The 57,671-nt window shown below is 63.9% G+C and carries 40 protein-coding genes, 3 tRNA genes and 2 pseudogenes (2 of these 45 only partly in view); 26 read left to right on the top strand and 19 right to left on the bottom strand.

From position 1 onward, the window contains the following. The 5 genes from dnaA to gyrB all read left to right on the top strand — a co-directional run. On the top strand, positions 1-1,368 hold the 3' portion of the coding sequence (dnaA, locus tag ACF3NP_RS10260) for a chromosomal replication initiator protein DnaA (RefSeq protein ID WP_392398660.1). The gene continues 195 nt to the left of window position 1, outside the view; only the last 1,368 of its 1,563 coding nucleotides appear in the window; its start codon lies beyond the left edge, outside the window; its stop codon occupies positions 1,366-1,368. A 612-nt stretch (positions 1,369-1,980) separates the two neighbouring features. Continuing rightward, a complete protein-coding gene (gene dnaN, locus ACF3NP_RS10255; protein WP_392398659.1) occupies positions 1,981-3,165 on the top strand; it encodes a DNA polymerase III subunit beta in 1,185 nt (394 codons plus the stop codon). Positions 3,166-3,168: 3 nt separating this feature from the next. Continuing rightward, a complete protein-coding gene (recF, locus tag ACF3NP_RS10250; protein ID WP_181889408.1) occupies positions 3,169-4,350 on the top strand; it encodes a DNA replication/repair protein RecF in 1,182 nt (393 codons plus the stop codon). Beyond that, positions 4,334-4,930, top strand: a complete 597-nt coding sequence (locus ACF3NP_RS10245) for a DciA family protein (protein ID WP_181889409.1) — start codon at positions 4,334-4,336, stop codon at positions 4,928-4,930. Before recF ends, ACF3NP_RS10245 begins: the two co-directional genes overlap by 17 nt. A 146-nt stretch (positions 4,931-5,076) precedes the next feature. Further along, the gene (gene gyrB / locus ACF3NP_RS10240; RefSeq protein WP_181889410.1) at positions 5,077-7,176 is read left to right on the top strand and encodes a DNA topoisomerase (ATP-hydrolyzing) subunit B; all 2,100 of its coding nucleotides are present in this window, start codon (positions 5,077-5,079) and stop codon (positions 7,174-7,176) included. A 63-nt stretch (positions 7,177-7,239) separates the two neighbouring features. On the opposite strand, the gene ACF3NP_RS10235 is transcribed toward gyrB, so the two are convergent. Together ACF3NP_RS10235 and ACF3NP_RS10230 are read right to left on the bottom strand one after the other, a co-directional pair. After that, positions 7,240-7,674, bottom strand: a complete 435-nt coding sequence (locus ACF3NP_RS10235) for a DUF6918 family protein (RefSeq protein WP_181889411.1) — start codon at positions 7,672-7,674, stop codon at positions 7,240-7,242. A gap of 159 nt (positions 7,675-7,833) precedes the next feature. After that, positions 7,834-8,250, bottom strand: coding sequence for a hypothetical protein (locus ACF3NP_RS10230; protein ID WP_181889412.1), 417 nt, complete (start codon positions 8,248-8,250; stop codon positions 7,834-7,836). A 190-nt stretch (positions 8,251-8,440) separates the two neighbouring features. Here ACF3NP_RS10230 and ACF3NP_RS10225 point away from each other — a divergent pair, with 190 nt between their 5' ends. Beyond that, the gene (locus tag ACF3NP_RS10225; RefSeq protein ID WP_181889413.1) at positions 8,441-9,409 is read left to right on the top strand and encodes a hypothetical protein; all 969 of its coding nucleotides are present in this window, start codon (positions 8,441-8,443) and stop codon (positions 9,407-9,409) included. A gap of 84 nt (positions 9,410-9,493) precedes the next feature. Here the strand turns inward: ACF3NP_RS10225 and ACF3NP_RS10220 are convergent, their stop codons facing one another. Together ACF3NP_RS10220 and ACF3NP_RS10215 are read right to left on the bottom strand one after the other, a co-directional pair. Then, positions 9,494-9,757, bottom strand: a complete 264-nt coding sequence (locus tag ACF3NP_RS10220) for a TetR family transcriptional regulator (RefSeq protein ID WP_181889414.1) — start codon at positions 9,755-9,757, stop codon at positions 9,494-9,496. Continuing rightward, entirely contained in the window at positions 9,754-9,966 is a 213-nt protein-coding gene (locus tag ACF3NP_RS10215; protein WP_181889415.1) for a CopG family transcriptional regulator, read from the bottom strand. The genes ACF3NP_RS10220 and ACF3NP_RS10215 overlap by 4 nt, the downstream gene beginning before the upstream one ends. A 60-nt stretch (positions 9,967-10,026) precedes the next feature. Between ACF3NP_RS10215 and gyrA the strand changes: the two genes are divergently transcribed. After that, positions 10,027-12,579 carry a DNA gyrase subunit A gene (gyrA, locus tag ACF3NP_RS10210; protein WP_181889416.1) on the top strand — a complete coding sequence of 851 codons (2,553 nt, stop codon included), beginning with the start codon at positions 10,027-10,029 and terminating at the stop codon, positions 12,577-12,579. Between the two features lie 3 nt (positions 12,580-12,582). Then, on the top strand, positions 12,583-12,927 hold the full coding sequence (locus ACF3NP_RS10205) for a DUF3566 domain-containing protein (protein WP_181889417.1): 345 nt from the start codon (positions 12,583-12,585) through the stop codon (positions 12,925-12,927). A gap of 254 nt (positions 12,928-13,181) precedes the next feature. On the opposite strand, the gene ACF3NP_RS10200 is transcribed toward ACF3NP_RS10205, so the two are convergent. Further along, positions 13,182-14,306, bottom strand: a complete 1,125-nt coding sequence (locus tag ACF3NP_RS10200; RefSeq protein ID WP_181889418.1) for a zinc-dependent metalloprotease — start codon at positions 14,304-14,306, stop codon at positions 13,182-13,184. 391 nt (positions 14,307-14,697) lie between these two features. Here ACF3NP_RS10200 and ACF3NP_RS10195 point away from each other — a divergent pair. From ACF3NP_RS10195 to ACF3NP_RS10165, 7 genes are all read left to right on the top strand, one after another. Then, positions 14,698-14,771 (top strand) — tRNA-Ile (locus ACF3NP_RS10195). Positions 14,772-14,789: 18 nt separating this feature from the next. Next, positions 14,790-14,862, top strand: a tRNA-Ala gene (locus ACF3NP_RS10190). 149 nt (positions 14,863-15,011) lie between these two features. Continuing rightward, the gene (locus ACF3NP_RS10185) at positions 15,012-16,730 is read left to right on the top strand and encodes an ATP-binding protein (protein ID WP_181889419.1); all 1,719 of its coding nucleotides are present in this window, start codon (positions 15,012-15,014) and stop codon (positions 16,728-16,730) included. A gap of 119 nt (positions 16,731-16,849) precedes the next feature. Next, positions 16,850-17,689, top strand: a complete 840-nt coding sequence (locus tag ACF3NP_RS10180; RefSeq protein WP_338026631.1) for a phytoene/squalene synthase family protein — start codon at positions 16,850-16,852, stop codon at positions 17,687-17,689. After that, on the top strand, positions 17,686-19,215 hold the full coding sequence (crtI, locus tag ACF3NP_RS10175; protein WP_181889420.1) for a phytoene desaturase family protein: 1,530 nt from the start codon (positions 17,686-17,688) through the stop codon (positions 19,213-19,215). Before ACF3NP_RS10180 ends, crtI begins: the two co-directional genes overlap by 4 nt. A 259-nt stretch (positions 19,216-19,474) precedes the next feature. After that, positions 19,475-23,887 carry a hypothetical protein gene (locus ACF3NP_RS10170; protein ID WP_392398658.1) on the top strand — a complete coding sequence of 1,471 codons (4,413 nt, stop codon included), beginning with the start codon at positions 19,475-19,477 and terminating at the stop codon, positions 23,885-23,887. A 318-nt stretch (positions 23,888-24,205) separates the two neighbouring features. Next, positions 24,206-28,696 carry a hypothetical protein gene (locus ACF3NP_RS10165; RefSeq protein WP_392398657.1) on the top strand — a complete coding sequence of 1,497 codons (4,491 nt, stop codon included), beginning with the start codon at positions 24,206-24,208 and terminating at the stop codon, positions 28,694-28,696. Between the two features lie 53 nt (positions 28,697-28,749). Here the strand turns inward: ACF3NP_RS10165 and ACF3NP_RS10160 are convergent, their stop codons facing one another. From ACF3NP_RS10160 to ACF3NP_RS10150, 3 genes are read right to left on the bottom strand one after another with little or no spacing between them, the layout of a single operon-like run. Continuing rightward, the gene (locus ACF3NP_RS10160) at positions 28,750-30,264 is read right to left on the bottom strand and encodes a cutinase family protein (RefSeq protein ID WP_181889423.1); all 1,515 of its coding nucleotides are present in this window, start codon (positions 30,262-30,264) and stop codon (positions 28,750-28,752) included. Positions 30,265-30,266: 2 nt separating this feature from the next. After that, positions 30,267-30,704, bottom strand: coding sequence for a hypothetical protein (locus ACF3NP_RS10155; protein WP_181889424.1), 438 nt, complete (start codon positions 30,702-30,704; stop codon positions 30,267-30,269). A 53-nt stretch (positions 30,705-30,757) separates the two neighbouring features. Then, positions 30,758-31,075 (bottom strand): hypothetical protein, encoded by a 318-nt coding sequence (locus ACF3NP_RS10150; RefSeq protein WP_181889425.1) that lies wholly within the window; start codon positions 31,073-31,075, stop codon positions 30,758-30,760. Between the two features lie 62 nt (positions 31,076-31,137). Between ACF3NP_RS10150 and ACF3NP_RS10145 the strand changes: the two genes are divergently transcribed. Continuing rightward, positions 31,138-31,320 carry a hypothetical protein gene (locus ACF3NP_RS10145; protein WP_181889426.1) on the top strand — a complete coding sequence of 61 codons (183 nt, stop codon included), beginning with the start codon at positions 31,138-31,140 and terminating at the stop codon, positions 31,318-31,320. 1 nt (position 31,321) lies between these two features. On the opposite strand, the gene ACF3NP_RS10140 is transcribed toward ACF3NP_RS10145, so the two are convergent. Next, positions 31,322-32,092: a hypothetical protein gene (locus ACF3NP_RS10140; RefSeq protein ID WP_181889427.1), complete on the bottom strand. Its 771-nt coding sequence runs from the start codon at positions 32,090-32,092 to the stop codon at positions 31,322-31,324. A 303-nt stretch (positions 32,093-32,395) separates the two neighbouring features. On the opposite strand from ACF3NP_RS10140, the gene ACF3NP_RS10135 reads away from it, so the two are divergent. From ACF3NP_RS10135 to ACF3NP_RS10105, 7 genes are all read left to right on the top strand, one after another. Then, positions 32,396-33,346, top strand: coding sequence for a methylenetetrahydrofolate reductase (locus tag ACF3NP_RS10135; protein ID WP_181889428.1), 951 nt, complete (start codon positions 32,396-32,398; stop codon positions 33,344-33,346). Further along, entirely contained in the window at positions 33,343-35,601 is a 2,259-nt protein-coding gene (metE, locus tag ACF3NP_RS10130) for a 5-methyltetrahydropteroyltriglutamate--homocysteine S-methyltransferase (protein ID WP_181889429.1), read from the top strand. The genes ACF3NP_RS10135 and metE overlap by 4 nt, the downstream gene beginning before the upstream one ends. 241 nt (positions 35,602-35,842) lie before the next feature. Continuing rightward, the gene (locus tag ACF3NP_RS10125) at positions 35,843-36,808 is read left to right on the top strand and encodes a DUF559 domain-containing protein (RefSeq protein ID WP_181889430.1); all 966 of its coding nucleotides are present in this window, start codon (positions 35,843-35,845) and stop codon (positions 36,806-36,808) included. Between the two features lie 154 nt (positions 36,809-36,962). Then, positions 36,963-37,484, top strand: coding sequence for a peptidylprolyl isomerase (locus tag ACF3NP_RS10120; RefSeq protein ID WP_269508850.1), 522 nt, complete (start codon positions 36,963-36,965; stop codon positions 37,482-37,484). A gap of 72 nt (positions 37,485-37,556) precedes the next feature. Beyond that, a complete protein-coding gene (locus ACF3NP_RS10115) occupies positions 37,557-38,225 on the top strand; it encodes a rhomboid family intramembrane serine protease (protein ID WP_181889432.1) in 669 nt (222 codons plus the stop codon). Positions 38,226-38,802: 577 nt separating this feature from the next. Beyond that, on the top strand, positions 38,803-39,009 hold the full coding sequence (locus ACF3NP_RS10110; protein WP_181889433.1) for a hypothetical protein: 207 nt from the start codon (positions 38,803-38,805) through the stop codon (positions 39,007-39,009). Positions 39,010-39,082: 73 nt separating this feature from the next. Continuing rightward, positions 39,083-40,648: a catalase gene (locus tag ACF3NP_RS10105; RefSeq protein ID WP_181889434.1), complete on the top strand. Its 1,566-nt coding sequence runs from the start codon at positions 39,083-39,085 to the stop codon at positions 40,646-40,648. Positions 40,649-40,718: 70 nt separating this feature from the next. Here ACF3NP_RS10105 and ACF3NP_RS10100 read toward each other — a convergent pair whose 3' ends face one another. From ACF3NP_RS10100 to ACF3NP_RS10060, 9 genes are all read right to left on the bottom strand, one after another. After that, the gene (locus ACF3NP_RS10100; RefSeq protein ID WP_181889435.1) at positions 40,719-42,128 is read right to left on the bottom strand and encodes a hypothetical protein; all 1,410 of its coding nucleotides are present in this window, start codon (positions 42,126-42,128) and stop codon (positions 40,719-40,721) included. A 390-nt stretch (positions 42,129-42,518) separates the two neighbouring features. Next, entirely contained in the window at positions 42,519-42,794 is a 276-nt protein-coding gene (crgA, locus tag ACF3NP_RS10095; RefSeq protein WP_181889436.1) for a cell division protein CrgA, read from the bottom strand. A gap of 48 nt (positions 42,795-42,842) precedes the next feature. Next, positions 42,843-44,939 (bottom strand): Stk1 family PASTA domain-containing Ser/Thr kinase, encoded by a 2,097-nt coding sequence (gene pknB, locus ACF3NP_RS10090; RefSeq protein WP_181889437.1) that lies wholly within the window; start codon positions 44,937-44,939, stop codon positions 42,843-42,845. Continuing rightward, complete coding sequence (locus ACF3NP_RS10085; protein WP_181889438.1) at positions 44,940-46,439, bottom strand: serine/threonine-protein kinase; 1,500 nt, start codon at positions 46,437-46,439, stop codon at positions 44,940-44,942. It lies immediately after the preceding gene. Beyond that, positions 46,440-47,894 carry a penicillin-binding transpeptidase domain-containing protein gene (locus ACF3NP_RS10080; protein WP_181889439.1) on the bottom strand — a complete coding sequence of 485 codons (1,455 nt, stop codon included), beginning with the start codon at positions 47,892-47,894 and terminating at the stop codon, positions 46,440-46,442. Then, positions 47,891-49,243 carry an FtsW/RodA/SpoVE family cell cycle protein gene (locus tag ACF3NP_RS10075; RefSeq protein ID WP_181889440.1) on the bottom strand — a complete coding sequence of 451 codons (1,353 nt, stop codon included), beginning with the start codon at positions 49,241-49,243 and terminating at the stop codon, positions 47,891-47,893. Before ACF3NP_RS10075 ends, ACF3NP_RS10080 begins: the two co-directional genes overlap by 4 nt. Then, positions 49,240-50,595, bottom strand: a complete 1,356-nt coding sequence (locus tag ACF3NP_RS10070; protein ID WP_181889441.1) for a protein phosphatase 2C domain-containing protein — start codon at positions 50,593-50,595, stop codon at positions 49,240-49,242. The genes ACF3NP_RS10075 and ACF3NP_RS10070 overlap by 4 nt, the downstream gene beginning before the upstream one ends. Continuing rightward, positions 50,592-51,041, bottom strand: a complete 450-nt coding sequence (locus ACF3NP_RS10065) for an FHA domain-containing protein FhaB/FipA (RefSeq protein WP_181889442.1) — start codon at positions 51,039-51,041, stop codon at positions 50,592-50,594. The genes ACF3NP_RS10070 and ACF3NP_RS10065 overlap by 4 nt, the downstream gene beginning before the upstream one ends. Before the next feature lie 12 nt (positions 51,042-51,053). Then, complete coding sequence (locus ACF3NP_RS10060) at positions 51,054-51,947, bottom strand: DUF3662 and FHA domain-containing protein (protein ID WP_181889443.1); 894 nt, start codon at positions 51,945-51,947, stop codon at positions 51,054-51,056. 178 nt (positions 51,948-52,125) lie between these two features. On the opposite strand from ACF3NP_RS10060, the gene ACF3NP_RS10055 reads away from it, so the two are divergent. Continuing rightward, a tRNA-Leu gene (locus ACF3NP_RS10055) sits at positions 52,126-52,210 on the top strand. 120 nt (positions 52,211-52,330) lie between these two features. Here the strand turns inward: ACF3NP_RS10055 and ACF3NP_RS10050 are convergent. Beyond that, positions 52,331-52,541 (bottom strand): annotated as a pseudogene (locus tag ACF3NP_RS10050) (IS256 family transposase); the annotation flags it as partial. 540 nt (positions 52,542-53,081) lie between these two features. Here ACF3NP_RS10050 and ACF3NP_RS10045 point away from each other — a divergent pair. Both ACF3NP_RS10045 and ACF3NP_RS10040 read left to right on the top strand, forming a co-directional pair. Continuing rightward, positions 53,082-54,950, top strand: a pseudogene (locus tag ACF3NP_RS10045) (DUF6923 family protein); the annotation flags it as partial. A 348-nt stretch (positions 54,951-55,298) separates the two neighbouring features. Then, on the top strand, positions 55,299-57,671 hold the 5' portion of the coding sequence (locus tag ACF3NP_RS10040; RefSeq protein WP_392399151.1) for a hypothetical protein. It continues 5,472 nt past the right edge of the window; only the first 2,373 of its 7,845 coding nucleotides appear in the window; the start codon lies at positions 55,299-55,301; its stop codon lies off the right edge, out of view.

Raw genomic sequence — 57,671 nt, 5'->3', positions numbered from 1 at the left:
GAGGAGTCACTGGCTCCCCACATCACGGCACTGCTGTCCTCCCACACCGGCCAGCCCTACGCCCTGGCCGTCTCCGTCGCCGCACCTGAACCGGAGCCGGAGCCCGAACCTGTTCAGCAGCCGGCGCCGACGCCGGAACCCAGCTGGCAGCCCACCCAATCCCACGTTGAAGCGCCGGCGGCGGGGGAGCAGATCCCCATGGGCCTGGACGAATTGGCGCAGATGCATGCTGCACAGGTGGCGGGGCGCCGTCGAGAAGCAAATGCGCACCCCACCGTGGACCGCCGCATCCCCCGCGAGAAGCCCGCGCACGACCCCGACCGCGAAGCCAGCCTGAACCCGAAGTACACCTTTGAAAACTTCGTCATCGGCTCGTCCAACCGCTTCGCCAACGGCGCCGCCGTCGCCGTCGCCGAAAACCCCGCCAAGGCCTACAACCCCCTGTTCATCTGGGGCGGCTCCGGCCTGGGCAAAACCCACCTCCTGCACGCCGCCGGCAACTACGCACGCGTGCTGCAGCCGGGACTGCGCATCAAATACGTCTCCTCCGAGGAATTCACCAACGACTACATCAACTCCGTGCGCGATGACCGCCAAGAATCCTTCAAGCGGCGCTACCGCAACCTGGACATCCTGATGGTCGACGACATCCAGTTCCTCGAAGGCAAAGAAGGCACCCAGGAAGAGTTCTTCCACACCTTCAACGCCCTGCACCAGGCAAACAAGCAGATCATCCTGTCTTCCGACCGGCCACCCAAGCAGCTGACCACGCTCGAAGACCGGTTGAGGACGCGCTTCGAAGGCGGCCTGATCACCGACGTGCAGCCGCCGGACCTGGAAACCCGCATCGCCATCCTGATGAAGAAGGCGGCAGCCGACGGCACCCAGGTCGACCACTCCGTGCTGGAGCTCATTGCCTCCCAGTTCGAGTCTTCCATCCGCGAGCTCGAGGGCGCGCTGATCCGCGTGTCGGCCTACTCGTCGCTGATCAACGAGCCGATCACCATGGAAGTCGCCCAGGTCGCACTGCGCGACATCCTTCCCGACGAAGGCGACGTCAACATCACCGCCGACGCCATTAAGGACGCCGCTGCGGAGTACTTCCAGGTCTCCCTGGACCAGCTCGTCGGCGCCGGAAAGACCAGGCAGGTCGCCCACGCGCGGCAGATTGCCATGTACCTCTGCCGCGAATTGACCGAACTGTCCCTGCCCAAGATCGGCGACGAGTTCGGCGGCAAGGACCACACCACCGTCATGTACGCGGACCGCAAGATCCGCAAGGAGATGACGGAAAACCGCGGCACCTACGACGAGATCCAGGAGCTCACGCAGGTGATCAAGAACCGCGCCCGCACCCGCGCGCGCTAGTTCGTGCTTTAGGCGGCGGACCCACTCCCATCTCCACAGACCCTGGGAGCCAAAGCCTGGGAATGCGCGAAAATCGCACGATCCCAGGCTTTGGCTCCCAGGGTCTGTCGTTGTGCTGCCTGGTGAGGGGCACCGGCAAACCACTTCCGTACCACTCTCCACAACCCTATCCACACCTGTGTAATTACAGCGATGTGGTTTAGCCAAATGCGTCACATTGTAACCGAAGTCACACAAGCGAAAGCTGGGGACAGTGTGTGCATAACTGGTGGAAGAACGCGGTTCCGTTTGTGTAATTTCAAAGGGCCGGAAAATCTATCCACAGGGCGACGCACTTATCCACAAGTTATCCACAACCCAAATCACACGCGCGACACGCCGTGCGACCGGCGCAAAAACACTCCGATCCACAGTTTCCCCAACACCTACTGTTGTTCCCCTCTTTACTTCTTGTAATTCAATCTGGAGAAAGAGAGGGTGTGCAATCTCGGCGGCGATCCGGGAGGTGATGCGTCGATAGGCAGAGTGCGCGCAGGCGAATCACAAATGTAGAGTGGTGTCCGATCTGGCCCTGCCCGAAATGCCAAGAATGCCAAAGGAGACTGCGCAGTCATGGACAACAATGTGTCGTTTCGCGTCCATAAGGATGAGCTCGCGGACGCCGCGGCGTGGGTCGCGCGCAGCCTGCCCACCAAGTCGACGCAGCCGGTGCTGCGCGCGGTTGTGATTACGGCCGACGACAACGGCCTGGAGTTCGCGGGCTTCGACTACGAGGTCTCCACCCGCGTGCGCATCGGCGCCGAGGTGAACGAGCCGGGCCGCGTCGCGGTCGCCGGCAAGCTGCTCGCGGACATCGTGGGCACCATGCCGAACGATGCCATCGAGGTCTCCACCGACTCCAAGGTGATGACGCTGAAGGCGCGTTCCTCCCGCTTCGAACTGCCGCTGATCGCGCTGGACGATTATCCGCAGTTGCCGCACCTGCCGGAGGTCACGGGCCGCATTTCCCCGGCGGCGCTCACGGGCGCGGTCACCCAGGTGGCGTCCGCCGCCGGCCGCGACGACACGCTGCCGATGCTCACCGGCATCCACGTGGAGATCGACGGCGAGAATGTCACCCTCACGGCCACGGACCGCTTCCGCCTGGCGCAGCGTCACCTGACCTGGGAGCCGACCAGCCCGGACGTCAAGGCCGACCTGCTCGTCCCGGCGAAGACGCTGCTGGACAACGCGCGCACGCTGGACACCTCCATCGACGACCCGGTGGAGCTCGCAGCCGGTACGGCCGACAACATCGGCGGCGACGGCCTGTTCGGCCTGCACACCGGCAACCGCGAAACCACCACGCGCATGCTCGACGCCGATTTCCCGAACGTCGAGCCGCTGCTGCCGAAGACGCACACGGCGATCGCGTCGGTGGAGGTCGCGCCGCTTTTGGAGTCCATCCGCCGCGTGAGCCTGGTCGCGGACCGCAACGCGCAGCTGCGCATGCACTTCAAGGAAGGCGAGCTGACGCTGTTCTCCTCCGGCGCGGATTCGGGCGCGGCCCAGGAGACGCTGCAGGCCGCGTTCACCGGCGTGGACGAGCTGCTTATCGCGTTCAACGCGGGCTATCTTCGCGACGGCCTGTCGGTCATCGGCACCGACCGCGTCGTGTTCGGCTTCACGGAGGCCTCCCGCCCGGCGATCATGATCCCGCAGCCGGAGGAGCTGCCGGAGCGCGGCGAGGACGGCACGTTCCCGACCCCGGACACGCACTTCACTTACCTGCTCATGCCGGTTCGCCTGCCGGGCTAGCCCATGCACGTCCGCGAGCTCGATCTGCGTGATTTCCGCTCGTGGCCCGAGCTGAATCTCAAGCTTGAGCCGGGCGTGACCGTTTTCGCGGGCCGCAACGGCCACGGCAAAACCAACATTGTGGAGGCGGTCCACTATTCGTCGAAGCTGTCGAGCCATCGCGTATCGACGGATGCTCCGCTGATCCACGCCGGCGCCGAAAACGCACGCGTGTCCGCCACCACCGTCAACGACGGCCGGGCGCTGACCACGCACCTGCTGATCAAGGCGCACGGCGCGAACCAGGCCCAGATCAACCGCACCCGGCTAAAGTCCGCCCGCGAGCTGTTGGGCGTGCTGCGGGTGGTGATGTTCTCCCCGGAGGATCTGCGCCTGATCACGGGCGAGCCGGCGGAGCGCCGCAAGTTCCTGGACGACCTCGCGGCACTCAGAACACCCCGCCTCGGCGGCGCCCGCGCGGACTACGAGAAGGTGCTACGGCAGCGAAACGCGCTGCTGAAGAGCTCGAACATGGCGCTGCGGCGCGGCTACCAGGACGAGGACGGCGCCAGCGCGCTTTCCACCCTGGACGTGTGGGACGGCCAGCTCGCCGCACTTGGCGCGCAGGTGGTGGCGGGAAGGCTCAGCCTCGTCGACGAGCTCGCCGAGCGCATCACCGAGGCCTACCAGTCCGTCGCCCCGGAGTCGCGCCCCGCGTCGGTGGCGTACAGCTCCACGCTCGACCGGGCGGTGACCGAGCTCAACGGCGGGCCGACACGGGACCCGGCGGTGTTCGAGGCCGCCATGCTCGCTGAGCTGGGGCGTCGCCGCAGGGACGAGATCGACCGCGGCGCCACCCTCGTGGGTCCCCACCGCGACGACCTGGCGCTCATGCTCGGCGACCAACCCGCGAAGGGCTACGCCTCCCACGGCGAAACCTGGTCCTACGCGCTGGCGCTGCACCTCGCCGAATACCAGCTTTTGGCCAGCGACGGCACCGACCCGGTGCTGATCCTCGACGACGTCTTCGCCGAGCTCGACGCCAAGCGTCGCGAGCGCCTCGTGCACGTCGCCGCCGACGCGGAGCAGGTGCTGGTCACCGCCGCGGTGGGCGACGACCTGCCCGGCAACCTCGACGACGCCGTCGCCGCGCGCTACGCCGTGACCATGCAGGACGGGGTGAGCGCCAGTGAGCGATCTGATTAAGCGCAGCTTCGACACAGTCCGCGCCACCGCGCGCAAACGCGGCCGCCCCCTGCCGGACCTCTCCCGCCAGGGCACCAGCACCATCCCCAGGCGCAATAAGCCATCGCTTCACGACGGACCAAAGGCGGGCATCACGGTGCCGGGATTAGACGTGCCGGAGGATCGTCGTAAAGCAAATGTGCGGGGCATCCCCACGGGCCTGGACGGGCGCGCATTGCCGCGCAGCTACAGAGTTTCCTCCTTTTCCAACCTGCTGGGCACTGAAATCCGCAAGCGCGACTGGACCGAGAAGATGGCGCACGGCTGGGTCATGGGGCACTGGGCCGAGCTGGTGGGCGAGAAGATCGGCCAGCACACGCGCGTGGAGATGATCAAGGGCGGCGAAGTGCACGTCAGCTGCGACTCCACCGCCTGGGCCACGCAGATGAAGTACATGCAGCGCGAAGTGCTCGCGGCGATTGCGGCGAAGGTCGGTCCGGACGTGGTGACCAAGCTGCACGTGTACGGGCCGAAGACGAAGAGCTGGCGCTACGGGCCCCTGCACGTGAAGGGCCGCGGCCCGCGAGACACGTACGGGTAGGGGTGGGCGAAAAACGCGCGTGAAACGCCCTCTCGCGCGTTGGACACCTCCCCGTTATGGCCCCCTCACCGTGTAATATGGGACAGGTTCAACGGGCCTGAATTACACATTCGGCCCACATTCACGCATGGAGGAGCTTCCCGAAAGTGGCAGAGCAGCAACCCCATTACGACGCGTCATCGATCACCATCCTCGAAGGCCTCGAGGCGGTGCGCAAGCGCCCGGGCATGTACATCGGCTCGACCGGTGTGCGCGGCCTGCACCACCTGGTGTGGGAGGTCGTGGACAACTCGGTCGATGAGGCGATGGCGGGCTACGCCGACCGCGTCGACGTCACCCTGCTGGAGGACGGCGGCGTCGAGGTCGTGGACAACGGCCGCGGCATCCCGGTGGAGATGCACCCGTCCGGCGCCCCGACGGTGCAGGTGGTCATGACCCAGCTGCACGCCGGCGGCAAGTTCGACTCGGAGTCCTACGCGGTCTCCGGCGGCCTGCACGGTGTGGGTATTTCCGTGGTCAACGCGCTATCCACCCGCGTCGAGGCGGACATCAAGCGCGACGGCAAGCACTGGTACCAGAAGTTTGAGATGGCCGTGCCGGAGAAGCTGGAAGAGGGCGGCAACGCCCGCGGCACCGGCACCACCATCCGGTTCTGGCCGGACGCGGAGATCTTCGAGACCGTCGATTTCAACTACGACACCATCTCGCGCCGCCTGCAGGAGATGGCCTTCCTGAACAAGGGCCTGACCATCACGCTGACGGACCAGCGCGTCACGGACGAGGAGTTGGAGCTCGAGGCGATCGCTGAGGAGGGCGACACCGCAGCGGCTATCGACGGCGACTCGTTCGACGACACCACCGAGACCGTCGACGCGTCCGAGGTGGACCAGGACGGCGACGGCGACACGGTGGAGCCGGGCGACGAAGTCGCGCCGGACGTGAAGAAGAAGCGCGAGAAGAAGGTCACCTTCTACTACCCGGACGGCCTGGTCGACTACGTCAAGCACCTGAACAAGTCGAAGACGGCCATCCACCCGACCATCATCGGCTTCGACCAGAAGGGCGACGGCCTGGAGGCCGAGGTGGCGATGCAGTGGAACGGCTCCTTCAAGGAGTCCGTGCACACCTTCGCCAACACGATTAACACCCACGAGGGCGGCACCCACGAGGAGGGCTTCCGCGCCGCGCTGACCAGCTTGATGAACCGCTACGCGCGCGACCACAAGCTGCTCAAGGACAAGGAGCCCAACCTTACTGGCGACGACTGCCGCGAGGGCCTCGCCGCCGTCGTCTCCGTGCGCGTGGCCGACCCGCAGTTTGAGGGCCAGACTAAGACCAAGCTGGGCAACACCGAGGTCAAGGGCTTTGTCCAGCGCGCGGTGAACGAGAACATCTCTGACTGGTTCGACGCCAATCCAGCCGAGGCCAAGGTCATCGTGAACAAGGCGGTGTCTTCCTCCCAGGCCCGCCAGGCGGCCCGCAAGGCCCGCGACCTGGTGCGCCGCAAGTCCGCCACCGACCTGGGCGGCCTGCCGGGCAAGCTCGCGGACTGCCGTTCCAAGGACCCGTCCAAGTCCGAGCTGTTCATCGTGGAGGGCGACTCTGCAGGCGGCTCCGCCAAGGGCGGCCGCGACTCCATGCACCAGGCGATCCTTCCGCTGCGCGGCAAGATCCTGAACGTGGAGAAGGCCCGCATGGACCGCGTGCTGAAGAACGCCGAGGTCCAGGCCATCATCACCGCGCTGGGCACGGGCATTAACGACGAGTTCGACATCGCCAAGCTGCGCTACCACAAGATCGTGCTCATGGCCGATGCGGATGTGGACGGCCAGCACATCGCCACCCTGCTCTTGACCCTGCTGTTCCGATTCATGCCGGAGCTGGTGGAAAACGGCCACGTCTACCTGGCTAACCCGCCGCTGTACAAGCTGAAGTGGGGCAAGGGCGAGCCGGGCTACGCCTTCTCCGACCGCGAGCGCGACGCGCTGCTGGCGGAGGGCCTGGAGGCCGGCCGCAAGATCAACACCGACGACGGCATCCAGCGCTACAAGGGCCTCGGCGAGATGAACGCCAAGGAGCTGTGGGAGACCACGCTCGACCCGGAGACCCGCATTCTGCGCCGCGTGGATATCGAGGACGCCCAACGCGCCGACGAGCTGTTCTCCATCCTCATGGGGGACGACGTTGCGGCCCGCCGCAGCTTCATCACCCGCAAGGCCAAGGACGTGCGCTTCCTGGACGTGTAAGCGCCCAAAAAATCAACGCCCCGGCGAATGGTTTCGCTGGGGCGTTGGCGACTTTAGACGTCGTTAAGCAAAACGCTCCACGATCTCGCCGAGCTGCGGCAACGACGGCCCCACGATCTTCGCGGCCTTGCCGCGCAGGGTCGAGTACACCTTCTTGATGGCGCCGGGCATGGAATCCGCCTGCTTGTCGCCTGCGTCGAGCATTGCCTTGACGACGTCATCCTCACGGCCCGCCAAGAACTGGCCGAAGTCCTGCTCGCCACTGTTCTTGTAATCGGACCAGTGCGGGTTCAGCTCGTCCACGATCTGCGGGAGGAACTTGTTCACGCCCTTGGAGATTGCGTCGGCGTCGGCCTTCTTGCCCGCGGCGACGGCGGACTTCAGGGCCATGCCGGTGAGGCCGGACTGGCGGGCAACGGTGTCGTCGACCAGGGAGGTGATCTCCTGGACGACCTGGGGGCGCTTGGCTGCGTCGAGCAGCTGGGAAAGATCAGTCATGCCGGCCAGTTTAACGGGAAAAACGGCCGGTGCGGGACCGGCCGTTTTCGGTTGCAGCTCTTCCACCGCAGCACCTCTCTTGCCACATTAGTCACATGGCTCTCATGGGTTCACTGCAACCACAACGGGCACAACCGTAACACAGGCTATGTGGCGGAGCTAACGCTGGGGGAGGTACTGGTCCGCGTAGGACTGCACAAACGCCGTGATCTCCTTCGCAGGAATCAGGCGGTTGCCTTCCGACGAACCCGGCACCTGCGTCAGATTAAACTGCTCCGCCAGGTTGTCCACCGCCTCGCGCGCCTGCGGCACAAAATCCACGATGAGCTGCACAGTCACCGCCGTCGCGGCCAGCGCGATCGCCAGCGAAATCGGCGCCGAACCCGTGTAGGACCCCTCCAGCGGGCGCTTCTCGGGCGCGGTCACGTCCTTGTCGTAGTCCGGGTAGTAGTTCGGCTTGGACGAACCCTTCGAACTCGTCGAGGACAGCTGCGAAATGGCGGTGTCCTGCGCAAACGCAGGGGAGGGGGCGGCGAGCAGGGCGGCGGCCGCCAGCGCCGCGACAGTTTTCTTCATGGAGAACATGTTAGGCGGTGGGGGTTCGTACGGGCCTTGTACCGGGGGATTTTTGTAAAACTCGTCCGTTCTCCGGGCGGTCAGGTACATAATGCCTGGTCGGGGGAGGGTCGCTCGCCGACTTTTGCAAAACTGGCGAAAACTTTCCCCATCCAGGGATCCAAACCGCCATTTTCACCGTCCAAAAGGCATGGGCCTTTACAACGGTATGAACATCACATTTGGGCACGCGATCATGCGGGACCCTCTGCCTGGGATGCCGACACACCCCGTCAACCAGCATTTTTCCGTGCCAACAGACATGCTCATTCCGGGCCCCATTGCCACAGCGGCAGCGTTTTCCCATCCCAGGCGCGTGGTCTACCGTGTGCCTGCGAGTTGCCGCGCCGCCGCGCACGCACTGTCTCACCCGGGGACAACGCTCTCCGGTTTCGGGGCGCTGGCGCTGTACGGCCTTCCAACCTTGGTTGATACGTGCGACACCGTTCTGATCAACCCCAAGGTCGGCCGAAAAGTCCTGGGCACCAGCACAAGGCCGGGGATGGTTCGCGGCAGCCCCAAACCCCAAGACGTTTGGCGGGTGTTCTTCAACGGCGAGGTGGTGCAGCTGGCCACACCCCCTTTGGCGACTATCCAGGCGCTGAAGGCGATCCGCCGTGGTGAAGCTGTGTGGGAGGTCGAAACGGTCGAGGACGACCCTGTCTTTGTCAGGGCCGTGCAGCTCGTGGACGGCGTCCGTCGGTTTCTTGCCATCTCTCCAGAGTCGCTGATTCTTGCAGGCCACAAGCTTATCGACGACCGATGGTTAGCCTCCGTCATCAGCACCTCAAGCGCCCTGGCAGACTCCCCGAAAGAAACAGAGATGCGCCTGATACTGAAGAGGCTCGCGGACAAACACGGCCTCACTTTCCGGGAGCAGTTGCCGGTACGCCGAGGAAACAGGCTTGTCACCACCCTGGACGCCGTACTTCTGGAGCCCCGCTATGGGTTCATGTACGACGGCATCCACCATTGGACAAAGCAGCAGCGGGTCAAGGATGCCGAGATCAACATCGAACTCCAGTTGTTGCAGATCCGTCCGCTGCGCTTCGCCACCGGCACGCTGTGTTCAATCCCGGCGGTGACGGAAGACCTACTTCGGCGGGACGGCTTCATCTGATTGTGTAAAACTCGGCGAAGCGCCTAGGCGCGACCTGCAGGTATCGACATCGGCGCACCCCGATCGGCCGACTTTTACAAATCCTCACTCAGCCCAGCGCCGGTACACCTCGCCGGCGACGTCCGAGAATCCGGTGTTGGACCCGGACAGAGGCTCGAGTGCCCGGATGGTCTCGGCCAGCGCCGCAGCGGCCGCCTCCACCGAGTCGAACACCGGCACGCCGTGGAGCCGGGCGCCAGGCACCGCGGCGCAGGCCGCCAGGGAGGCAAACGAACGGACGTGGCAGCCGTGGAAGGCGCAGTACTCGTCGGCGACGGCCAAGAGCTGCTCGCCGGAAAAACCCCTCATGACCGGGCCTGACGGATCCGGGATTCCATACTGGCGTAGGAGGGGACGAGGGTGCGGGCGAGGTCGGTGACGTGGGCGTCGTCAAGCAATCGCGATGCTGCGGTGACCACCGCACGGCGCGCGGCCTCCTGCTTCGAGCACCCCCATGCGGACGCGAGTAACACGAGCGCCTTGTCCTCGTCTGCGGTCAAGCGGAGCGTCATAGCCATACCACTTTGATACCACGTCGCAACCGGGAGAACCCGGAGAAGCCCGCTAGACTCATTCACATGGCTGATGACACCACTGGCGGTTTGGACCGCATTCAACCAATCGACATCAACGAGGAGATGCAGACCAGCTACATCGATTACGCCATGAGCGTGATCGTGGGCCGCGCGCTCCCCGAGGTGCGCGACGGCATGAAGCCGGTGCACCGCCGCGTGATCTACGCGATGTACGACGCCGGTTTCCGCCCCGAGCGCTCCTACGTCAAGAGCGTGAAGGCCGTCGGCGAGACCATGAGTAACTACCACCCGCACGGCGACATCGCCATCTACGACACCCTGGTGCGCATGGCGCAGCCGTGGGCGATGCGCTACCCGCTCGTGGACGGCCAGGGCAACTTCGGCTCGCCGGGCAACGACGGCCCGGCCGCCATGCGTTACACGGAGTGCAAGCTCACCCCGATCGCCATGGAGATGGTCCGCGACATCCGCGAAAACTCCGTGGACTTCGCCCCCAACTTCGACTCCAAGACCCAGGAGCCGACCGTCCTGCCGTCGCGCGTGCCGAACCTTTTGATGAACGGCTCCAACGGCATCGCCGTCGGCATGGCCACCAACATCCCGCCGCACAACCTGAACGAGCTGGCGGAGGCGATCTACTGGATCCTGGACAACCACGACGCCGAGGAGAAGGAAACCCTCGACGCCGTGATGGAGCGCGTGAAGGGACCGGACTTCCCCACGGCAGGGCTGATCGTGGGCGACCAGGGCATCAAGGACGCCTACACCACCGGCCGCGGCTCCATCCGCATGCGCGGCGTGACCGAGATCGAGGAGATTGGCAACCGCCAGGTCATCACGATCACCGAGCTGCCCTACCAGGTCAACCCGGACAACTTCATCCACAACATCGCCGAGCAGGTCACCGCCGGCAAGATGGTGGGCATCTCCAAGATTGAGGACGAGTCCTCCGACCGCGTGGGCATGCGCATCGTCGTCACGCTGAAGCGCGACGCTGTGCCGCGCGTGGTGCTGAACAACCTGTACAAGCACTCGGCGCTGGAGACGAACTTCTCCGCCAACATGCTCAGCATTGTCGACGGCGTCCCGCGCACCCTGCGCCTGGACCAGATGCTGCGCTTCTACGTCAAGCACCAGATCGAAGTCATCGTCCGCCGCACCCAGTACCGCCTGGACGAGGCCGAAAAGCGCGCCCACATCCTCCGTGGCCTGGTTAAGGCGCTGGACATGCTGGACGAGGTCATCGCCCTGATCCGCCGCTCGCCGACCGTGGACGACGCCCGCCAGGGCCTGATCAACCTGCTCGACGTCGACGAGATCCAGGCCAACGAGATCCTGGCTATGCAGCTGCGCCGCCTGGCGGCCCTGGAGCGCCAGAAGATCATCGACGACCTGGCCGCCATCGAAGAACAGATCGCGGACTACAAGGACATCCTGGCCAAGCCGGAGCGCCAGCGTGCAATTGTCGGCGACGAGCTCAAGGAGATCGTCGATAAGTATGGCGATGAGCGCCGCACCCGCATCGTCGCCGCCACCGGCGACGTCACCGAAGAAGACCTCATCGCCCGCGAAAACGTGGTGGTCACCATCACCTCCACCGGCTACGCCAAGCGCACCAAGGTCGACGCCTACAAGAGCCAGAAGCGCGGCGGCAAGGGCGTGCGCGGCGCCGAGCTGAAGCAGGACGACGTGGTGAAGAACTTCTTCATCTGCTCCACCCACGACTGGATCCTGTTCTTCACCAACTTCGGCCGCGTCTACCGCCTCAAGGCCTACGAGCTGCCGGAGGCGGGCCGCACCGCCCGCGGCCAGCACGTGGCCAACCTGCTGGAGTTCCAGCCGGAGGAGAAGATCGCCCAGATCATCCAGATCCAGACCTACGAGGACGCCCCGTACCTGGTCCTGGCCACCCGCGACGGCCGCGTGAAGAAGTCCCGCCTCACCGACTACGAGTCCGCTCGCTCCGCCGGCCTGATCGCCATCAACCTCAACGAAGGCGACGCGCTCATCGGCGCCTCCCTTGTCGGCGAGGACGACGACCTGCTGCTGGTGTCCGAACAGGGCCAGTCCATCCGCTTCTCCGCCGACGACGAGCAGCTGCGCCCGATGGGCCGCGCCACCGCCGGCGTGAAAGGCATGCGCTTCAAGGGCGACGACCAGCTGCTCGCCATGACCGTGGCCAAGGACGGCGAATACCTGCTCGTGGCCACCTCCGGCGGCTACGGCAAGCGCACCGCCATCGAGGAGTACAACGCGCAGGGCCGCGGCGGCATGGGCGTGATGACCTTCAAGTACAGCCCGAAGCGCGGCAAACTCATCGGCGCGCTCTCTGTCGCGGAGGACGACCAGATCTTCGCCATCACCTCCGCCGGCGGCGTGATCCGCACCGAGGTCGACCAGATCCGCCCGTCCTCGCGCGCGACCATGGGCGTGCGCCTGGTGGACCTCGCCGACGGCGTCGAGCTGCTCGCCATCGACCGCAACGTCGAGGACGAAGGCGAGGAGGAAGCCACCGCAGTCGCCACCGGGCAGAAGACCCTCGAGCAAGCGCTTAGCGACGACAGCTCCGCCAGCGCAGGCGAGGACAAGGAGTAGCCCGTGGCCGTCCGCAAAGTGACCGTGCGCCACATCGGCGCTGGCTCCACCTTCAAAGTGGCAACGCTGCTGGCCTTTCTGGGCTTCATCGCCTGGATGGCCGCCTGCCTGCTGGTCTACTACGGGCTGGAGCGCGCCGGGGTGGTGGATTCAGTGAATTCGCTGATCGGAGGCGTCGGCGGCGACCAGGTGGTGGACATGAAACTGGCCATGTCCGCCGCGGGCCTGTTCGGCCTGGTGGGCTTCCTGTTCCAGGTGATCATGGCCCCGCTGACGGTGATCATGTACAACGCCATCGCGGACCTGGTCGGCGGCATCAACTTCACCATGTCCAACCGGGCGAAGTAGGGGCTGGTCTCCGGGGCGGGCCCCTCAAAACCCCATGTCGATACCTCGATGTCGATAGTTCCTGGTCACAGGTTTGAGCCCTGTTCCGGCGGCTTTTCGTCGAAAGGCCCTGACCTGCAACTATCGACCTCAAGGTATCGACTTCGCCATTCCCGCCTTCATCGCTCGCGGACTCCGCATTGCGGACAACCCCGGCGACCCCAACTATTGGCCAGCACCCACGAAAAAAGCCCCGGCGGAACCGGGGCGTTGGGCTAGAAGGGGAGCAGGCCGTTCATGGCGGCGAAACCTGCACCCGCGATGCCCAGGACGGCCAGGGCCGCAACCACGGAGCCGACGATCGCGGCGACGTTCACGTCTGCGGCCTTGGCCGGAGCGGCCTCGGCGGGCGAGTCTTTAGCGGGCGTGGCCGTGGCCGCCTGAGAAGCCTGCGCCTGTGAAGCCGCAACCGCCGGCGCTGCGCCGTGGGAGACGGTGCGGGCGCCGAGCTCGAGGGCGTCGTGGCCGATGCGCGGGGTGTCCAGGACCAGGGAGTCCCAGTCGGCGGGCACCTCGACGGGCCCGTTGGGGCCTTCGGCGGTGTAGCCCTCCTCGGAGTAGTTGAAGTGGGTGAACTCGTGGTCGTAGTTCATCACGGAGAGGTATTCGGCCGGGGTGGCCTGGGTGCGCGGCAGCTTGCGGGTGATGTCCGCGGATCCGTTGTGGCGCAGGCCGAGGGTGTGGCCGAACTCGTGGAGGATGGCGTTGCGGAGCTGCTCGTCGGTGTCGATCTGGTCGTTGTTGGCCACGAAGAAGGCGCTGTCGCCGACGAGGGCGACGCCGGTGGTGTAGTCGCCGCGGTCGATCTGGTCGCCGATGATGCCCAGGCGGAAGGCGTTGGAGCGGTCGCCGAGGTAGGTGTCGATGTCCTGGAGCAGGCGCACGCCGGTGATCTGGTCGGCGAAGTAGTACTGCGAGTAGGCCACGGTCTCGCCGCCGTGGAACTCGGTGTAGTTGGGGATGTTGGTGTAGGTCTCGCCGGCGTCGATGTGGAGGGCGATGCCGTGGTCGTCGAAAAGCTTGACGATGTCCAGCAGCGCCTCCGCGGACGGCGCGAAGGACTTGCCGTTGTGCTCTTCCATCCAGTTGAGCTGGATGAACAGGTCGGGCCGGTTGGGGTCGACGCCCCAGTCGGGGAGGGCGAGCTCGGTGCCGTCGTGAAGCACGACGCCCTCGGTTTCCCAGTCGTCGGGGAGGCCGTCGTTGTCGGAGTCGATGGCGTATTCGGCTTCCTCGAGGTCAACGAGTGCGGAGGCATCCGCGGCTGCGGCCGGCTGGAGGCCGGTGAAGGCGAGTGCTGCTGCAAGTGCGGCGGCGAGGGCCTTGGTCTGTGCGCGCATCTCGTTGCTCCATTTTGCGTTGTGGTGGACATGGGCTGCTTCGATGTCCATGATTTTATGCAAGGAGTTTGCGCAGGTAAACCGGGGTAAGATCGTTCAACACTTGGTTCGGATTGTTCAACGTTTGCGGGCCCGCACGGGCGCGGATTGTTCACCAATCAGCCCCTGCCAAAGCACCCCCCGAACCGGAGAACAACCCGCTCACCAGCAAAGACGCACAAAACCCCAGGACAGCCCGGATTGTTCACCATTTTCCGCCGCTCCTACCCCCGCCTGTTACCCCTGCTTACCGGGAGGGTGGAACGTCGATAAGCAAATGCCTCTTTTATGGGCCGTACGCTGGCGATTTGGAGCTGTTATGGGTGCTCTGTAATATTCCTATTCGTTCCAAGGGCCTATAGCTCAGTCGGTTAGAGCGCATCGCTGATAACGATGAGGTCGCAAGTTCGATTCTTGCTAGGCCCACGGTACCCTTGGGTACGCGGGGCATTAGCTCAGTTGGTAGAGCACCTGCTTTGCAAGCAGGATGTCAGGAGTTCGATTCTCCTATGCTCCACAGATTGCTCCCTCCGGTTGCGGAGGGAGCTTTTTGCTTTGCGACGGTTGCTCCGTGGCAGCACTTTCACACTTTCCGCCCTCATACTGCGAATCAAACTGTGAAACCGCAGGTAGACAAAGTGCGAAAGTGAGAATACACTCACAACCATGACTTGGACTGAGGGGCAGTTGCGCGAGACGCTCTCCCAGTTGCGTGCGTTTGGAGATGACACCACGCTGGTTGAGTGCAAAACCGCAGGTGGGGGAGTCCCAGAAAGCATTGGGGAAACGCTGTGCGCGTTTGCCAACATGCCGCAATCGGGCGCAATTCTCCTCGGGGTGAGCGAGCGCAGGGGCTTTGAGGTCACCGGGGTTGACCACCCAGCGCAGATGGAAAAGAAGGTGACCAGCGTGAACCGGGCGGCGGTCAAACCCGCGCCACAGTTGGAGTTCACGCACCTGTCCTTGGAGGGGAAGAACGTGGTGGTCGTTGAAGTCACGCCACTGTTGCCCTCCGAGAAGCCTGCGAACTACGACGGCAAACCGTATCTGCGGCAGGCAGACGGCGATTACGTGATGAACTCCAACGACCTGAAGATGCTGGAGCTCTCGGCGCTGGCCGAAAGGCAGCAGTCGCACTTCGATTTCGAGTCCGTGCCGGGAACTGATGCTGGAGTCCTGGACAATGAGGTGCTCACGGGGTTTTTGAAGGCTGTGCGGGGCTCTCGCTCTCGCATCTCCAAAATCGACGACGATGCTCAGCTGCTGCAGGTCACCAACGTCACCGACAGTGAGGGCAACGTCCGCTTCGGCGGCCTGTACGCACTGGGGTACTTGCCACAGTCTGTTGAGCCGGCACTCGGCGCCACGGCTGCGGTGCGCCTTTCCCGCGGTGAGGGCGTGGGCCGGAACAGGAATCTCACAGAGATAGAAGGGCCTTTGCCGGTGATGCTGACGGAGGCTATGGAGTGGATTCGGCAGAATTCAGACACCGTCAGCCGGTACACGAGCAGCGGGCACCTGGTGGACGAACCAGAGTTTCCTCCCAGTGCGATCCGCGAGGTGTTGGCGAATGCCCTGGTGCACCGGGACTTGGGTCCTTCGGTGGATGTGGGCAAGAAGGTTGAAATTCGCATCACGGAGCGGATGCTCATCGTGGTCAGCCCGGGTGGGCTGCGCGGACTGTCTGTGTCACAGCTAGAGAGCCCCGCTCTGACAAAATCGCCGGTGAACAAGAGGCTGTACGAGATAGCGCGCTACCTCCGAACAGAAGATGGTGAGCGCGTCATCGAAGGCGAGGGCGGCGGCATCCAGGAAATCTTGGCTGCGACGCGGGAAGCTCGCCTGCCAAAGCCGCGTTTCATTGACAACGGCGTGGAGTTCAAAGTGCTCTTCCCACGCGGTTCGCGTTTCACGGAAGAGCAAAACTCCTGGCTGGAAGGGTTGCAAAGCATTGGCGAACATTTCACGCCGACAGAAGAGGATTTGCTTGTAGAGCTGCAGAATCATGGAGCCGCCTCTTTCCAAGCAATAACGCAGCGCTACTCGCCACTTGGAGCGCAGTCCTGCAGAAACATGCTGCGAAAACTTGTAGGCGCTGGCGCCATCGTGGAGTCGGACGGGGTGTTCTCCTTGCCCGGGCAGTCCACGGGACAGCACCGGGAGCTCGCCGATCCGACCGACAGTCTCGCCGCACTTGGAAAGAATGTTCCTGCTGTTTACGAGGCGATTCCGCCCGCCGGCGCTGTCACACTCAAGGAACTCCAGGCCACCACGGGGTTGTCGCCGGCGCAGTTGCGTTACGCGTTGGAGCCTTTGTTAGAACACGCCCATGTGGTCATGCTCGGTGGCCAGGGGCAGCGTAGTACTACCTATCGGCGCACGTAATTCACACGTTCCGTCCCCACACTACGAATCAAACTTCGAAACCGCAGGTAGACAAAGTGCGAAAGTGAGAATCCGTGTGCGACCAATCCCGTTGCACCCCCACGGTAAGCTGCCAAGGCGTGAACACCTACCTCTCCCGCTTCGACGCCATGGCGGACAAGGCGGCGGCGCAGGTGATCGCGCAGTATTCCACGAGTTTTTCCCTGGCGGTGCGCACGCTGCCGAAGCCGGAGCGCACCCACATCCGGAACCTGTACGCGGTGGTGCGCATCGCAGACGAGATCGTGGACGGCACCACCACCCAGGCCAACGAGTGCCCGGAAACCGCACTCGACCTGTATGAGGAGCAGGTGCTGCACGCCCCGGCCCACCGCTTCCAAACGGATCCGGTGCTGCATGCGTGGGCTCGCACCTACCGCGAGTGCCACCTGAATCCCGAGCATATACAGGCCTTTTTCGCCTCCATGCGCGCGGATCTGACGCAGACGGAATTTACTCCGCAACAGCTGGATACCTATATATATGGCAGCGCTGAGGTGATCGGCCTGATGTGCCTGGACATTTTCTTGCGCGGCCGCGACACCCCGCACCGCCGCGAGCTGGAGGAGGGCGCCCGCGCGCTCGGCAGCGCGTTTCAGAAGGTCAACTTCCTGCGCGACCTCGGGGAGGACAGCCGCGCACTCGGCCGCGCGTACTTTAACGCCCCGCTTGACGACGATCTAAAGTCCTCCCTCACCAGCCAAATCGCCGACGAACTCGACCGCGCCCACACGGTCATCCCGCTGCTGCCGCCAGCGGCCCGCGGGGGAGTGGCTGCCGCCGAGGCGCTGTTTCGGGAGCTCAACGCCCGCATCGCCGCCACCCCGGCAGCCGAGCTGCAGACCACCCGCGTCCGCGTGCCCAACCACCTCAAAGTAGCGCTCACAGCAAAAGCGCTCGCGAATTCGAGGAAGCCATGAACGAGCAACCGAAGTCAGCCATCGTGATCGGCGCCGGCGTGGCCGGCATGGCCACTGCCGCGCTGCTCGCCCGGGAGGGCATCGACACCACCGTGGTGGAGAAGCTGCCCATCCACGGCGGCCGCGCCGGCAACGAGACCATCGACGGGTTCCGTTTCGACACCGGCCCGAGCTGGTACCTCATGCCGGACGCGTTCGAGCACTTCTTCGGGCTTTTCGGCAAGCGCACCGAGGACCTTCTCAACCTGAAGCCGCTCGTCCCCGCGTACCGCCTCTTCCCGGAGACCGGCGAGCCCATCGACGTCCACTCCGGCCGCGACAACGCCGCCAAGCTCTTCGAGCAGCTCGAACCCGGCGCCGGTGCGAAGCTGCTGGAATACCTGGACAGCGCAGAGGAAACCTACGACCTGGCCATTCAGAACTTCCTGTACACCAACTTCCGCTCGTTCGAGCCCCTGAAGCGCATCCGCGGCCAGTACGCCCGCCTCGCGCGCTACCTCACCGAACCCTTGGACAGGTTCGTGGCCAAGCGCTTCACGGACACGCGCCTGCGCCAGATGCTCACGTACCCGTCGGTGTTCCTCTCCTCGCACCCGAGCCGCACGCCAAGCATGTATCACCTGCTCAGCCACACCGACCTGACCCAGGGCGTGCTGTATCCGCAGGGCGGTTTCGCCGCGGTCATGGACGCGCTCTACGCGCTCGCCGTCGAACACGGCGCGCGGTTCCGTTTCAACTCCGAGGTCGCGGCCATCGAGGACAGGGGCGTAATGCTTATCGACGGCCAAAGGCTCCCCGCCGACCTCACCATCTCCGCCGCGGACCTCCACCACACCGAAACCCGCCTGCTGCCGAAGAGTAAGCGCACCTACGACGAGTCTTGGTTCGCCCCGCGCGACCCCGGCCTGGGCACGGTGCTGGTCATGCTGGGCGTCGAAGGCGAAATCCCGGGGCTGGCCCACCACAACTTCCTGTTCAGCGACGACTGGTCCGACGACTTCGATGCTGTATTTAATGGACCGGTTGCTAGCCGCCCACTGGGCGCGTCGCAGTCCATCTACGTGTCCAAGCCGTCGGCGACGGATCCGTCTGTGGCGCCTGCCGGCCACGAGAACCTGTTCGTGCTGGTGCCGGTGCCCGCGGATCCGTCGGTGGGCCACGGCGACATGTACCGCGGCGAAGCCTCGGAGCAGGTGCAGCGGATCGCGGACGCGGCGATCGAGCAGATTGCGTCACGGTGTGGGGTTGCGGGGCTGGGCCGGAGGATCGTCGTAAAGCAAACGCTCGGGCCTGCGGACTTTGCCGAGCGCTACAACGCCTGGTCCGGCGGGTCCATCGGGCCCGCGCACACGCTGCGGCAGTCCGCGTTCTTGCGCGGGTCCAACACAAGCCGGAAGGTGGAGTCGCTGATGTACGCTGGAGCGACCACGACGCCGGGGGTGGGCGTGCCCATGTGTTTGATTTCCGCTGAGAATGTGCTCAAGCGGGTCCGCGGCGACAGAAGTTCGGGCCCGCTGGACCGCTGACCGTCGGTTTGTTGAACAATTGCGGGTTTTGTGGTGAAGATCACTCGATTTTTTTGTGTGGAAAAGTTGGACAAAGGTCGAGGTCAGCGGGGTGGAGTTATGAGTTTTGTCTTAATATCTGGACTTTTATGGCTTTCAGTGGGGTTAAGGACTTCTTTTCGTCGGTTCATTGCGATTGAATAGGGGTCTGTCAGTTTTGGGGTCCGTGTTCAGGAACTCTCCAGGCTGCTTCGAATATCTCCCTAGACGTTGAAGGACTATGACGTTGCATAACGCAAACCTGAAAAAGCGCATCATGGCCACCCTGGTCTCCGGTGCAGTTGCATTCGGTGGTGCAGCCGTTGTCGCTCCCGCCGCAGACGCAGACTCGCGTATTACTAGCCAGTACTCCGCCCTCGACTCCTCCGTTGAGCAGGTCGCTGTCGACTACAACCTGAAGCAGGAGTGGAACCGGGACTCGGGCCAGTACTGGACCCCGCTCGGCCCGGGCTGGTGCATCGACCGCCACCTCGATGTCCCGCGCACCAACACTGCATATGAGGTGCGCAAGCTCGACGGCACCTCCGGCTTCTACGGCTTTAACGGCGACATGGGTGGCAACCTCAAGATCGACGAGGACATTGAGCGCGCCGCCATTAACCTGACCAAGCTCATGCTCACGGACGTGAAGCAGGGCAAGAACGCCGACGCAATGTCCAAGAACGTGGCACTGCAGGCGCTGCTGTCCAACAACAAGGAGACCCTGAACCTCCTGCGCGGCTGGGTTGCCGGTTCCCGCAACGTCCAGGTTCCGGGCGTGAAGCCGATCTCCGCGCAGCAGTTCCTGCAGTGGACCGGCTTCGAGGTGCGCAAGAGCTACTTCGAGCAGAGCGGCCAGGCCAACTACTACCTGGCTCTGGACGACGCTGCTTCTTCCCGCCTGAACGTGAAGGATGGCGAGTACGTCACCATCCTGCTGCCGCGTTCCTACAACGTGTACGAGGACCTGTCCAAGGAGCCGACCAACCAGCGCATCATCACCATTGCGCAGCCGGGCCTCGAGGGCTTCGAGCCGGGCGTCAAGGAAGGCCAGACGGTCAAGACCGAGTGGGTGACCGCACCGGCCACGACCAAGACTGTCACCGAGCGCCCGACCGTGACCAAGACGGTTGAGGTCGGCTCCCCGGACTACATCAAGGAAGAAACCGTCCAGCCGACGGTGACCAAGACGCAGTACGTCCAGCCGGTGCAGGAAGAGATCGCCACCGTCACCCAGGCGGAGAAGACGGTCACCACCACCCGCCGCCCGGAGGTCTCCACCGTCACTGAGACCAAGAAGGAGTCCGCACCGGACGTCACCATCACCAAGACCGCCCCGGCCCGGACCGTGACCCAGACCGTCGTGGGCGAGCCGGAGTACGTCACCGAGACCAAGACCGTCACCCCGACGACCACCGTCACCGGCGCGAAGCAGACCGAGTACGCCACCCGCACCCTTGAGCCGAAGGTTGAGACGGTTACGGAGACCAAGCCGGCCGTGACCTCCACCGCTACCGTCACCGCTGCGCCGGAGACGAAGTACGTGGCTACCACTGTCACCAGCACCCAGCGCGAAGAGAAGACCACCACCAAGGAGGTCGAGCGCTACTTCCGCCACTACGACTACGCCTTCGACTTCCGCACCGGCGAGAAGACCGAGGAGATCGAGGTCAAGAACCTCGGCTCCTGGGACATCGACTTCGTCGACGATTCCAACGGCCTGGTCGAGGTGACCAAGGAGGTCCGCGAGGACGGCACCGCCATCCTCAAGATCACCCCGAAGAAGGAAGGCCGCGGCAAGGTTCGCATCGTTGTCGTGGACAACGAGGGCAACCGCCACGAGTACGTCATCGACGTGGTCAACGATTCCACCACCGTGGAGACCACCGGCGAGGTCACCGTGAACAACCACTACTTCAACGTGGGCGTTTCCGGTGTGAACCAGAACATCGACATCCCGGCAGGCTGGGACTACGAGATCGTCGAGGGCAAGGGCCTGGTCACCACCGAGGAGAAGGACGGCAAGCTCAACGTCAAGATCAACGACGGCGTGCTCAAGGGCAACGTCAAGATCGAGGTGTTTGAGAAGAACGACAAGGGCGAGAAGACGGGCAACAAGAACGTCTACGAGTTCAACATCGACGCCACCTCCGACAAGTACACGCAGACCCGCGTTATCGGTAACGCCAACTCCTACAAGCTGGAGATTGAAAACGTTGAGAACAAGCCGGAGATTGTCTCCGGCGAGGACCTCATCGAGTCCATCGAGAAGCGCGACGGCTTCTGGATCATCACCCCGAAGCCGAACGCCGAGGGCAAGGTTGTGCTCAAGGCTGTGGACGCCGAGGGCAAGTCTCACACCTACACCCTGGACATCAAGCCGGGCGTCAACGTCCTGGTCGACGTTGAGACCCACCTCATCGAAGAAGGCACGGATGTCGACGTCAAGACCTCCGGCGACGGCTGGAAGCTGATCCAGACCGGCGGCAACGAAGACAACTGGGACATCAAGCCGACCGATAACGGCTTTAAGATCCACAACGAAAACAACGGCACCGGCATCTTTAACCTGTACGCTCCGGACGAGAACGCCAAGGACGGCCGCATCTTGGTCGGCGTCTACACCATCGTGGCGAAGCCGAAGGATGCCACCGAGTACGAGGTTCCGAAGTTCACGCAGGATATCGTCGACCGCAATACCGCCGAATTCAAGCCGGGTAACGAGGGCAACACCTTCGAAATCATTGAGGGCAAGGACAACGCCACCCTGATCAAGACTGAGGACGGCAAGTTCCGCGTAATGCCGAACCCGGGCTTCGTTGGCGAGATTGTCGTCGCTGAGAAGTCACCGAACGGCAAGACCATCGCCGAGTGGACCCTCAACGTCACCAAGGGTGACGTTCAGGAACGCACCTTGGAAGCTGAGTCCAAGGATGAGCTCAACATCTCGGTGAAGAACCAGCGCATTGTCAAGGGCGAGCACCTCATTGACCGCATTGAGGACGGCAAGGTCTACTTCAAGGAAGGCGCTGAGGGCCAGGTCATCATTGAGAACCTGAACTCCCGCGATCTGCCGTTCCAGCGTTGGATCATCGATGTCACTCCTTCGACCCCGCGCGAGGAGAACATCACCCTCAACCCGACCTCTAAGCTGACCCTCACCATTCCTGAGGGTTCCGAGTATGAAGTCACCGACGAGTCCCTGGTTGACGTGAAGAAGGATGGCAACACCATCATCGTCACGCCGAAGGACGGCGCTGAGCGCAAGACCCAGCTCAAGGTCAAGAACGACCGTGGCGTCTACGTCATCTACAACATCGATGTTGTTCCGGGCGAAAACGGCAAGGGCGGCAGCTCCGAGTCCCGCGAGCAGAACTTCAAGCTCACCGAGGACGGCAGCTTCACCATCACCCGCATCAACAAGAACGAGATTCGCGTTGATGAGGGCGAGGAGTACGTCAACGTCAAGATCGACGAGAGGACCGGTAAGTGGATCCTGACTCCGAAGGGCAAGGACTCCATCGGCAAGACCGTCACCGTCGTCGAGGTGGACAAGAACGACAAGGTGGTCAAGCGCCACACGATCGAGATCGTGGAGCAGCCGACCCCGCTGAAGTTCGTTGAGGAGCGCGTTGTCTACAAGCGCGACTTCAACGACAAGATCATCCCGGGCAAGGGCAACACTCTGCACGTGGTCCGCGGCAAGGACCTGATCACCAACGCGGCGCCGGACTCGAAGGGTCAGCTGTTCATCCAGCCGACTGAGAACAAGTCTGGTTCCATCCTTGTCGAGGAGCGTGATTCCGAGGGCAACCCGGTCCGCCTCGTCGAGATGGAGATCCCGGGTACGGCTGAGGGTCTTACCCCGCCGGACGTCAACGCTAATGGTTCCCGCGACAAGGGCTTTGACATCAACGTCAAGGGTGGCGAGAACTCGGTCGAAGTCTACGTCTGCTACAACGATGATTGCTCCAAGAAGAAGCGCCTTGAGCCGGGCAAGGAGATTGAGGTCTCCGAGGGTGGCAAGCTGCATGTCCTGCCGGGTGCTCACCTGGACGGCGGCGTCAAGCTCATGGTGGTTCCGGTTGAGAACGGCAAGCTCAACGACAAGGAAAAGGTGATCATCAACATCACCCAGCAGAACACGACGGTCCAGGAGAAGGGCTCCTCCAGCGAGCTTGACGGCAAGTGCATTGCTTCCCTGGTTGGCCTGTCCGCTCCGCTGCTGCTGGCTATCCCGGTCGGCATCCTGTCTCAGGTCCAGATCCCGGGCCTGGAGGGTGTCTCCGCGCAGATCAACGGCGCTATCCAGGATGCGAACAACCGCATCCAGCAGGGCCTGGGCATCTACAACGAGGATCGTGCGCAGCGCGCCGCTGACCTCCAGGGTGCGTTCCAGGGCGTGAACACCGAGCAGCTCGGCATGGCTGCCGGCGCTCTTGGCGCGATCACTGTCGGCCTGCTCATCGTCGACCAGGTCCTGCGTGCCTGCGGCAAGGAGGAAGTGACCTCCTCCTACCAGCTTGGTAAGGCAACTGACAGCGAGTTCCTGATGTACGGCTCCTCTGGCAAGCCGTCCCAGGCTGAGGCTGATAAGGGCGAGGGCGAAAGCTCTTCCTCTTCCTCCTCTGAGAAGCAGGATTCTTCCAAGTAAGAACCGCCTTTAACCTGTGAAACCCGGTGCCAGTACGGCACCGGGTTTTCGGCGTTTCAATGCCGGTTTGTTGAACAATTGCGGGTTTTGTGGTGAAGATCACTCGATTTTTTTGTGTGGAAAAGTTGGACAAAGGTCGAGGTCAGCGGGGTGGAGTTATGAGTTTTGTCTTAATATCTGGACTTTTATGGCTTTCAGTGGGGTTAAGGACTTCTTTTCGTCGGTTCATTGCGATTGAATAGGGGTCTGTCAGTTTTGGGGTCCGTGTTCAGGAACTCTCCAGGCTGCTTCGAATATCTCCCTAGACGTTGAAGGACTATGACGTTGCATAACGCAAACCTGAAAAAGCGCATCATGACCGCAATGGTCACTGGTGTTATGGCTACGGGCGCGGTCGTATCCGCTCCGCTCGCAGAGGCCGCAAACGAGAACACTTCCAGCCAGCAGATCGTTGGTGCTTACGAGAAGCTCAGCGGCGCGGATCTGGCCCGCTACGACCAGATGCTGAAGCAGGCCCCGAAGGACGACCAGTCCATCGACCTGCTGCCGTCCAGCGCTGGCCCGGGCTGGTGCATCGACTGGGGTCTCGGTAACCCGTGGGATACCGGCAACTACCAGGTCCGCAAGCTCACCGGTGCTTCCGGTCGTGTCGGCAACGGCGATGCCATTAGCGAGGATGTCCGTATCGCGGCCATCAACGTGGTGAAGGAACTGCAGAAGGACTACAAGGCCTACGCAAACGGCGATCAGTCCAAGGCTGGCGCCATTTTGACCAAGAACGGCATTCTGCGCGCGCTGCTGTCCAACCAGCTGGGTTACCTGAACCAGGCTCGCGAGGATGTCGTCAACGGCAAGGTGAGCCAGTCCGCGTTTGAGAACCTGACCGGTTTCCGCATTTTGCACCACCAGGCACCGAAGGGTCAGCCGAGCTACTACCTGTCCAAGCTCCCCCGCCACGACGAGATTGCAAAGACTGTGAAGCCGGGCGAGTACGTCACCGTCCTGGTGCCGCTCGAGTACGACTACAACATCGTGCCGCGTAAGTCCTTCCAGCGTCTGATTCCGGTCCCGCAGCCGGGTCTGGATCCGAACCCGCCGAAGACCCCGCCGAGCATCGTGGAGACGATCCCCACCACGCCCGAGGTGACCACCACGGTGACCCGCCCGCAGGAGATCACCACCACGAAGACTCTGCCGAACACGACCTACACCACGACGCGGACCAAACCGGCCACTACCGTGACCGAGCGCTCCACGCTGCCGACGGCGTACACCACCGTGAGCACCCGTGAGGTACCAGGCAAGGTTGTCACTACGACCGTCACCCCGGAGCCGCACGTCACCACCGTCAACGAGACCGACTCCAACCCGCCGAAGTTTGTCACCAAGACTGTAACCCCGGAGCCGCACGTCACCACCGTGACTGAGCCGGGCAATTCTGAGGTTGTCACCGAAACTGTCACCGACACCCCGGTTGTCACCACCAAGCCGGGCGAGGTTGTCACCGAGACCGTCACCACGCAGCCGGTCACCACCGTCACCTCCACCAACACGGCAAAGACCGAGACGGTTACCAGCACCGTGAAGCAGCCGGAGACCACCGTGACCACCACGGTCACCGACGTGGAGAAGTACTACGTTGAGAAGTACTACGAGCGTGTGAAGGAAGTTTCGGAGTACTACTACTTCGCAGGTTTCACCTACGGTGAGAAGTCCAAGGTCATTGAGCTGCCGGAGAAGATCGGCAACAAGTGGTCCTTCGAGATCATCAAGGGCTCCGACATCGTCATCGTCGAGCGTTCCGAGGACGGCAAGCTCGTCATTACCCCGCGCGAAGACTTCGAGGGCGAGGGCGAGGTCGAAATCCTCATCACCGATGAGCAGGGCAACCAGCACATCTACCGCATCAAGGTCACCGACACCGTTGCGGTCAAGGATTCCCTGAACGTCAATGTGAACAACTACTTCTACACCCTGAACGCCGGTAGCGAGGACCGCGTCACCACCATCCCGTGGAAGCCGGGCGAGGAGATCGACTGGGGCCTGGGCTACGACGAGAACGGCAAGCTCATCAAGCCGAAGCACGGTGAGGTTGATGTTCTCGAGGACGAGGAAAAGGGCACCCTCACCGTCAAGGCTGGCGAGGACTACACCGGCCCCGTCATCGTGCGTATCACCGAGGACAGTGGCGAGGTTCGCGAGAACATCGTGACCGTGGAGAACAAAACCTCCAAGTTCGATGTCACCCGCGAGATCCTGAACACCTCCACCGCGAAGATCGAGTACCGCGGTGGCGACTACAAGATCCTGGGCGACGGCGACAAGAAGGTCACCATCGAGCGTGACGGCGACGTCTGGGTTGTTACCCCAAAGGAGAATGCAACTGGCGACGTTGAGATCGTCTTCACTGACGAGAACGGCTTCGAGTACAAGTACACCCTGAAGCTGATCGAGGATAAGAACGCTGGCCCGACTATTTACAACCGCGAGCTGGAGTACAAGTCCGAGAAGCCGGAAACCCTTGAGATCGAGTACGTCAAGGACTACACCGCAGAAATCGTCGCGGGCGATGACGTGGCGAAGCTCGAGAAGAAGGGTGACAAGTGGATCGTCACCCCGACCAATGAGAAGGGTGGCCAGGTCACCGTCCACGTCAAGGACGAGAACGGCCGTCTTGCAGCTGTCTGGATCATCGACGTTTCTAAGCGTGAGGTCGAGGAGCTGGAGAACCAGGAGATCGAGCGTACGGTCAGGGACCGTGCGACCGTTGAGATCACCCGTGGCTCCAAGGAGTTCAACTGGCTGGTCGTCGAAGAGGGCGGCGAGTATCTCACCGAGGGTACTGACGGCTCGAAGCTCGGCGACAAGGATAATCTCAAGCTGAAGTTCAAGCCGGTTCCGGAAGGCGAGACCCGCACCGTGAAGGTTGTGGAGTACGTCAAGGGCAAGGTCGACCAGACTGACGCCGATGGCAACCCGCTCTTGGACGAAAATGGCAAAAAGCTGCCGCAGGTCGAAGGCGATCTGCCGATCAAGACCTACACCTACACCGTCGAGCCGTCCCCGGTCCGCGAGATGAACTACACCATCACCGCGGACAACGAGCTGAAGCTCTACGGCACCAAGTTCCAGGTTGCCGAGGGCAAGGACCTGCTGGCTGAGCAGCCGGCGAAGGACGCTTCCGAGATCAAGGTGACCCCGAAGCGCGACGCCAAGGGCACCCTTGTCATCGAGAACGTCTCCGAGGACGGCTACGTCTTCGAGCGCTACACCTTCGAGATCACCCCGGGCCGCAGCGCTGAGGTGACCCCGGAGAACACCACCATGGGCTGGAACGCCGAGGCGACCATCGCGTCTGAGGACGGCGAGAAGGTTGAGGTCCTCAAGGGCGAGGAGTTCGTGGACGTCAAGCGCGACGGCGACAAGCTCATCGTCACCGGCAAGGAGAAGGCTGGCAAGGCTCTGATCCAGGTCAGCGACAAGCGTGGCGCGTACGCGCAGTACGAGATCACCCTGGTCGAGCCGAAGCGCAGCGGTCTGTACACCTACAAGATCTCCACCTCCACTGAGTTCCAGGCGACCCTGGTCAACGAGGAGAACAGCTTCCGTGTGGTCAAGGGCGCTGACGCGTTCGAGGCTCCGGAGGAGAGGAACGGCCAGTGGGTCCTGCGTCCGAAGGCTGACAAGGTTGGCGAGACCGGCATTGTCGCCGAGTTCAACAAGAACGGCCAGGAGATCAACCGCTACAAGCTGGAGATCGTCGAGTCCAAGACCACCGGCGCACGTCAGCAGACCGACTTCCTCATCGAGGGCGACGCCAAGGAGCTGAAGAAGCTGGACGAGGGCAACAAGGTTGTCGTCGTCAGCGGCAACGACCTGGTTGACCTCAAGGACAACGGCGGCTCCGTCGAGCTGACCGCGAAGAAGGGCTCCGCCAACAAGGTGGTCCGCGTCGAGGAGCGCAACTCCAACGGCGACCTGGTCCGCGTCGTCTCCTACGGCATCTACCCGGAGGGCACCCGCACCGCCGAGGGCAATGTGATCAGCGAGAACCACGACCTGCCGGTGATTGACACCAGCATCAAGAACAACTCCCCGGTTGATGTCACCTTCCCGGACAACGTGAACGACATCATCTTTACCAAGGGCAAGGAGTACTTCGAAGAGGTCAAGAAGACCGACGAGGGCGTCACCCTGGTCCCGCGCAAGGATCTGAAGCCGGGCACCTACAAGGCGACCTACCTCCTGGTCGGCCCGGATGGACAGTCCTACGGCGAGCGCGAGATCGAGATCACCGTCAACGTTGAGAACAACACCCGCACCGAGCAGAAGGGCTCCTCTGGCGAGCTCGACGGCAAGTGCATCGCCGGCATCGTGGGCCTGACCGCTCCGCTGCTGCTGGCTATCCCGCTGGGCATCCTGTCCCAGGTCCAGATCCCGGGCCTGGAGGGCGTCTCCGCGCAGATCAACGGCGCTATCCAGGATGCGAACAACCGCATCCAGCAGGGCCTGGGCATCTACAACGAGGACCGCGCACAGCGCGCAGCTGGCATCCAGGGCGCGTTCTCCATCGAGAATCCGGAGCAGCTCGGCATGGCAGCTGGCGCCCTGGGCGCCATCTCCCTGGGTCTGCTGGCAGTCGACGGCGTCATGCGCGCCTGCGGTGCGGAGGAGTACACCTCCTCCTACATGATCGGCAAGGCCACCGGCAGCGAGACGCTGATGAACGGTTCCTCCGGCAAGTCGGACAACAAGTCCACCGACAAGGCTGAGGGCGAGGCTGAAGGCTCCTCCGACAAGGAGAAGTAAGCCCCCGAAGAGCTAATGCCCACCAGGTCCACCCTGGTGGGCATTTCTCTTGCCTACTTCCCGGCAACCCCCTCGACCACCTCGCCGAGCCAGCCCAGCGCGTAGTCGTAGCCGGTGCGCCCCTCCACCGAGTACCCGCCGGGGATGTCGGTGTAGCCCAGCTTGTAGTACGACATGTGCCGCGGCCCGAAGTCGCCCGCCAGCTTCGCGGATGCCACCAGGTTGGCGTTGGCGGGGTGGTCGTAGGCGGCGCGCAGCCCCGCGGCATCCACTGCCTGAGCACTCAGCTTTGCGACGAGCTCCCGCACCACCACCTGCCTCCCCTCCGTACCCGTGGGCGTGCGGGGAACCACGCCGAAGCGCTCCAACCACCAGTACATCTGCTCCGCAGCCTGGATCGCGCGGAACACCTCGAGCATGGCGTCGAACCAGGCGGCGGCTGGCGAGTCACCAAGCGCGCCGCGCAGCCCATTCAATCCCTGGAGCATCCACTGCCAGGTCACGCCCTCCTTCGCCAGCTCCGGCGCCGCAGCCGCGAGAGCGATGGCGGCTTGCTGCTCTACAGGCGTGGGGCTCGCGGCACTCGCGTGGCGCCCGGCGGCGGAGAGGATCAGGTGGAGTTCGTAGAGGATTTGGGGGGCCACGGTGGCGTCGAGAAGCGAAAGCCCCGATTCTTTGACTGCCTCGCGCGGGGGCATGCCGCTAGCCCGCAGCTGCTGGAAGCGCGCCACGTGCATACCGGTGAAGGCGTTGAAGGGGCCGAGCAACACGTCGCGCGCGGCCACGTCCGCGACCGCGCGCAGAACGGAATCCGGGTCCGTCGCGCACGCCATGTCAGCGCCGTTGCACAGGGAGAGCACCTTGCCCTCAAGTCCGTTAAAGCTGGCGCTGCGGGTGCCGGCCAGGCCGACGCGGGTGGGCTCGAGGGTGGTGCCGCCGGTCTGGACCGTCTCAAAGTTTGCGCCCCGCACGCCCTTCGGTGCGGCCGCGTAAAGGCGCGATTTGCGCGCGGACTCGGCGGGTTCGCGCACGGGGGCGCGGGCGGGGTCGGCGAACAGCAGCACCGCGGCGATGTCGTCAGCGCCCACCCCGCGCACGCGCCCGGCAGCGGCCTCCGCGGCGGCGTCGCCGATCAGGTGCGCGCCCTGCGAGTAGCCGATGAGGATGAAGCGGGTGCCGGGGCAGTGCCGGGCCACCGTCTCCATCTCCAGGGTGGCCACGTCGCGGCCGTAGCGCACGGACTCGCCGTAGGTGGCGGCCTCCGTGCCCTCCAGGCCGTTGCCGGCGCTGCCCAGCGCGCTGAACCTGCCCAGCGAGGCCGGGTACTTCACGGTGTGGGTGGACACGGTGCGGGCGCCGAAGCGGCGTTGGAGGTCGTCGGCGGGGGAGGACGCGTCGTCGAAAAGCGTCTCGCGCGCGGACGGATCCCAAGAATGCGAAAACCCCGTGCCAGCCGCCTGGATGACGTGCACGGGGTGGCAGCGCAGCCTCACCGCCTCCGCCTTCGGCGCGGCCACCGCCGCCGGGATCAGCGCGGCGGCGAGCGTGAGGGCGAGGGCGCGCTTCACGGCTACTTACGCGGCAGGGCAGCCAGCGCGAGGCCGATGCCCACGAGCCAGGAGTCCTTCGCAATGGCAAGGCCTGCGCTGGACGGGCGGATGCCGTCGTCCTCGGTGTACTGGTCGCCGCCGAAGTACATGGTGAGCAGGCCAGCGCCGAACGCGGTCAAGCCCAGGCCGGCGAGGCGGTTCGGGATCAGCGGGCACAGAAGCGCCGCACCCAGGGCGGTTTCGGCGGAGGCGAGGCCGGTGGCGAACGTCTCGGCGTCGACCTGGCCGAGCTGCGGGATGCCGTCGGTGGCCATGTCGCGCAGGCCCTCGGCGCCTTCCTTGTCCACCTGGAACTTGCCCAGGCCGGAGTTCAGGATCAGGGCGCCGGTGGGGATGCGCAGCGCCGCAGACGGCAGACGCAGGTTGATCTTGTCCTTGTTGGATTTCTTGAAAAACATGGGTGGGGTCCTTCGATCTATCGGGGAAATGTTGTGCCCCGCCCATGGTAGGGCTAAACCGTCAGCTCGGGGTGGAGATCCTTCATCCGCCAGGTTCGGCGGGCGTACAGAGCCGCGCACGAGATGGCTACGGACATCGCGCCGACGAACAGCAGCACGGTCACGGCGGTCCACATGCGCGGGTCGTACGACTGTGTGCCAAACAGTGCGTAGCGCACCAAATCCACCGAGTAGTGGGCATCGCCACCCTCTACCGTCACTTTCCCACCCGCGCCGCGCTCTACGACGCCTGCGCGATCGTCTTCCTCGAACGCATCGAAGCACTCCTCGACGACACTCTCGACGGCTTCGAGGACAACCCCGTCGAGCACTTCGAATCCTTCGTCTGGGCGCTCGTCGAATCGGGCGTGGGCATCCTCGCCGCGACGTCTTCATGGGCAAGGTGCAATTGCTTATCGACGCCGCCGCCCCCCACGGCATCATCGCCCCCGGCCAGTCACCCATGCAGCTGGCAACCGAGCTCGTCGTGGCGACGCGGCCGCTCGCCGACATTCTCCCGGACGTGCGCGACCGCCTGGTGCGCCACCTCATGGCGGGCTGGCGCACCACGGCGTGATTTAGTCCTCGCGCAGCTCGTGGCGGCCACCGTCGATGTCGTCCTCCGCGGAGTGCTGGGGGTCGGTGGCCTTGCGCTGGTCGTCCGCCAGGGTGTCCAGGGTGGTCAGGCCCTCCCCGCCGAGGTCCTGGGAGCTGGTGGCGTCGGTAAGCAGCTGCTCCTCACTCGGCTCATTCGGGAACACGCCGCCCTCAACGCCCTCCTCACGACGGGTGCGATCCCGGTCGTCCTCCGTGCGCGTCGAGTACACGATGGTGGAGGAACCGCGCGTATCCGTCTCCGTGCGGGTCGGCGCCGGGCGGTACGTCTTCGCCGGCTCATCCTCGCCCGCGAGCTTGTCCTTGAGGAAGAACTCCCAGGCCGCCCACGCGCCGCCCGCGAGCGCCGCGGTGGCCAGGGTGGTGCCGATGACCTTGCCAACGCCGCCCTTCTTCTTTTTCTTCGCGCTCTTCTTTGCGTTCTTCGCGTGCTTCTCCAGGAACTCCTGGCGCTCCTTGCGGCTCGGGGCGGCGGCCTCGAACTGCTTGCGGCGGCGGTCCAGGCGGTCGTGCGCGTCACGAGTGATCTCGCCGGCCTGCGCGCGGGCGGTGCCGTAGAGCTCCTCCAGCTCGTCGATGTCGAACTTGTCGTGGATATCGTCCAGCTTGCCGTCCTTCAGGTTGTCCAGCAGGGACTGGTAGATGTCGCGCTCGCGCTTATCGTTCTGGTCGCGCAGGTACTTCCACGCCTGGTTGGCAAAAGCGGCGGCGAAGCCGATGTTCTTCAGGTTCACGGGTGTCTCCTTGTGTTGCGTTTGAAAGTTTCGGGTGGTTACGCGGCCCAGGGTAGCGAAATCCGCGGGGCTCGCCGTTTTCCGCCGCCGCGCCACCCACACGCGTACCAAGCGTTACGCAAAAGTGAACAGCTTGGTCCATTTTGCGCGATTAACATTCACGCCAAATAACCGCGTGCGCAGCGGAAACGCCGCCCAAAACCGGTAGCGCATTGTGGCGGTTACGTGGCGTCAATAAGTTTCAAGGCACCGTTTAACCACGGTGCAACGAAACACATCAATCCAGCCGAGAAAGGTCCTGCCATGTTCGAAGCCTCTCCTTCGACCAGGCTTTCCGCCTCGGCACCGCTGGACCGCGAGGGCGCGCCGCTGATCCGCCGCCCCCGCCCGAAACGCCAGCGCACCGCCTTAAGCTTCGAGATCATCCCGCCGCGCCCCACGGACGACGCGGAGAAGATCGAGCAGCTCATCGCGGGCCTGGCCGAGTACAAGCCGGACTACGTCTCCGTGACCAGCTCGCGCCGCAGCGAGTGGCTGGAGGGCACCGCCGCTGTGATCTCCCGCATCGCGGAGACCACCGACCTGCGTCCCATCGCGCATCTCGCCTGCACTGCGGGCACGCGCGATGAGATGGCGGAGTGGGTGCGGGTGCTTATCGACGCCGGCGTCCGCGGGTTCCTCGCCCTGCGCGGGGACCTGCCGGAAACCGGCCTGCCGGCAGACCACCTCCAGCACGCCACGGATCTGCTCAACCTGATCCAGGACGTGCAGGAGGAAGAGGCGTTCCGCCTCGCCGCCGGCAAGCTCGCGCTTTCCGTGGCCTGCTACCCCAAGGGCCACGCGGAGTCGCGCAACTTCGACCACGACCTGGACGTGCTGCTAGCCAAGCAGCGCCTGGGCGCGGATTTCGCCATCACCCAGCTGTTCTTCGAGGCCCAGGATTTCCTGGAGTTCGTCGAGGTGGCGCGGCTGGCGGGTGTGCGTATCCCGCTCATCCCTGGCATCATGCCGATGACCTCGCTGAAAAGGGTCCGACGCATGGGGGAATTGTCGGGGCTGGAGGTGCCGGTAGGCGTCGAGAAGCAATTGCTCGAAGCTGACGACGAGTACGAGGCCGGCATGCAGCTCACCGCCAACCTGGCGCGCGAGATTTTGGATGCCGGCGCGGGCGGGCTCCACGTGTACACGCACAACAACCTGGACGTCACGCGGGACTTTCTGGACCGCATCGGAATAGATAAAGGACAACAATGACCACCTTCCCCAAGGCCACCATCGAGGGCTACCCCCGCATCGGCGCGAACCGCGAGCTCAAGCGCGCGCTGGAGAGCTACTGGGCGGGCCGCATCGACGCTGAGACGTTCCGCTCCACCGCACGCGCCCTGCGCGTGAACAACTACAACCACCTGCGCGACCTCGGCCTGACCGAGGATTACGCCATCCCGGCGGACGTCGCGCTCTACGACCAGGTGCTCGACACCGCTCTGACCGTGGGCCTCGTGCCGGGCGGCGTTGACCTGGACGAGGAGTTCGCGCTCGCCCGCGGCAACGACACCCGCGTGCCGCTGGAGATGACCAAGTGGTTCGACACGAACTACCACTACCTCGTGCCGGAGATCGAGGCTGGCCAGGAGATCAAGGCGGTGCCGGAGCGCATCCTGCGCATCGTGGAGGAGGCCGCCGAGGCCGGCCACAAGGTCCGCCCGTTCCTGGTCGGCCCGGTCACGCTGATCGCGCTGTCCAAGCCGGCGGAGTGGTCGCTGCTGCCGTCGCTGGTTGAGGCGTACGCCGAGGTCTTCGCTGCGCTGAAGGAAGCCGGCGTGGAGTGGGTCCAGATCGCCGAGCCCGCCGTGGTGGCCGACCTGTCCACCCCGGACGCGGAGATCGCGCAGCACCTGCGTTCCGCTTGGTCTGCTTTGCTGGGCCGCGAGACCCGCCCGAACGTGTACCTGACCACCCCGTACGGTTCCGCCCGCGAGGCCCTGCCGGTCCTGGGCGAGCTGGGCGTGGAGGCGCTGCACGTGGACCTGTCCCCGTGGACGCTTGAGGCCGACGCCGGCTACCCGGAGCGCGTGCGCGCCGCCGTGCCTGACTCCACCCACCTGGTGGCAGGACTTATCGACGGCCGCAACGTCTGGACCGCCAACCTGCGCGAGCGCACCGACGTGCTCAACTCCCTCGGCCGCGGCGCCGACGCCGTGTCCGTGTCCACCTCCACCTCCCTGCAGCACGTGCCGCACACCCTGAAGGCCGAGCGCAACATCCCGGTCGAGGTCGCCCCGTGGCTGGCGTTCGCCGACGAGAAGCTCGCCGAGATCCAGGCGCTTGTCGCAGGTGAGGAGGGCGCCAAGGAGGCGTTCGCGCAGTCTGACCGCGCCGTGCGCACCCGCGCCGAGTCCACCACCATCCACAACAAGGCCGTCGTGGACCGTGTGGCGGCCCTGCCGGAGGGCGCCGTCAAGCGCGAGCCGGCGTTCAAGGAGCGCAACAAGGTCCAGCGCGAGGAGCTCGGCCTGCCGACGCTGCCGATCACCACAATCGGCTCCTTCCCGCAGACCACCGAGATCCGCAAGGCCCGCGCGGACCACCGCGAGGGCACCCTCTCCGACGCCGAGTACAACGAGGCGCTGAAGGCCGAGATCAAGCAGGTCATCGAGCTGCAGGAGGAGATTGGCCTGGACGTCCTCGTCCACGGCGAGGCGGAGCGCAACGACATGGTGCAGTACTTCGCCGAGCTTCTCGACGGCTTCGTGGTCACCGAAAACGGCTGGGTCCAGTCGTACGGCTCCCGCTGCACCCGTCCGCCGATCGTGGTCGGCGACGTCTCCCGCCCGGAGGCCATGTCTGTGGAGTGGTCGGCCTACGCCCAGTCGCTTTCCGACAAGCCGGTCAAGGGCATGCTCACCGGCCCGGTGACCATCCTGGCCTGGTCGTTTAAGCGCGACGACGTGCCGCTTTCCGTCTCCGCGGACCAGATCGGCGTCGCCCTCGCCGACGAAGTCGCGGACCTGGAGAAGGCCGGCATCAAGGTCATCCAGATCGACGAGCCGGCCCTGCGCGAGCTGCTCCCGCTGCGCCAGGACGACCGCGCCGCCTACCTGGAGTGGGCCCAGCGCGCGTTCCGCCTGGTCTCCTTGGAGGCGCAGCCTTCGACGCAGATCCACACGCACCTGTGCTACTCCGAGTTCGGCCAGATCATCGACGCCGTCGCAGGCCTCGACGCTGACGTCACCTCCATCGAGGCAGCCCGTTCCAAGATGGAGCTGCTCGAGGACATCGACGAGACCTTCCACTCCGAGATCGGCCCCGGCGTGTGGGACATCCACTCCCCGCGCGTGCCTTCGGCCGAGGAGATCGCCGGCCTGCTGCGCGCCGCTCTGAACCACGTGCCCACCGAGCGCCTCTGGGTCAACCCGGACTGCGGCCTGAAGACCCGCGGCTACAAGGAGGTCGAACCCTCCCTGCGCAACCTGGTCGCCGCGCGCGACGAGGTCGTCGAAGGGCTCTAGGCTCGGCTCTAGCGCGCCGGGCGGGGCGGAGCTGACGTCGTAAAGCAGTAGGCCCCGCCGCGCCCGCCGCCCCCGCCCTGCTCGCCCCTGCCTTTGCCCCGCGAAAGTCGAGTACGGGAGGTCGAGTACGCCCTCTATTTGGGCCGGACTCGACCTCCCGTACTCGACTTTTGGCGGGGCCCTTTCGTTCTCGCCAGTAGCCATGTACTCTGAGCGAAACAAACAAACATCGGGGGGAAATATGGACAGGAGAAAGCTAGCGCAGCTGCTGGTCAGACCGGGGGAGTCGGACCGTCAAACGTGCATCAAGTTATCCGCGAACAAATTCATCGCCCAGGCAGAATGGTCGCGGCTGAAGCACCACGAGCGGGAGTTTCTCAGCAGCTATGCCGTCGGCGCCGCGAGCCGGAAAGCGGTGCTGGTGGGGCGCTCCGCCGCAGTCGTGCACGGCCTGTGGACGCTGCCCGCCCCAAACGCGCCCGTCCTGCTGGCCATCCCAGGACAAAAACCGCCCGCCAGGGCAAGCTGGCCGGAAGGGGTCGAGTACCGCAGCCTGCGCATCCCCGAAGAGGATGTGGTGGCCATCGAGTGCGCGACGCCTGGCGACGTCCTCCGGTTAACCAGCCCCGTCCGCACAGCCGTCGACGTCGCGCGCCTGCACGGGGTGAGGGCAGGAGCCGTCGCGATGGATTCCCTGTTTGTGGGCAAGCCACCGCTGGAGCAGGAACGCATCCAGGCCGAACTCCACGCGACGATCAAGCGTCTGGCCGGCAAGAAGGGGATCGGGCGGGCACGGCAGGCGTTGCGCTGGTCGTCCACCAAGTCCGAATCGCCGTACGAGTCCCTCCTGCGCGTGATCCTGCGGGAACGCGACATCATCGTCCGCGAGCAGATGTGGATTGGCCGTTACGTGCGCCCGGACCTGCTGTGGGGGCAGGTGGCGATCGAGATCGACGGGCTGGTCAAGACGGCGAAGAAAGACGAGGAGTTGGCGAAGAAGGTGTCGCGGGACCAGCTCCTGCGTGAAAACTGGTTGCGGAAGCAGATCTACGAGGTCGCCCGCTTCGAGCCGTCGGAGATTCTCCGGGACGAGGAGGCCTGCGTCCGGGAGATCCTGGAGCTCAAGGCCCGCTCCGGTCTCCTCGGCGAGCCGAAAGTACCGGCCACGGTGTTCAGACCGGTGCACGGGGAACACTGGCGGAGGTAGGGGCGCTATACGCCGCCGAAAGTCGAGCGGCGGAGGTCGAGTACGGCACCGAAACCGGGCGTACTCGACCTCCCGGACTCGACCTTTAGGGCCGTGAGCCCAACCCCGCACCCGCCCGCACCCCGCGCGCCGGAACCCGCGTACCCTAGAGCGCATGACTCAGAAGACTCAGACCATGACTCTGCACACGAATCACGGCGACATCGTGATCGACCTGTTCGGCAACCACGCGCCGAAGACGGTCGAGACGATTACGGGCCTGGCACAGGGCACCACCGATTACTCCGCCAAGAACGCCAAGGGCACCACCGAGGGCCCGTTCTACGACGGCGCGATTTTCCACCGCATCATCCCGGGGTTCATGATCCAGGGCGGCGACCCGACCGGCACCGGCACCGGCGGCCCGGGCTTCCAGTTCGCCGACGAGTTCCACCCGGAGCTGCAGTTCGACCGCCCGTACCTGCTGGCCATGGCTAACGCCGGCCCGGGCACGAACGGTTCCCAGTTCTTCATCACCGTCGACGCGACCCCGTGGCTGAACAACCGCCACACCATCTTCGGCGAGGTCACCGACGAGGCGTCGAAGAAGGTCGTCGACGAGATCGCGAACGTGAAGACCGGCCGCATGGACCGCCCGGTCGAGGACGTCGTGATCGAGTCCATCGACATCGCGTAAGCCAAACAAGCCAAAGCGCCACACGCGCCGCGCCCCCGCCACCGTGCGGGGGCTTTTTCGTACCCTGATCCCATGCCCACTCTCCGCAACCTGCCCCGCACCGCCCCCGCCACCACGGCGATTACGGCGATCTGCACGCTCGTCTTCCTGGTCGCCGCGCTCCAGGCCCGTTCGGTCACGGACGTGGTGTGGGATTCGCCGGTGGGCACCCACACCATCCTGTACGGCCCCGAGGTCTACGGCGCGGGCTACCTCCGCGCGCTCACGGCCGGCTTCATGCACTTGGACATCACGCACCTCTTCCTCAACATGTTCATGCTGGTCCTGGTGGGTGCGGAGGTGGAGCGCTTCCTTGGCTCTGGCCCGTTTGTGGTGGCGTGGGTCGCGGGGGTCCTTTGGGCGTCGGCAAGTGTGCTCGCATTTAGCTTCACGACGCCCACCGCCGGCGCTTCCGGCGCCCTCTACATGCTGATGGCGCTTCTGATCGCCATTGCTTTTCGACGTTCCACGGACCTGCGCGCGCCACTCGCCCTGGTGGCTGTGAACGTGGCGTACACGCTGCTCAGCCCGGGTGTGTCGCTGTGGGGGCACCTCGGCGGCCTGGCGGCGGGGGCGGTGATGGCGTGGCCGTTGACCTCGGAAAACGTGCGCACCCGCTGGATCACAGCGGGGGTCGCGGCCGCGGCGGCGTGCGTGGCCATCTGGGCGCTGACGATTCCGTCGACGGTGCCGGTGTACTAGGGACGGCGCTCAAAGGGGAGGGCTAGATCTGCCAGACGGTGCGGGGTAGTCTTTCTCTCGCAGAGCCGCGGAGGATCGTGGGCGTCTAGCCTCCCTCTCGGACGATTGATTGAGACCCTAGCCAGCGAAAGCCCGGCTAGGGTCTTCTTTTTGGGTTTACACGCGGGCTGAGTGATCAAGCTCTACCAGATCGCCGCCGCAAACCGAGAATTTACAGTCCGAAAGGAAGGCGGAAATTCCCGAACCATATATTTTCCTGAAACGCCGAGGTCAAGCCCCAGAAATCGCCGATTCCAGACACACTTTTTGACCTTTAACCAGACCTTTCAAGTTATCCACAGCGGTTGTCCACAGTGTGGATAACTACACGCGTGTAACTCGTCGAACGACACGTCGAACAGCGAAAATGACACGCCGAAGGAACGTGGCGTTTTCGAAAGCAAACCAGCACATTCCACTGCCCTGTGGAGTTGTGCACAGAGTTATCCACAGGTGTGGATAGATATCGTTCGAACAACGGCGAGTTGGTGTCTGAGCCGTTGGCTAGGGTCGAGTGAGTGAAAGGAAGGTGAGTCTGATGAAGCTTCAGGTGCGCCGCTTTACCAATACGGAGCTGCGAGAGCGTCGACGCAGCTTGCGTGCACAGTTGGCGGAATCCTTGGGAATGGAGGAGCCAACTGATGATGCGTTGAAAGAGCTGGCCTGGTCCGGTGGTTTCACCTATGACCAGCGGGACGTTTACGACGAATTGCGCAGGGTGGAGTCACTTCTCGGGGAGCGGTAGTCGTGGAAACTCGCGCGCTCGTGAAAATGCCTAGGGTGGGGACGTACGCAACCAACGATCCAAGGAGTGAGCAATGGCTGATCAGAGCAAGGCGGATGAGATCGTCTCCAGGGGCGAGCGCCCCGCGGGCAAGGGCCGCACCACTGAGCTGGGCGGGCAGCCGGTCGCCTCGGAGCACATTTCGGTCACTCAGGGGCGTCAGGGAGCGAATGTGCTTAACGACGTCCACATGATGGAGAAGCTCGCCCACTTCAACAGGGAGAACGTGCCCGAGCGCATCCCGCACGCGAAGGGCCACGGCGCGTTCGGCGAGCTGCACATCACGGAGGACGTGTCCAAGTACACGAAGGCGAAGCTGTTCCAGCCGGGCACCGTCACCCCGATGGCGGCGCGTTTTTCCACCGTGGCGGGCGAGGCTGGTTCCCCGGATACGTGGCGCGACGTGCACGGTTTCGCGCTGCGTTTTTACACGGAGGACGGCAACTACGACATCGTGGGCAACAACACCCCGACGTTCTTCCTGCGCGACGGCATTAAGTTCCCGGATTTCATCCACTCCCAGAAGCGCCAGCCTAACTCGGGCCTGCGCGATGACGAGATGCAGTGGGATTTCTGGACGCGCACGCCGGAGTCCGCGCACCAGGTGACCTACCTGATGGGCGACCGTGGCACCCCGAAGACGTCGCGCCACCAGGACGGTTTCGGCTCCCACACGTTCCAGTGGATCAACGAGGAGGGCACTCCGGTGTGGGTGAAGTACCACTTCAAGACCCGCCAGGGCTGGGAGTGCTTCACCGATGAGGAGGCCACCGAGAAGGCCGGCACCGACCCGGACTTCCAGCGCGCGGATCTGTTCAACGCCATCGCGGACGGCGACTACCCGATTTGGGACGTCAAGGTGCAGATCATGCCGTTCGAGGAGGCGAAGGATTACCGCTTCAACCCGTTCGACCTGACCAAGACGTGGTCGCAGAAGGATTACCCGCTGATCCCGGTGGGCTACTTCGTGCTCAACCGCAACCCGAAGAACTACCACGCGCAGATTGAGCAGCTCGCGCTCGATCCGGCCAATCTGGTGCCGGGTGTGGGCCTGTCGCCGGACCGCATGCTGCAGGCCCGCGTGTTCGCGTACTCGGACCAGCAGCGCCACCGCATCGGTGCGAACTACAAGGATCTGCCGGTCAACCGCCCGCTCAACGACGTGAACACCTACTCCGAGCGTGGCAACATGGCCTACTTCTTCAACGAGGAGAACGAGCCGAACTACGTGCCCAACCGCACCGAGAAGGGCGCCGGCTACCTGGACAACAACGAGGATTCCTCCTCCAACTTCACCGACTACGGCCAGGCGGAGAACCTCTACGTCAACCCGGATCCGGAGGGCACCGACCTGGTGCGCGAGGCGTACGTCAAGCACGCCGAGGACGACGATTTCGGCCAGGCTGGCACGCTCTACCGCGACGTGTTCGACGACGCGGAGAAGGAGCGTTTCGTCCACAACATCACCAACAAGATGATGGCGATTAAGCACAAGGACGTCGAGGAGCGCGTGTACGAGTACTGGGGCAAGGTCGACGCTGACCTGGAGACAAAGGTCCGCGAGTCTTTCGCCAAGAAGCGCGCTGAGCAGGACAACTAGTCCCCGCACATAAAAAAGCCCGTTGAGTCCGCAACAGACTCAACGGGCTTTCGCGCTATTCAGCAGTGTTTTAGAACACGCCGCGGATCTTCTTGCCGAAGTCGGAGACGGTCACGTCGCGGGAGTCCACGTCCTGGTCGTTGTAGAACGAGGTGTCCTCGGACAGACGGCCGGTCTGGGTGACCTTCATGTAGTTGTACAGGCGGCCTTCCTTGGTCTTGCCGTCGCCGAAGGAGAATGCGCCCAGCAGCATCTCGTCGCCGGCGAGGATCGGGTTGGACAGGGTGACCTCGAAGGTGCGGATGCCGCGGTCGAAGTCGTAGCCCAGGTCGCGGATGTGGGTGCCGTTGTACTGGGTGGTGGTGATCAGGCGGTCAACGCCCTCCGGGCCTGCCTCGGTGCCGACCTCGACGCGGAAGGTCAGGGCCGGGAATTCGCCCCAGTAGCGCTTCGCGCCGGTGTTCTTCACGCGCAGTGCGACGGAGCCAGCGGCGCCCGGCACCTTCCAGGAGGAGGTGGTGAAGTACGGCTGGAGGTCCAGGTCGCGCTGGGCATCTGCCTGCTTATCGACGACTTCGTTGACCTCGTCAGCAGCCTTTTCCTCGACCTCGGTGATGACCTCTGCGCCTTCGTTCGCGATGTCGTTGTTGGTCACGTCGGTGGCTTCGTCGTTGTCGACCACGGTGACGTCGTCAAGGTTTGCGCCCGTCTCGATCTTCTTGACGTCCTCGTTGTACGCCGGGTTGGGGTTCTCCACGGTGTCGGTGACCTGTGCGCCCTTGTTCGGCGCCCAGGAGCCGGCCGGGGTGGAGTAGTTCTTGACGCGGACCTCGTTCTTGATCGGCATGTTGGCGATCCACGCGGTCGGGGTTGCCCAGGTGCCGTTCGGGCGGCAGCGCTGCTGGGTGCCGGTCATGGTGATGGTGCGGAAGCCGTAGGTTGCTTCGCCGGTGTTGCCGGCCGGCACGTCGTACGGGCCGATCTTCTGGCCGACGGACCAGGACAGGGAGCCGGATACGTCCCAGCCCAGGGACTTGGCCAGGGAGTAGCCGATGTTGCCCTGCAGGCCGTCCTTCGAGCCGGAGCCGCCGAGCGTCAGGGTCTCGGTCTTGGAGCCGTTGACGGAGGCAGAGATGGTCTGGGTGCGGGACAGGTCCTGGGACAGCGGGATGGAGCTGTCGGACAGGTTGGTGGTGGAGATGGTGCCCACCGGCAGGAAGTTGTCCTTCACCTTGTACACGATGGTGCGGTAGTCCTCGGTGGAGTTGCACACCGGGCGCGGGTTGAGGATGTTCGCCTTCAGGTGGTCCGAGCCGCGGTAGGTGTGGATGATCGGCAGCGCGGAGTTGGTTGCCGGGGTCTCCGGGTAGGACTCTTCGAAGGTCTGGGCGGTGGCGGTGATACCGGAGCCTGCGATTGCGACAGCGGCGACGGCTGCGATCGCGGCCTTGGCGGCACCAGCGATGCGGAATGCGCGCATTGGCGTTCCTTTCGGGGAAACAATTGTGGGATTTTTCTAGGGGCGGGCTCTTCAGGCTGTCAGCGAGGAGCTCTCATATAACACCTAGTCACTTGCCAAGGAAGAGTCATAATATTGTTGAACAATCCACCCAATCCGGGGTCAAACTAAAGTAATTGACATGTCGCGAAAGCCAGCTCACCAGTATTAATACTGTTATTTGTGGGTAAAACCCCGGCGCAATCTATCGCGCTATTTAAATACAGTGATGTGTCGCATAAATCGGCTTCTCAGGTCCCTCTAGGAATGCGTTCAGCCTCGAACCCCCGCCAAAGCAAAAATCGGATTGCGGCAAATATTTGCCACAATCCGATTTCACACAACCCCCAACTCAAAACCCCCGAAGAAGAACTACCGCCAACCCATCGTCATCAGCAGACCAAGGATCATCCCAGAAAACCCGATGGCGTAGTTCCACGGCCCGAGCTGCCCGAGCCACGCAAGCTGGTCGCCAGCGAGGTAGTAGAGGATCAGCCAGGCCAGGCCGAAGATCATCAGCCCGAACATGATCACCTTGTACCAGACTGGGGTGCCGCCGGTGTTGACCTTCACCGGCGTGCGCGTGGTGCCGGCGGAGGTGCTGCTAGCTGGGCGGATGGGGTCTTTGGTTACTTTTGCTTTAGGCATGTGCGCTCCCTTGGTGTGTGCGGGCCAATGCGTCGTGCTTATCGACGTCTAAAGCCCGAGCCCGCGCTGCACATTCCGCAGCGCGTTGTTCGCGTTCTGGGGTTGAACTGTATCAGCCTGCGGCGCGGCCGCGTTATTCTGCGGGATGAGTTTGCCAGCGTCGAACTTCCACAGGTTGTAGCCGATGGCTTGGTCCTTGCGGATGGTTTCGCCGGCGGCGACTTCCTGGTGGCCGATCAGGCCGTCGTCCACAAGCGCGCCGGTGGGCACCGTCGGGCCGGGTACGAAGCGGCCGTTCCAGCCGGCGTCGCGGAGCGCCTTCTCGGCTTCCTCGGGGCTTTGGCGGGTGATTTCCGGCATGTTCATGAGCATGCCGTTGGACACGCGCAGCTCGATGGTGGTGCCGGATTCCACGTCGGTGTTTTCACCGGCGACGGCGAGCACCTGGCCCTCCGGTTTCTGCGAGTCCACGCTGGTGACGGTGGAGCGCAGCTGCAGGGAGGACAGGGTGGCGGTGGCCTGCTCGACGTTCAGCCCAACCAGGGACGGCACCTGCACCATCTCCGGCCCGGAGGAGACGGTGATGGCGATGCGCGAGCCCTTGGCAATCTGGGTGCCGCCGGCGGGCTGCTGGGACAGGATGATGCCTTCGTCGATGTTGGCGCTGGATTCGCGGCGCACGTTGGGGTTGAGCTCCAGCCCGGCCTTCTTCAGCTCTTCGATGGCTTCTTCGGCGGTCAGGTTGGTCACGTCCGGCACGTCGGTCATTTCCTTGCCGGAGGAGACGGTCAGGGTGATCTGGGTGCCGCGCTTGAGCTCGGAGCCGGCGGCGGGGTTGGTGGAGATCACGTTGCCGCGTTTGATGTCGGGGCTGGGTTCTTCCATGACGGAGACGGCGAAGCCGAGGTGTTCGAGTTCGCGGACGGCGTCGTTGCGCGGCATGTCCGCGAGTTCGGGCACGGGGACCATTTCCTCTTGGGTGATGGCCGGGTCGTTGTTGTCCTTGTTCACGGAGAAGTAGTCGTAGACGAACCAGCACACCGCGGCGGCGAGCAACAGGCCCAGCAGCGCGGAAAGCCACTTCAGCCAGTTGGAGGAGGTTTTTTCGTTGGCGGCGCGGTGGTCCGCGTAGCGCGTGTGCCCGGAGGAGGCGGCAGATGCTTCTCGACGCACCACAGGTTCGCGCACCACATCCCCAACCACGGCGGTGTGGTCCTGGGACGGCGGGTACTGCGCGTCGATGGCGTGGGAGCCGGCGTCTTCCTCCGCGGCGGCGAGGTGGTTGCGGGCGGCGGTGGTGACGTTGCCGCGCTCCAAAAGCGCGAGGTCCGCGCCCATTTCGTCGGCGGTCTGGTACCGGTCGGCGGGGTGTTTCGCCATCGCGGTGAGGATGACGGAGTCGACGTTGACGGCTTCGTTGTCCGACAGCGGCGCGTTGATGCGCTCGGACGGCGGCACCGGGTCTTCCTGGACGTGCTGGTAGGCCACGGCGAAGGGGGATTCGCCCTCGAAGGGCGGCACGCCGGTGACGGCTTCGTACATCACGCAGCCGAGCGCGTAGATGTCGCTGCGCGCGTCGGCGGCCTTGCCGCGGGCCTGCTCGGGGGAGAGGTACTGCGCGGTGCCGATGACGGCGGAGGTTTGTGTCATCGCGGAGGTGGAATCATCCAGCGCACGCGCGATGCCGAAGTCCATGACCTTCACGGCACCGGTGTTGGTGACCATGATGTTGGCGGGCTTGATGTCGCGGTGGATGATGCCTGCGTCGTGGCTGGCCTGCAGTGCCCGGGTGACCGGCAGCAGCAGCTTCGCGGCGCGCTCCGGGCTCAGGGGCCCTTCGTTGCGCACGATGTCGCGCAGGTTCATGCCGTGGACGAGCTCCATGACAATGTAGGGCACGTCCACGCCGGAGGTTTCCACGGAGCCGGTGTCGTAGACCGAGACGATGTTGGGGTGGTTCAGGCGCGCCGAGTTTTGCGCTTCGCGGCGGAAGCGTTCGCGGAAGTTTTCGTCGCGCGCCATGTCGATCTTCAGCATCTTCACGGCAACTTCGCGCCCGAGGGACACGTCGGTGGCGGCATACACGTCCGACATGCCGCCGGTGCCGATGATGTCGCCGAGTTCGTACCGGTCCGCGATGAGCATTTACCTGCCACCTCCGAGCAAGCTATCAAGGTTGGGCAATTCTACCGCAGGGGCCGGTGAGTTCGTGACCTCGGGCTGATTGCCTATCGACGGCTCACCTGCCGGCGCCCCACCCTGCTGCGTCGGAGTCGCCGCGGACGGCTGCTCCGGCGCGGAAGTTCCGGGGGCGGGCGGCTCGGCGGACGGCTCCGCCGGGGCCGGTGCGTTGTCGGCCTCGGACTCCTCGAAGCGCAGGGTGCCCGGGTTGCGCGGCTCCGTGATGGTGGTGCGCTCGCGCTCGGTGGTGGTCTCGGTGACCGGATCCTCCGTGTCTGCCTCTTCCTCCGGCGTCGGGGTGGTCGCGCTCATGGTGGGCCGCGGGGTGGTGGGGGTGCCGCCGCCGGTGAAGCGGTCGAACACGCCCTCGGTGTACGCCCAGGCGGCGCCGCCGGCCAGAAGCGCGAGCAGCAAGATCGCGGAGATGACCGGGCCTGCCTTAGACGACTTCTTGTCCGCTTCGTGTTCGCGCGGCGCTGGTGTCGCCGCGGACGGCGGGTAGGCGCCCTCGGGGCGGGAGGTGCGTTCCTCGGCGACGCTGGCCAGCATCTGGGTGGACGCGGTCGCGGACGGCTCGGTGGCCACGACCTGGGTGTGGCCGCCGGGCTGGGCGGGACGCAGGCCCTGGCGGACCTGGGAGATGGCCAGCTGGAACTCGTTGCCGTCGCGGAAGCGCTGGCCGGGGTCCTTGCGCAGGGCGATCTCGATGAGCTCGCGCGCCGGGGCCGAGACAGAAATGGGCAGCGCGGGCGGCTCGGCGGAGACGTGCGCCAGCGCCACGGAGACCGACGAGTCGCCGGTAAACGGGCGCTTGCCGGAGAGCAGCTCGTAGCCCACCACGCCGAGCGAGTAGACGTCGGACGCCGCGGTGACCTTCATACCCTGGGCCTGCTCGGGGGAGACGTACTGGGCGGTGCCCACCACCATGCCGGTGCGGGTCAGGGGCACGGCCGCGGCGGCTTTGGCGATGCCGAAGTCCGTGATCTTCACCTGCCCGTGCTGGGTGAGCATGAGGTTGCCCGGCTTGATGTCGCGGTGCACCAGCCCCATGCGGTGGATCACGGCCAGGCCGTGGGCGGCCTGCTCCAGGACGTCGAGAGCCAGCGCCTCATCCAGCTGGCCCTCGCGGGCGATGAGGTCCGCCAGCGACTCGCCGCGGATGTACTCCATGATGATGTAGCAGACGGTGAAGCCCGCGTCGGTGTCTGCTTCGCGGTAATCGTAGGTGGCCACAACGTTGTCGGAGTTGATGCCCTGGGCACTCAGCGCCTCGTTGCGGAAGCGGGCGAGGAACTCCGCGTTGGAGCTGAACTCGGGCCGCAGCACCTTGATGGCCACCTCGCGTTCGTTGGCCAAGTCGTCTGCCAGCCACACGGTGGACATGCCGCCGTGGCCGATGATCCACTGCAGCTGGTAGCCGTCGCCGACGAGCTGTTGCAGGTCCTCGCGGTTTTCGGTGTTCATCTACTGTGCTCCTTCCACGGGTGCGGGGGCGGCGGGTGCTGCGCGCAATACGGCGCGTCCGATTGGTCCGGCGACTTGGCCGCCGTAGGCTGCCTCGCCCATGTTGCCACCGTTTTTCACCACCACGGCAACGGCGACGTCCTTGGCCGGGTCGAAGGCGACGTACCACACGTGCGGGGCGGCGCCTTCGGCGTGCTCGGCCGTGCCGGTCTTGGAGGCGAATCCGTTGCCGTCGTAGCCGAAGGTCCACCGCTCGGACGCGAACATCAAGTCCGTGATCGTCGCGGCTTCCTCTTCCGTTACGGCCTCGTTGAGTTCCACCGGCTCGGTTTCGTGCAGGACCTTGCCGTCGGCGTTGCGCACTTGCCGCACCACGTGCGGTTCCATGCGCTTGCCCTTATTTGCGATGGTCGCAGACATCATCGCCGCCTGCAGCGCGGTCATGGTCACGTCGCGCTGACCGATGGTGGACTGCGCCAGCTCGGCGCCGCCGGGCAGATCGCCCAGCGAGCCGGCGGCATTCGGCAGGCCCAGGTTGTAGCGCTCGCCCACGCCGAAGCGGGCGGCGGCGTCGCGCAGCGCATCCGGGCCCATGGCGAGGCCCATCTGCACGAACGCGGTGTTGCAGGACAGGGCGAACGCGGTGCGCAGCGGCACCTGCCCGCCGCCGGCGCAGGGCTGGCCGCCGTCGTTGGTCAGCGGGATGTTGTCCGTGCCCGGCAGGATCGTCTGCGCCTCGCCGGTCAGCGGCGACTCCGGCGTGAAGCCGTTTCGCAGACCCGCGGCGGTGGTGATGATCTTGAAGATCGAGCCCGGCGGCAGCTGCTCCTGCGCCGCGTGGTTCAGCAGCGGGTTCGCCGGGTTGCCGGTGGCCTCGGCCCAGGCGCCCTCGGCGGTCGCTGGGTTGGCGATGCCGTTGGGGTCGTAGCTGGGGGTCGAGGCCATGGAGAGCACCTCGCCTGTCGACGGCCTCACGGCCACCACCGCACCATCAAAACCCGGCTTGGCCAGCTGGTCGTACGAGAAGGCCTGCAGGTTCGGGTCCAGCGTCAGGTCGACGGTGTCGCCCTTCTTGCCGTCCTCGAGCCCGGTGCGCAGGAAGCGCGAGGCGGTGCCGGAGTCGCCGGTGAGGTCGCCGTTGTGGGTGGCCTCCAGCTGGGAGGTGCCGAACTGGTCGGAGACAAACCCCACGATCGGCGCGAACGACCACGGCATGTTGGGGTAGGTGCGCTGGTAGAAGCCGGTCTCTTCGTCGCGGTGGCTCTGCGCCAGCACGGTCCCGCCCGTGACGATGTCGCCGCGATTGGTGCGCTTGAGGTCCATGAGGATGCGCGAGTTGTGCTGGTTCTGCGCGTACTCGTCTTCGCGCATTCCCTGCACCACGGTGAAGTTGACCAACAGCGCCGCGATCATCAGCAGCGCGACCACGGCGCCGTAGCGGATGGACTTGTTCATCGTGCACCCACCATCTCAGGGCGCGCGGTGCCCGCGGCGACGGCGTCGTAGTCCGCGGGGCGGTTCGCGCTGTTGGAGATGCGCAGCAGCAGGCCGAGCAGGATGTAGTTGGCCATCACGGACGAGCCGCCGGCGGACATGAACGGCGTGGTCAGGCCCGTCATGGGCATCATCGCGGACACGCCACCGGCGACCACGAAGATCTGGATCACGATCGTCAGCGCCAACCCGGATGCGAGCAGCTTGCCGTAGGAGTCGCGCGCCTGCATGGCGGTGCGGAACCCGCGGGTGATAAACACCGCGAACAGGCACAGCACCGCCGCGATGCCCACAAACCCCAGCTCCTCGCCGATGGCGGCGAGGATGTAGTCGGAGTGCGCCACGGGCACCAGCTCCGGGTGGCCGTAGCCCAAGCCGGTGCCGGTGATGCCGCCCCAGCTCAGGCCGATCAGCGCGTTGGCGGGCTGGTTGCCAATGCCGTCGAAGTCCGCGAACGGGTCGATGAAGTTGGACACGCGCTCCTGGATCTTGGAGCTGACCTGGTAGACGGCGTAGCCGCCGACGGCCACCAGGCCGACGCCGATGAACAGCCAGGAGGCGCGGCTGGTGGCGAAGTAGACCATGCCCAGCACGGTGGCGAACAGCAACAGCGCCGGGCCGAAGTCGTTGGAGATGCCCATGATCAAAATGGCGATGGCCCACACCATGAGGATCGGCGCGAGGTCGCGCAGGCGGGGGAAGGTCATGCCCAAGAAGCGCTTGCCGGCGACGGTGAACAGGGCGCGCTTCTGGGCCAGCAGCTGGGCGAAGAAGATCAACAGCAGGATCTTGGAAAACTCGCCGGGCTGGATGGAAAACGGCCCGAGCCACAGCCAGATGCGCGCTTCCTCATACCCCGGGGGCTGCGGCCACACCAGCGGCAGGGCCAACAGAATCAGGCCAACCAGGCCCAGCAGGTAGGAGTAGCGCGACAGGGACTTGTGGTCGCGGATGACAATGAGCGTGAGCACCATCAGCCCCACGCCGACTAAGGACCACAGCATCTGGCGCTCCGCCAGCGGCCCGTAGCCGGGGCGTTCTGCCAGGTCAAGGCGGTAGATCACCACCAGGCCCACGGCGTTGAGCAGCGCCACCACGGGCAGCATCACCTGGTCCGCGTGCGGTGCCAAGAACGCGATGGCTACGTGTGCGATGGCGTAGACGCCCATGAACCCGCCGATGATGTAGAGCATCTCGGTGGACAGGGTGCGCCCTTGGCTCGTCTCTAAGCCAAAGAGCATGAGGGCTAGCAGGCCTGTGGTGAACAGCAGGAGGAGCAGCTCGCGGCTGCGGGATACTAGGCGGCTCATCGCACCTCCCGGCACTTGCCCTCGTCGGCGCTCTTCTTGTCCGTGCAGGCCGGCAGCGCCTGGTCCGCCAACTCATTCAGCTTGGCTAATACGTCGTCGTAGGAGCCGGTGACGTCTTCGACCTCGCGCTTGTCCTTGGGCAGGTCGGAGGTGGTGAAGATGCTGCAATCGCCCGGCTTGCTGTCCTTGGAAATCACGCGCAGGTCGCCCTTGGTGTTCAGGCAGGCGCGCTGGATGTCCTCGGTTTTGGTGTCCGCGAACAGGTTGTCGCGTGTGGTGTGCTGCACCACAAACTCGCCGGAGTCCTGCACCTTCAGCGCGTACTCGTCGGTGGCGCGGGACTGCGACCACATCACGCCCGCCACCGCGAGCACCAGCAGGAGCACTAGCGTTGCGACGACCCAAGGCCACACCGACGACGGCTGCTTCTTCCCAGCGCCGCTAGTGTGGCCCTCCTCGTCGTCGGAAGCATCCGCGTCTTGAAGTTTTGCCCGGTTGTGGTCCGGGGTGATGGTCTCGGACTTGCGCAACAGCGCTGCGGCGCGGGAGGCGGCGGAGTCCGGGTGGGAGGACTCGTAGCCCGGGTCCAGCGCACCGGCCTTGACCGCGGCGCGGTTCTCGCGGGCGTTGTTCTCGGTGGCCTCAACGACCTCCGCCACCACCACGGTGACGTTGTCCGGCCCGCCGGAGCGCAGCGCCAGCTCGATCAGGCGGTTCGCCGCCATTTCCGGGGTGCCGTCGCCGAGCGCGAGCTGGATGGTCTGCTGGGTCACCGGGTCGCTCAACCCGTCGGAGCACAACAGCACGCGGTCGCCCGGCTGGACCTGGATCAGCTCCAGGTGCGGCTCCACGTCCCGGCCGGTGTACGCCTTCAAAATCAGGGACTTCTGCGGGTGCGAGGAGACGTCCTCGGGCGCGAGTTTGCCGTCGTTGACCAGCGACTGGACGAAGGTGTCGTCGACGGTGAGCTGCCGCAGTTCGCCGTCGTGAAGCAAATAGCCCCTGGAATCGCCCACGTGGATCAGGCCGAGCTCGCGGCCGTTGAACATCGTCGCGGTCAGGGTGGTGCCCATGCCGGCCTGCTCGGGGTGCTCGGCCACGGACGCCTCGATGGAGGCGTTGCCGTCCTCGGCCGCCGCGCCCAAAAGAGCGAGCATGTCCGCGTCCTCGGGGTCGCGGTCCAGGTGCTCGAGGTGCTCGACCATGAGCTGGCTGGCCACCTCGCCGGCGGCGTGGCCGCCCATGCCGTCCGCAAGCACCAGCAGGTGCGGGCCTGCGTAGGCGGAGTCCTCGTTGTTGCCGCGGACCAGGCCCCGGTCGGACACGGCCACGAAATCTAATGCGAGCTTCACGGCATCAGCCTCACAATCGTGCGTCCCATCTTCATGTCCGTGCCCACGGTCACCCGCTCAGGCTGATCAATGCGCACCCCGTTGACGAAGGTGCCGTTGCGCGAATCCAGGTCCTCCACGAACCAGTCGCTGCCCCTGCGGAACAGGCGCGCGTGGCGCGAGGAGGCGAAGTCGTCGCCCAGCTGGAAATCGTTGTCTCCCGCTCTGCCGACAGTCAAGTCTTCTAAGCTGGCAATTTCCATGTGGGAGCCTTGCAGCGGCCCCTCAACTACCGCAAGGGTGCGGGCTTTCTCCCTGGGGGCGGGGGCGGAGGCACTTGCTTGACGACGCACCGCGCCACCCGCCGACACCACATCCTTCCTCTGCGTCCACATCACCAGGAAAATGAACACCCAGAGCAAGGCCAGAAGGCCGAAGCGGGCGCTGAGGATCATGGTCGAGTCCATGGCAAACCCTTCTTACGGGCGGAAGTATTCGGTGCTGGGGTGCGCCACCGAGTCGGTGAACTCCGGCTGGTTGGCGCTGGCCTGCGGCTGGTCCTCGCCGCCGATGATGCGGACCTCAATGCTGGAATGCCCCAGCGTGATCACGTCGCCGTCTGCCAGCATCCAGTTTTCCACCGGCTCGTCGTTGACCGTCGTGCCGTTGGTGGACTGCAAATCCACCAGCACCGCCACCTGGCCGTCCCAGGTGATCTCCGCGTGCTGGCGGGAAACCCCGGTGTCCGGCAGGCGGAAGTCCGAATCGTTGGAGCGGCCCAGGATGTTGGAGCCCTCGTGGACCAGGTACGTGCGCGACGAGCCGTCCTGAAGCAGCAGGCTCACCGTGGTTGCCTCAGTGTTGGCAACAGCCTGGGGGTCCTGCGGCTGGTTGGCGTTAGGTTCGGACATTGCATCCTCCTTCAATTGCGAGCGCGAGGCCTTGCGCTTCTTCGGCTCCGCCACAATGGCGTCGAAGCCGCTGACCACATCCGGCATGGTGTCGATGTAGCTAGACACCCGGAGCTGGCCAGTGCGCAGACCCGACTCCTCCGCGATACGCACAACAACAGGGCCATCCAAAAACCATTGTTTGTTGCGCACGTAGCGCATGAGTTGATCGGCGAGGTCCACAGGAAGATCGCGGTTCTGCGACAGGTTCTCCAAGTCCTTCGAAGACACACCCACCGCGTACACGTTCGGGGCGACGTACTCGTCCTTATCCGTGACCACCAGCGAGTCCTGGGCTTCCTGCTTGACCAGCTCCTCAATTTCTTCAGGCACAACCTTGCCGCCGAACAGCGCCGCCATGGAATTGTCCAAGCCGCGCTGCAGAGAACTGTCCAGCTTTGCCAGCCTGTCCATCACTGCCATTTCCTGCGCACCTCCTTTCTTCACATCAGAATTTAAGTAACCCGGACAGTATAGGTGCCGCACCCGACACCACCTATCCGCGCAGCGTGTCGGCCCCGTTGCAGACGCGGGATAAAAGGCGGTGTGCGCTGGCGATTTGTAGTTTTTGTGAGCTGCGTTCTATATTAATCAAGTCGCCCGCCCGGGTGGCGGAATTGGCAGACGCGCTGGCTTCAGGTGCCAGTGTTCGCAAGAACGTGGGGGTTCAAGTCCCCCCCGGGCACAAATAAGTCTCGAGACATCGTTCCTACGGTGTCTCGAGATTTTTCTTTTTCTGGTTCGGGCTGGGGCGATTTGTGGGGTTAAACGACAAAAAGTGTGTCTGGCTCGGCGTGTCGTGGGGGTTAGATTTGGCCTTTTTGGATGCCGATTGAGTGGGTGTAGTCGGTGTCGATAGCGTTGTCGTAGAGGGCTGGTCGTCCTGTTTCGTGGTCGGCTTGGTCGTCGGTGTGGGCTAGGGGGCACTTTGTCGAGCTGGCCCCAGTCGGGCTGCCTAGCGATTTCTACTGGATAGTTATGCAGCTCCGGCTCGAGGCAAAGCCTCCAATCTGGAAGCGTCCTGGGTTTGATTCCAATCGTTTTTCAGAGCGTGATCAGAATCATGCCGATGAAGTTCGGCGATGCTCTCAAGGGCATTGTGCTTCGTTTGGCGGACAACCTCATAGCGAAGGGCGCTCAGCGCTGGGTGCGGCGGTAGGGAGCGGTGAAAAGCTCAGCCTTGCACTGAGCACGCTCAACGATTAGTTGAAATCGAATGGGGCGATGTCCGATGTCGAGGCTGGCACCGGAAAGTCAGCGGTCCGAGGAAATGAGGCCTTTGCGATGAGAAATACGGGGCAAAGCTGGGTCGATTTTGCGCCAAAGCTCGGGGTCTACCCAAGTTAGACCTTCTGAGAGGGTCAGGTTTTTAGGGACGCAGGGTCACTACTTCGATCTGTAAATGTCTCGCGGCTAATGGGTTCGGGGAACGCGCCTAGAAAATAGCCTGATCCTGAGTTTAACCTTAGACCCGAAAAAGTATACAGCGGTGAAACTAACCAGAATGTAGGGTAAAAACATCCTGCCTACTTTTGTAGAATTGAGAGGTTCGCGGCTATGACAAGGCGAAATAACAGATATATCGGTAGAAGAGTGTTGGCTGCGTTTTCCACCGTAGGAATCGTAGTAGGTGCTGAAACAGTAGTATCGCCCATCGACGTAAGTACTGGAATAGAGCCAGCTTGGGCAAATGCACAAACTAATCCGCGATCTTCAAGCTTCGGCATAATTGATGACGATATAGTTCGGATTAACTTGTTCAATGCGACAGGGTCCCCGATAACTGGAAACAGGTTTATTGTTAACCTTGGCGATTCAAGACTCACAGATCCTGTCTCCCAGTTAAGTTTCACCGCCGCGGTAGTCGGCCACGGCAGAACAACCCCGTACACTGTAACCGGTGTCAGCAAGGTAGACGAGAGCTCAGTTTCTTTCCAGTTCTCTTCGAACGTGACAATTGCTGCTGATGATACATTGCAGCTCACAGCTACTACGCCTAGCCCGGAACTAGATGACAGGAATGCAAGTGGCTCGTGGGATGCGACCTATGCGCCGGAATTGACTTTGGACGCGGTCGATGGGCCGCGTGATCCTCTAAAGCTGACGGAGAACCAGGGGCGTTGTGCACTTGAGGTGTCTCGAAATGCGGGGGTGAGCACGTGGATCGCGGAAAGCTACTATCAGTCGAGTGATGTCGCCCCGAACGGTGTTGGGCCTCGCAACACAATGCGTAATCACACTGTCTTGCAGTACAGGGTAGACGGAACTCAGGGCGCGGAGGCATTCAAACCCATCAGTTCCTCGAAGTGGGTCTATAACGGGCTGGCATATAACCCGGCGGACGGCTACCTATATGCCGTTTCTCAAGATCGACCACTTAACGACGGTGATCAATCTGGGCTAAACAACAATCCAAAGGATCCCAAATACCCAGCTGGATACCTACTACGCATCAGTCCTGAGACTGGTGGCGTAGCGAAGTTGGGCAAGATTGCACCTGCGGGGGATGCCGGTTCGTTTAGTAAGGATATCAACTCTGGTATCACCAACGGTGCATTCGACCGCGCAGGGAATTACATTTTCTCGAACAACTCGGTAAATGGGTCTGGTGACATTTACACTATTAAGTTTGAAGGGGGGAGTGGTACAGAGCTTTCCCTACCGGTGACCTCTCCAGACGATACGCAAATCCAAGCGGTCCGGCGCCAGCATGATCCGCTTATAAATGCTAACGACTGGGCGTACTACTTCGAAACCCGGTCTGAAGACGGCCGGACGTATATCGAAACACCGAGAGACAAGAGCTTTATATGGTCGCTTAACTCGAGCGATGGGCGCGTCTACCTGCACAGAACTGACGTTTCAACTGGTAACGTGCTTAAGCTCGATGTAACGGGAATCTCGACACCCACCGGCCAAAAGTTAGAGCCGGGCGTCACCTACGGCAACGCGTGGACGTACTCGAATGGAAACTTGGGATTTAGTGCTAATCAGAAAAATCTCGCTTATCAGCTATCGATTCAGGACCCCTTCGGCACACATCCTCGAGTAGGTCTGATATCCGTCGAGCAGGTGCCCACGTCCTATAACAACGATGCCACCTCAAACGCGTTCACCGTAGCCGAGTTTGAGAAGGCTGGTGTTGATCTCGGGGTTGAGAAAACGCTCGAAATGGTCGACGGGCATCCAAAATGGACCATCAAGGTAACAAATAACTCTCCCTGTGCGTCGTCGGGATTCACAGTACGAGATCTCATTTCAGGCGATCTTTCGAACGTAAAAGTTTCGACTGAAGATTCGGGGTGGACTCAAAGCACTGCGGAACGCGGCGACAGCCTCAACTGGGTACATGGTCCTCTTGGAGCTGAACAGTCGACATCTCTGGTCGTGGAGGCCGATGTCGCTGACGGAAAGTGTGCTATTAACAAGGTTTCCGTAATCGGAAATGAGCCTGATCCTGTCTCGGAAAACGATGTCGCTGCCGCTGGTGACTGTGATCCTGCGCTGTCTATCAAGAAGTACATCAATGGCAAGGATGCTCAAGATGCTGACAGGGATAATTGGCCAGAGATTTTCCCCGGCGACACTGTGAACATCAAGTATGTGGTCAAGAACACGGGTAGTGGCGAAGTCACGGGTATCAAACTGGAAGATATCGTTGACAAAGGTGAGAACCCGTCGAAAATTCAGGACCTCATCAAAAAAGAACTAGAAAAGGTCAAAATATTCTCTCTGGAAGGCAGCCAGGAGACAGAGATCCCGATCAATTTTAGGATGCCCGAGAGCATCGGTTCCGACACGTATGAGCACCGGAATTATGCCAAGGCCGCAGGTGTTTTCGACCCGAACGCGCAGGATTTCCCGACGTTTAATGGCGGCGACGATGAGGTGGGTTTTGACCCGTTCCCGCAAACCCTCCCAGCCCGAAAGGTCGAATCCGAACCAGATGAAGCGAACGCGTACTTCCGTCCGACACCGCCCGTCGTTGAGAACCCGCAGTTCTCGGTTGAGAAGCTGAGCAACCAGTCTGCCATCAACCTGGAGCGCAACCAGGACGGCAAGTACGCCTACACGGCGGAGTACACCATCATCGTCAGGAATGATGGCAAGGGCGACGGCGAGCACGCAGCCATCTACGACGTGCCGCTGCGCGGTGTCGGCTTCGAGCTGGACTCTGTGCAGGTCGATGGCCAGGACGCGCAGCTGCAGAACGGCCGCTACAAGATCGCTGACAGCGCAGCTCTCGCAGCTGGCGAGTCCAAGACGTTCACCGTCACCGTCTCCGGCACCATCTCCGACGCCGCGGCGGGCAACCTGCCGGCTGCGTACGGCCAGTGCGACGCCACCGGCGCGGACGCCACGAAGAACTCCGGCCTGCTCAACGTGGTCAACATGGACGGCGATTCGGACGGTCCGGACAACAACATTGTCTGTACGCCGGTTGAACTGCGTCGTCTGAACATCGAGAAGCGCATTGATGGCCGTGAGGAAGCCATCGTGAAGCCGAACGAGCCGATGGACATCTGGTACCGAGTCCGTAACACCGGCAACGTCACGCTCCACGACGTGAAGCTGTCGGACAACGTCCAGGAAAACAACGACGCGCTGCAGCAAGAGATCACCAAGCAGCTCAACGGCCAGGACACCTTCGATCTCGAGCCGGGCGAGATCCGCGACGTGCACATCTCGGTTAAGGCTCCGGAGGGCGAGCACGTCAACGAGGCTCGCGCCGACGTCCCGCCGACCACGATCCCACCGGTGACGCTCCCGCACACCACGGTCCCGGGCAAGCCGGTGCCGTCCACCGCCGTGTCCACCACGGCGAAGGCGAAGTCGCCGAAGATCACCATCAAGAAGTACGTTAACGGCTACGACGACGGCACCGCCGTCACACCGGGCGAGGATATGGAGATCCTCTACCGCGTGGTAAACGAGGGCAGCATGCCTGTCGACGGCATCCGCGTCGTCGACCAGGTCACCCAGGCCACCGATAAGCAGGGCCTGCAGGCAGCCATCAACGCCGAGCTGGCAAAGGAGCCGGCGTTCAAGCTGGAGCCGGGCGGCGTGAAGGAGATCCGCATTACGGTGCCGGCGCCGGCAGGCGGGCACGTGAACGAGGCTGTCGCCACCGCGCCGGTGACCGTGCCGGGCACCACGGTGCCGCCGGTGACGGTCCCGCCGATCACGAAGCCGAGCACCACCATCCCGGGCTCTACCGTGCCGGGCACCACCGTTCCGTCCACCGTGGTCACCGTGACCGCGCCGCCGGATGAGGGCCGCTCGGAGTCGCCGCAGCTGGAGATCACCAAGTACATCAACGGCCGCGACGAGGGCGATGTCCTCGCGGCGGACGCCGAGACGATGGAGATCACCTACCGCGTGCGCAACACTGGCGTCGGTGAGGTCAAGGGCATCACCATCGCCGACGAGGTCACCGAGGGCGCGGAAATCCCGGACCTGGCAGACAAACTCGCTGCTGTCGAGCCGTTCCACCTCGCGCCGGGCGCGTTCAAGGACATCACCATCGAGGTGACCGCGCCAAAGGGCGGCCACGTCAACGTGGCTAAGCCGGTCGTGCCGCCGGTGACCGTTCCGGCCACGACCATCCCGGGCACCACGAACCCGAACACGACCATCCCGCCGACCACGGTCCCGGAGCGCGAGGTGACTCCGACGACAACGCCGTCCGATGATGCGCGTTCGAACGTCGTGAAGCTGGAGCTGCTCAAGGACATCTGGAGCAACGACACCAACGACTGGAAGACCGCCGACAACGTCGACGAGGCTTCCGACGCCGCTGTGGTCGACGCTAACGGCAAGATGCGCATCCGCTACACGGTGAAGAACACCGGCTCCCTGCCGGTGTCCGGCATCGGCATCGTCGACGAGGTCACCGAGCTGACCAAGGGCACCGACGCGGACAAGCAGGCGCTCACCGACGCGATCAACGCCGAGCTGGAGAAGTACGGCAAGGACTTCACCCTGCAGCCGGGCAAGTCCCGCGCAGTGGAGATCACCGTGGACGCGCCGAAGCAGCGCCACATCAACGTGGCAAAGGTGACCGCACCGCCGGTAACCACGCTGCCGGGCTCCACCATCCCGGGCACCACGGTGATGACCACCACCAACGGCTCCACCGTCCCGGTG

The organism is Corynebacterium lehmanniae (assembly GCF_043161975.1).
GTDB classification, from domain to species: domain Bacteria; phylum Actinomycetota; class Actinomycetes; order Mycobacteriales; family Mycobacteriaceae; genus Corynebacterium; species Corynebacterium lehmanniae.
This window is presented reverse-complemented; position numbering and strand designations above follow the sequence as displayed.

What these genes read in the sequence shown, in the direction of transcription:
- ACF3NP_RS10215 (WP_181889415.1), bottom strand. Translation starts at nt 9,966, where the DNA reads ATGGCTATGACGCTCCGCTTGACCGCAGACGAGGACAAGGCGCTCGTG.
- metE (WP_181889429.1), top strand. Translation starts at nt 33,343, where the DNA reads ATGACCACCTTCCCCAAGGCCACCATCGAGGGCTACCCCCGCATCGGC.
- crgA (WP_181889436.1), bottom strand. Translation starts at nt 42,794, where the DNA reads ATGCCTAAAGCAAAAGTAACCAAAGACCCCATCCGCCCAGCTAGCAGC.
- ACF3NP_RS10115 (WP_181889432.1), top strand. Translation starts at nt 37,557, where the DNA reads ATGCCCACTCTCCGCAACCTGCCCCGCACCGCCCCCGCCACCACGGCG.
- ACF3NP_RS10185 (WP_181889419.1), top strand. Translation starts at nt 15,012, where the DNA reads ATGACTTGGACTGAGGGGCAGTTGCGCGAGACGCTCTCCCAGTTGCGT.
- recF (WP_181889408.1), top strand. Translation starts at nt 3,169, where the DNA reads ATGCACGTCCGCGAGCTCGATCTGCGTGATTTCCGCTCGTGGCCCGAG.
- ACF3NP_RS10155 (WP_181889424.1), bottom strand. Translation starts at nt 30,704, where the DNA reads ATGTTTTTCAAGAAATCCAACAAGGACAAGATCAACCTGCGTCTGCCG.
- ACF3NP_RS10120 (WP_269508850.1), top strand. Translation starts at nt 36,963, where the DNA reads ATGACTCAGAAGACTCAGACCATGACTCTGCACACGAATCACGGCGAC.
- ACF3NP_RS10225 (WP_181889413.1), top strand. Translation starts at nt 8,441, where the DNA reads ATGGGCCTTTACAACGGTATGAACATCACATTTGGGCACGCGATCATG.
- ACF3NP_RS10075 (WP_181889440.1), bottom strand. Translation starts at nt 49,243, where the DNA reads ATGAGCCGCCTAGTATCCCGCAGCCGCGAGCTGCTCCTCCTGCTGTTC.
- ACF3NP_RS10145 (WP_181889426.1), top strand. Translation starts at nt 31,138, where the DNA reads ATGGGCAAGGTGCAATTGCTTATCGACGCCGCCGCCCCCCACGGCATC.
- pknB (WP_181889437.1), bottom strand. Translation starts at nt 44,939, where the DNA reads ATGCTCATCGCGGACCGGTACGAACTCGGCGACATCATCGGCACCGGC.
- ACF3NP_RS10220 (WP_181889414.1), bottom strand. Translation starts at nt 9,757, where the DNA reads ATGAGGGGTTTTTCCGGCGAGCAGCTCTTGGCCGTCGCCGACGAGTAC.
- ACF3NP_RS10110 (WP_181889433.1), top strand. Translation starts at nt 38,803, where the DNA reads ATGAAGCTTCAGGTGCGCCGCTTTACCAATACGGAGCTGCGAGAGCGT.
- ACF3NP_RS10105 (WP_181889434.1), top strand. Translation starts at nt 39,083, where the DNA reads ATGGCTGATCAGAGCAAGGCGGATGAGATCGTCTCCAGGGGCGAGCGC.
- ACF3NP_RS10170 (WP_392398658.1), top strand. Translation starts at nt 19,475, where the DNA reads ATGACGTTGCATAACGCAAACCTGAAAAAGCGCATCATGGCCACCCTG.
- dnaN (WP_392398659.1), top strand. Translation starts at nt 1,981, where the DNA reads ATGGACAACAATGTGTCGTTTCGCGTCCATAAGGATGAGCTCGCGGAC.
- gyrA (WP_181889416.1), top strand. Translation starts at nt 10,027, where the DNA reads ATGGCTGATGACACCACTGGCGGTTTGGACCGCATTCAACCAATCGAC.
- ACF3NP_RS10230 (WP_181889412.1), bottom strand. Translation starts at nt 8,250, where the DNA reads ATGAAGAAAACTGTCGCGGCGCTGGCGGCCGCCGCCCTGCTCGCCGCC.
- ACF3NP_RS10235 (WP_181889411.1), bottom strand. Translation starts at nt 7,674, where the DNA reads ATGACTGATCTTTCCCAGCTGCTCGACGCAGCCAAGCGCCCCCAGGTC.
- ACF3NP_RS10065 (WP_181889442.1), bottom strand. Translation starts at nt 51,041, where the DNA reads ATGGACTCGACCATGATCCTCAGCGCCCGCTTCGGCCTTCTGGCCTTG.
- ACF3NP_RS10135 (WP_181889428.1), top strand. Translation starts at nt 32,396, where the DNA reads ATGTTCGAAGCCTCTCCTTCGACCAGGCTTTCCGCCTCGGCACCGCTG.
- ACF3NP_RS10080 (WP_181889439.1), bottom strand. Translation starts at nt 47,894, where the DNA reads ATGAACAAGTCCATCCGCTACGGCGCCGTGGTCGCGCTGCTGATGATC.
- ACF3NP_RS10200 (WP_181889418.1), bottom strand. Translation starts at nt 14,306, where the DNA reads ATGCGCGCACAGACCAAGGCCCTCGCCGCCGCACTTGCAGCAGCACTC.
- ACF3NP_RS10165 (WP_392398657.1), top strand. Translation starts at nt 24,206, where the DNA reads ATGACGTTGCATAACGCAAACCTGAAAAAGCGCATCATGACCGCAATG.
- ACF3NP_RS10100 (WP_181889435.1), bottom strand. Translation starts at nt 42,128, where the DNA reads ATGCGCGCATTCCGCATCGCTGGTGCCGCCAAGGCCGCGATCGCAGCC.
- crtI (WP_181889420.1), top strand. Translation starts at nt 17,686, where the DNA reads ATGAACGAGCAACCGAAGTCAGCCATCGTGATCGGCGCCGGCGTGGCC.
- ACF3NP_RS10125 (WP_181889430.1), top strand. Translation starts at nt 35,843, where the DNA reads ATGGACAGGAGAAAGCTAGCGCAGCTGCTGGTCAGACCGGGGGAGTCG.
- ACF3NP_RS10085 (WP_181889438.1), bottom strand. Translation starts at nt 46,439, where the DNA reads ATGAACACCGAAAACCGCGAGGACCTGCAACAGCTCGTCGGCGACGGC.
- ACF3NP_RS10060 (WP_181889443.1), bottom strand. Translation starts at nt 51,947, where the DNA reads ATGGCAGTGATGGACAGGCTGGCAAAGCTGGACAGTTCTCTGCAGCGC.